The organism is Vibrio sp. 99-70-13A1, from assembly GCF_013114625.1.
Classification (GTDB): Bacteria; Pseudomonadota; Gammaproteobacteria; order Enterobacterales; family Vibrionaceae; genus Vibrio.
The window spans coordinates 57,672-115,342 of record NZ_VTXD01000009.1; the positions used below are offsets into that span (position 1 = coordinate 57,672).

At 42.1% G+C, this 57,671-nt stretch carries 56 protein-coding genes and 1 other RNA gene (1 of these 57 only partly in view); 24 read left to right on the forward strand and 33 right to left on the reverse strand.

The genetic code is table 11. The features are described from left to right. The 4 genes from F0226_RS08410 to F0226_RS08425 all read left to right on the forward strand — a co-directional run. Window positions 1-482 carry the 3' portion of a cobalamin biosynthesis family protein gene (locus tag F0226_RS08410; RefSeq protein ID WP_171735230.1) on the forward strand. The gene continues 472 nt to the left of window position 1, outside the view, so 482 of the gene's 954 nt are visible here — the last part of the coding sequence; the start codon falls outside the window, past its left edge; the stop codon is at window positions 480-482. 1 nt (window position 483) lies between these two features. Further along, complete coding sequence (btuF, locus tag F0226_RS08415) at window positions 484-1,329, forward strand: vitamin B12 ABC transporter substrate-binding protein BtuF (RefSeq protein ID WP_216606580.1); 846 nt, start codon at window positions 484-486, stop codon at window positions 1,327-1,329. 71 nt (window positions 1,330-1,400) lie between these two features. Continuing rightward, entirely contained in the window at window positions 1,401-2,021 is a 621-nt protein-coding gene (locus F0226_RS08420; RefSeq protein ID WP_171735231.1) for a TRIC cation channel family protein, read from the forward strand. Between the two features lie 190 nt (window positions 2,022-2,211). Further along, window positions 2,212-2,805, forward strand: coding sequence for an NAD(P)H-dependent oxidoreductase (locus F0226_RS08425; protein WP_171735274.1), 594 nt, complete (start codon window positions 2,212-2,214; stop codon window positions 2,803-2,805). 112 nt (window positions 2,806-2,917) lie between these two features. On the opposite strand, the gene carB is transcribed toward F0226_RS08425, so the two are convergent. The 21 genes from carB to rsmI form a co-directional block, all read right to left on the reverse strand. Further along, window positions 2,918-6,148, reverse strand: coding sequence for a carbamoyl-phosphate synthase large subunit (gene carB, locus F0226_RS08430; RefSeq protein ID WP_171735232.1), 3,231 nt, complete (start codon window positions 6,146-6,148; stop codon window positions 2,918-2,920). A gap of 16 nt (window positions 6,149-6,164) precedes the next feature. Then, the gene (gene carA, locus F0226_RS08435) at window positions 6,165-7,304 is read right to left on the reverse strand and encodes a glutamine-hydrolyzing carbamoyl-phosphate synthase small subunit (RefSeq protein ID WP_171735233.1); all 1,140 of its coding nucleotides are present in this window, start codon (window positions 7,302-7,304) and stop codon (window positions 6,165-6,167) included. Between the two features lie 502 nt (window positions 7,305-7,806). Beyond that, window positions 7,807-8,631: a 4-hydroxy-tetrahydrodipicolinate reductase gene (gene dapB / locus F0226_RS08440; RefSeq protein ID WP_171735275.1), complete on the reverse strand. Its 825-nt coding sequence runs from the start codon at window positions 8,629-8,631 to the stop codon at window positions 7,807-7,809. 88 nt (window positions 8,632-8,719) lie between these two features. Then, complete coding sequence (gene mutT / locus F0226_RS08445) at window positions 8,720-9,118, reverse strand: 8-oxo-dGTP diphosphatase MutT (RefSeq protein ID WP_171735234.1); 399 nt, start codon at window positions 9,116-9,118, stop codon at window positions 8,720-8,722. A gap of 96 nt (window positions 9,119-9,214) precedes the next feature. Then, window positions 9,215-11,950: a preprotein translocase subunit SecA gene (gene secA, locus F0226_RS08450; RefSeq protein ID WP_171735235.1), complete on the reverse strand. Its 2,736-nt coding sequence runs from the start codon at window positions 11,948-11,950 to the stop codon at window positions 9,215-9,217. A 414-nt stretch (window positions 11,951-12,364) separates the two neighbouring features. Next, window positions 12,365-13,282 (reverse strand): UDP-3-O-acyl-N-acetylglucosamine deacetylase, encoded by a 918-nt coding sequence (gene lpxC / locus F0226_RS08455; protein WP_137374502.1) that lies wholly within the window; start codon window positions 13,280-13,282, stop codon window positions 12,365-12,367. Window positions 13,283-13,379: 97 nt separating this feature from the next. Continuing rightward, on the reverse strand, window positions 13,380-14,609 hold the full coding sequence (gene ftsZ, locus F0226_RS08460; protein WP_171735236.1) for a cell division protein FtsZ: 1,230 nt from the start codon (window positions 14,607-14,609) through the stop codon (window positions 13,380-13,382). Window positions 14,610-14,640: 31 nt separating this feature from the next. Further along, on the reverse strand, window positions 14,641-15,906 hold the full coding sequence (gene ftsA, locus F0226_RS08465) for a cell division protein FtsA (protein WP_137374500.1): 1,266 nt from the start codon (window positions 15,904-15,906) through the stop codon (window positions 14,641-14,643). Then, on the reverse strand, window positions 15,899-16,678 hold the full coding sequence (locus F0226_RS08470; RefSeq protein ID WP_171735237.1) for a cell division protein FtsQ/DivIB: 780 nt from the start codon (window positions 16,676-16,678) through the stop codon (window positions 15,899-15,901). The genes ftsA and F0226_RS08470 overlap by 8 nt, the downstream gene beginning before the upstream one ends. 190 nt (window positions 16,679-16,868) lie before the next feature. Beyond that, window positions 16,869-18,329 (reverse strand): UDP-N-acetylmuramate--L-alanine ligase, encoded by a 1,461-nt coding sequence (gene murC / locus F0226_RS08475; RefSeq protein WP_171735238.1) that lies wholly within the window; start codon window positions 18,327-18,329, stop codon window positions 16,869-16,871. Window positions 18,330-18,342: 13 nt separating this feature from the next. Then, window positions 18,343-19,404 carry an undecaprenyldiphospho-muramoylpentapeptide beta-N-acetylglucosaminyltransferase gene (gene murG / locus F0226_RS08480; protein ID WP_171735239.1) on the reverse strand — a complete coding sequence of 354 codons (1,062 nt, stop codon included), beginning with the start codon at window positions 19,402-19,404 and terminating at the stop codon, window positions 18,343-18,345. Between the two features lie 7 nt (window positions 19,405-19,411). Next, on the reverse strand, window positions 19,412-20,605 hold the full coding sequence (ftsW, locus tag F0226_RS08485) for a cell division protein FtsW (protein WP_171735240.1): 1,194 nt from the start codon (window positions 20,603-20,605) through the stop codon (window positions 19,412-19,414). A 22-nt stretch (window positions 20,606-20,627) separates the two neighbouring features. Then, on the reverse strand, window positions 20,628-21,953 hold the full coding sequence (murD, locus tag F0226_RS08490; RefSeq protein ID WP_171735241.1) for a UDP-N-acetylmuramoyl-L-alanine--D-glutamate ligase: 1,326 nt from the start codon (window positions 21,951-21,953) through the stop codon (window positions 20,628-20,630). Between the two features lie 75 nt (window positions 21,954-22,028). Further along, the gene (gene mraY, locus F0226_RS08495; RefSeq protein WP_137374494.1) at window positions 22,029-23,111 is read right to left on the reverse strand and encodes a phospho-N-acetylmuramoyl-pentapeptide-transferase; all 1,083 of its coding nucleotides are present in this window, start codon (window positions 23,109-23,111) and stop codon (window positions 22,029-22,031) included. Further along, a complete protein-coding gene (gene murF / locus F0226_RS08500; RefSeq protein ID WP_171735242.1) occupies window positions 23,108-24,469 on the reverse strand; it encodes a UDP-N-acetylmuramoyl-tripeptide--D-alanyl-D-alanine ligase in 1,362 nt (453 codons plus the stop codon). The genes mraY and murF overlap by 4 nt, the downstream gene beginning before the upstream one ends. Beyond that, a complete protein-coding gene (murE, locus tag F0226_RS08505; RefSeq protein ID WP_171735243.1) occupies window positions 24,466-25,953 on the reverse strand; it encodes a UDP-N-acetylmuramoyl-L-alanyl-D-glutamate--2,6-diaminopimelate ligase in 1,488 nt (495 codons plus the stop codon). Before murE ends, murF begins: the two co-directional genes overlap by 4 nt. Before the next feature lie 18 nt (window positions 25,954-25,971). After that, window positions 25,972-27,708: a penicillin-binding transpeptidase domain-containing protein gene (locus tag F0226_RS08510; RefSeq protein ID WP_171735244.1), complete on the reverse strand. Its 1,737-nt coding sequence runs from the start codon at window positions 27,706-27,708 to the stop codon at window positions 25,972-25,974. Further along, window positions 27,705-28,022, reverse strand: coding sequence for a cell division protein FtsL (gene ftsL, locus F0226_RS08515; RefSeq protein WP_137374490.1), 318 nt, complete (start codon window positions 28,020-28,022; stop codon window positions 27,705-27,707). Before ftsL ends, F0226_RS08510 begins: the two co-directional genes overlap by 4 nt. Before the next feature lie 6 nt (window positions 28,023-28,028). Continuing rightward, a complete protein-coding gene (rsmH, locus tag F0226_RS08520; RefSeq protein ID WP_171735245.1) occupies window positions 28,029-28,979 on the reverse strand; it encodes a 16S rRNA (cytosine(1402)-N(4))-methyltransferase RsmH in 951 nt (316 codons plus the stop codon). Between the two features lie 227 nt (window positions 28,980-29,206). Then, window positions 29,207-29,598, reverse strand: an RNA gene (rnpB, locus tag F0226_RS08525) — RNase P RNA component class A. Between the two features lie 108 nt (window positions 29,599-29,706). Then, a complete protein-coding gene (gene rsmI / locus F0226_RS08530; RefSeq protein ID WP_137374488.1) occupies window positions 29,707-30,570 on the reverse strand; it encodes a 16S rRNA (cytidine(1402)-2'-O)-methyltransferase in 864 nt (287 codons plus the stop codon). A gap of 61 nt (window positions 30,571-30,631) precedes the next feature. On the opposite strand from rsmI, the gene F0226_RS08535 reads away from it, so the two are divergent. Genes F0226_RS08535 through F0226_RS08550 form a run of 4 tightly spaced genes read left to right on the forward strand, consistent with a single transcriptional unit; the run spans window position 30,632 to window position 34,018 of the window. Beyond that, the gene (locus F0226_RS08535; RefSeq protein WP_171735246.1) at window positions 30,632-32,443 is read left to right on the forward strand and encodes a penicillin-binding protein activator; all 1,812 of its coding nucleotides are present in this window, start codon (window positions 30,632-30,634) and stop codon (window positions 32,441-32,443) included. Next, the gene (locus F0226_RS08540; protein WP_171735247.1) at window positions 32,430-32,825 is read left to right on the forward strand and encodes a YraN family protein; all 396 of its coding nucleotides are present in this window, start codon (window positions 32,430-32,432) and stop codon (window positions 32,823-32,825) included. Before F0226_RS08535 ends, F0226_RS08540 begins: the two co-directional genes overlap by 14 nt. Window positions 32,826-32,828: 3 nt before the next feature. Beyond that, window positions 32,829-33,419, forward strand: coding sequence for a phosphoheptose isomerase (locus tag F0226_RS08545; protein ID WP_102576580.1), 591 nt, complete (start codon window positions 32,829-32,831; stop codon window positions 33,417-33,419). Between the two features lie 11 nt (window positions 33,420-33,430). After that, window positions 33,431-34,018: a BON domain-containing protein gene (locus F0226_RS08550; RefSeq protein ID WP_171735248.1), complete on the forward strand. Its 588-nt coding sequence runs from the start codon at window positions 33,431-33,433 to the stop codon at window positions 34,016-34,018. Between the two features lie 80 nt (window positions 34,019-34,098). Here F0226_RS08550 and sspB read toward each other — a convergent pair whose 3' ends face one another. The 8 genes from sspB to zapE all read right to left on the reverse strand — a co-directional run bounded on the left by sspB (window position 34,099) and on the right by zapE (window position 40,419). Then, on the reverse strand, window positions 34,099-34,590 hold the full coding sequence (gene sspB, locus F0226_RS08555; protein ID WP_301338150.1) for a ClpXP protease specificity-enhancing factor: 492 nt from the start codon (window positions 34,588-34,590) through the stop codon (window positions 34,099-34,101). 4 nt (window positions 34,591-34,594) lie between these two features. Further along, window positions 34,595-35,230: a stringent starvation protein SspA gene (sspA, locus tag F0226_RS08560; RefSeq protein ID WP_137374484.1), complete on the reverse strand. Its 636-nt coding sequence runs from the start codon at window positions 35,228-35,230 to the stop codon at window positions 34,595-34,597. Between the two features lie 87 nt (window positions 35,231-35,317). Beyond that, window positions 35,318-36,055 (reverse strand): cytochrome c1, encoded by a 738-nt coding sequence (locus F0226_RS08565; protein WP_171735250.1) that lies wholly within the window; start codon window positions 36,053-36,055, stop codon window positions 35,318-35,320. After that, on the reverse strand, window positions 36,052-37,317 hold the full coding sequence (locus F0226_RS08570) for a cytochrome bc complex cytochrome b subunit (RefSeq protein ID WP_171735251.1): 1,266 nt from the start codon (window positions 37,315-37,317) through the stop codon (window positions 36,052-36,054). The genes F0226_RS08565 and F0226_RS08570 overlap by 4 nt, the downstream gene beginning before the upstream one ends. Continuing rightward, window positions 37,317-37,907, reverse strand: a complete 591-nt coding sequence (gene petA, locus F0226_RS08575; protein ID WP_137374481.1) for a ubiquinol-cytochrome c reductase iron-sulfur subunit — start codon at window positions 37,905-37,907, stop codon at window positions 37,317-37,319. Before petA ends, F0226_RS08570 begins: the two co-directional genes overlap by 1 nt. A gap of 328 nt (window positions 37,908-38,235) precedes the next feature. After that, window positions 38,236-38,628, reverse strand: coding sequence for a 30S ribosomal protein S9 (gene rpsI / locus F0226_RS08580; protein ID WP_137374480.1), 393 nt, complete (start codon window positions 38,626-38,628; stop codon window positions 38,236-38,238). Window positions 38,629-38,641: 13 nt separating this feature from the next. After that, entirely contained in the window at window positions 38,642-39,070 is a 429-nt protein-coding gene (gene rplM, locus F0226_RS08585; protein ID WP_010434689.1) for a 50S ribosomal protein L13, read from the reverse strand. A gap of 245 nt (window positions 39,071-39,315) precedes the next feature. Continuing rightward, on the reverse strand, window positions 39,316-40,419 hold the full coding sequence (gene zapE, locus F0226_RS08590) for a cell division protein ZapE (protein WP_171735252.1): 1,104 nt from the start codon (window positions 40,417-40,419) through the stop codon (window positions 39,316-39,318). Window positions 40,420-40,638: 219 nt separating this feature from the next. Here zapE and zapG point away from each other — a divergent pair, with 219 nt between their 5' ends. From zapG to ruvX, 7 genes are all read left to right on the forward strand, one after another. Next, window positions 40,639-41,082, forward strand: a complete 444-nt coding sequence (gene zapG / locus F0226_RS08595; RefSeq protein ID WP_171735253.1) for a Z-ring associated protein ZapG — start codon at window positions 40,639-40,641, stop codon at window positions 41,080-41,082. Window positions 41,083-41,217: 135 nt separating this feature from the next. Next, window positions 41,218-42,573, forward strand: coding sequence for a Do family serine endopeptidase (locus F0226_RS08600; protein WP_171735276.1), 1,356 nt, complete (start codon window positions 41,218-41,220; stop codon window positions 42,571-42,573). A 240-nt stretch (window positions 42,574-42,813) separates the two neighbouring features. Beyond that, window positions 42,814-43,875 carry an outer membrane-stress sensor serine endopeptidase DegS gene (gene degS, locus F0226_RS08605; protein ID WP_171735254.1) on the forward strand — a complete coding sequence of 354 codons (1,062 nt, stop codon included), beginning with the start codon at window positions 42,814-42,816 and terminating at the stop codon, window positions 43,873-43,875. 179 nt (window positions 43,876-44,054) lie between these two features. Continuing rightward, window positions 44,055-44,786 (forward strand): 16S rRNA (uracil(1498)-N(3))-methyltransferase, encoded by a 732-nt coding sequence (gene rsmE / locus F0226_RS08610; protein ID WP_171735255.1) that lies wholly within the window; start codon window positions 44,055-44,057, stop codon window positions 44,784-44,786. Window positions 44,787-44,795: 9 nt separating this feature from the next. Further along, window positions 44,796-45,746 (forward strand): glutathione synthase, encoded by a 951-nt coding sequence (gene gshB / locus F0226_RS08615; protein ID WP_171735256.1) that lies wholly within the window; start codon window positions 44,796-44,798, stop codon window positions 45,744-45,746. 99 nt (window positions 45,747-45,845) lie between these two features. Further along, window positions 45,846-46,409, forward strand: coding sequence for a YqgE/AlgH family protein (locus F0226_RS08620; protein ID WP_171735257.1), 564 nt, complete (start codon window positions 45,846-45,848; stop codon window positions 46,407-46,409). 103 nt (window positions 46,410-46,512) lie between these two features. After that, complete coding sequence (ruvX, locus tag F0226_RS08625; RefSeq protein ID WP_171735258.1) at window positions 46,513-46,938, forward strand: Holliday junction resolvase RuvX; 426 nt, start codon at window positions 46,513-46,515, stop codon at window positions 46,936-46,938. Between the two features lie 154 nt (window positions 46,939-47,092). Here ruvX and F0226_RS08630 read toward each other — a convergent pair whose 3' ends face one another. Beyond that, complete coding sequence (locus F0226_RS08630; RefSeq protein ID WP_171735259.1) at window positions 47,093-48,202, reverse strand: PilT/PilU family type 4a pilus ATPase; 1,110 nt, start codon at window positions 48,200-48,202, stop codon at window positions 47,093-47,095. A gap of 112 nt (window positions 48,203-48,314) precedes the next feature. Continuing rightward, on the reverse strand, window positions 48,315-49,352 hold the full coding sequence (locus F0226_RS08635; RefSeq protein ID WP_171735260.1) for a type IV pilus twitching motility protein PilT: 1,038 nt from the start codon (window positions 49,350-49,352) through the stop codon (window positions 48,315-48,317). 26 nt (window positions 49,353-49,378) lie between these two features. Here F0226_RS08635 and F0226_RS08640 point away from each other — a divergent pair, with 26 nt between their 5' ends. The 7 genes from F0226_RS08640 (at window position 49,379) to hemW (ending at window position 54,251) form a co-directional block, all read left to right on the forward strand. Further along, window positions 49,379-50,083: a YggS family pyridoxal phosphate-dependent enzyme gene (locus F0226_RS08640; protein ID WP_171735261.1), complete on the forward strand. Its 705-nt coding sequence runs from the start codon at window positions 49,379-49,381 to the stop codon at window positions 50,081-50,083. A 71-nt stretch (window positions 50,084-50,154) separates the two neighbouring features. Then, entirely contained in the window at window positions 50,155-50,973 is an 819-nt protein-coding gene (gene proC / locus F0226_RS08645; protein ID WP_171735262.1) for a pyrroline-5-carboxylate reductase, read from the forward strand. A 60-nt stretch (window positions 50,974-51,033) separates the two neighbouring features. After that, on the forward strand, window positions 51,034-51,591 hold the full coding sequence (locus tag F0226_RS08650) for a YggT family protein (RefSeq protein WP_171735263.1): 558 nt from the start codon (window positions 51,034-51,036) through the stop codon (window positions 51,589-51,591). A gap of 68 nt (window positions 51,592-51,659) precedes the next feature. Beyond that, entirely contained in the window at window positions 51,660-51,950 is a 291-nt protein-coding gene (yggU, locus tag F0226_RS08655; RefSeq protein ID WP_137374468.1) for a DUF167 family protein YggU, read from the forward strand. A 29-nt stretch (window positions 51,951-51,979) separates the two neighbouring features. Then, a complete protein-coding gene (locus tag F0226_RS08660) occupies window positions 51,980-52,411 on the forward strand; it encodes a DUF4426 domain-containing protein (protein WP_171735264.1) in 432 nt (143 codons plus the stop codon). A gap of 50 nt (window positions 52,412-52,461) precedes the next feature. Then, a complete protein-coding gene (locus F0226_RS08665) occupies window positions 52,462-53,061 on the forward strand; it encodes an XTP/dITP diphosphatase (protein ID WP_171735265.1) in 600 nt (199 codons plus the stop codon). Beyond that, entirely contained in the window at window positions 53,061-54,251 is a 1,191-nt protein-coding gene (hemW, locus tag F0226_RS08670) for a radical SAM family heme chaperone HemW (protein WP_171735266.1), read from the forward strand. Before F0226_RS08665 ends, hemW begins: the two co-directional genes overlap by 1 nt. 57 nt (window positions 54,252-54,308) lie before the next feature. Here hemW and glsB read toward each other — a convergent pair whose 3' ends face one another. Together glsB and trmB are read right to left on the reverse strand one after the other, a co-directional pair. Further along, entirely contained in the window at window positions 54,309-55,229 is a 921-nt protein-coding gene (gene glsB, locus F0226_RS08675) for a glutaminase B (protein WP_171735267.1), read from the reverse strand. Window positions 55,230-55,416: 187 nt separating this feature from the next. Then, a complete protein-coding gene (trmB, locus tag F0226_RS08680) occupies window positions 55,417-56,136 on the reverse strand; it encodes a tRNA (guanosine(46)-N7)-methyltransferase TrmB (RefSeq protein WP_171735268.1) in 720 nt (239 codons plus the stop codon). A 166-nt stretch (window positions 56,137-56,302) separates the two neighbouring features. On the opposite strand from trmB, the gene mutY reads away from it, so the two are divergent. Together mutY and F0226_RS08690 are read left to right on the forward strand one after the other, a co-directional pair. Then, window positions 56,303-57,364, forward strand: a complete 1,062-nt coding sequence (mutY, locus tag F0226_RS08685) for an A/G-specific adenine glycosylase (RefSeq protein ID WP_171735269.1) — start codon at window positions 56,303-56,305, stop codon at window positions 57,362-57,364. A gap of 31 nt (window positions 57,365-57,395) precedes the next feature. Further along, a complete protein-coding gene (locus F0226_RS08690) occupies window positions 57,396-57,668 on the forward strand; it encodes an oxidative damage protection protein (RefSeq protein ID WP_137374461.1) in 273 nt (90 codons plus the stop codon). Window positions 57,669-57,671: the final 3 nt, after the last annotated feature.

Below are 57,671 nucleotides of genomic sequence, written 5' to 3' on the forward strand. Positions count from 1 at the left end.
GAAATGTTATCTGTGTTCTTTTCTGGTATGCCATTGGCGGTGGTATTGCGGCGTTGATGTACAGACTCACCGCTGAACTTGCAAGAGCCTGGTCACCAAGTCGACGTCAGTTTTCTCCTTTTGGACTTACGATAACTAAAGTCGTTGCCGTTTTAGATTTTATTCCCTTACGCATGTTTGCCCTGATGATTGTATTCGGTACTAAAGCTAGCCATACCTTTAGCTCGATGCTTACTCAGAGTAAATCATGGCCACTACCGGGGCCCGCTTGGTTAATCACTGCGGCAGGCAATAAATTAGAATTATCACTCGGCGGACCTGCAATCTATAACGACACCAAATCTGTACGTGCAAAGTTAGGCGGTCGCATCGCACCATCAGCTTTGCACCTATCTCAACTCCAAAAGCTACTCGCTTGGAGAATAATGGCGTGGGTTCTTATTCAAAGCGTCATTTTACTCGTTATCCATCAAGGCATATAAATTGAATTTTCATCCTGTATTACTTGCTACTGTATTTACATTAAGCACCTCCACTTCTTCTTTTGCCGCCCAAGATATAAAACCTGCTCAGCGAGTGATCAGCCTTGCTCCACATGCAACTGAACTTGCCTACGCTGCTGGTCTTGGAGATAAATTGATTGCGGTTAGTGAGCACAGTGATTATCCCGAAGAAGCCGCTAAACTAGAAAAAGTCGCCAACTACCAAGGCATTAAAGTCGAAAAAATAATCGCGCTACAACCTGATCTTATTTTGGCTTGGCCAGCTGGAAACCCTCCGAGAGAATTGGCAAAACTCGAACAATTTGGTTTTGAAATTTACTATTCAAAAACAAAAACGCTCGATAACATTGCCAACAATATTGAACAGTTAAGCCAATATGCCAGTAACCCAGAAATTGGAGAAAAGAATGCTCAAAACTACCGAGACAGCATTCAAACTCTAAAAGAGAAATACCAAAATGCAGAACCTGTTCGCTACTTCTATCAACTGAGCGAAAAACCTATTATCACGGTTGCAAAAGGTAATTGGCCAAGCGAGGTATTTGATTTTTGCGGAGGTGAAAACATATTTGAATCGAGCGGCTCACCCTATCCTCAAGTAAGTATTGAACAAGTTGTGATTAATAAGCCCGAAGTCATCTTTACATCCCAACATGCCATAGAGAATGGAAATATGTGGGAAGGATGGAAAGATGAAATCCCAGCCATCAATAAAAATCAAATTTGGTCCCTTAATTCAGACTGGATTAACCGCCCAACAGACCGAACTTTGAAAGCTATTGGGCAAGTGTGCGATTACTTTGATAAAGCTCGCCAAAATCGCTAACTTTTTCCTGAAAATTTTCGTACAATTCGCGCTCTACCTGTTCCCACAACTTTTATAAGAGCGCTAGTATCATGGATTCCATGCTGCTTTATTTTATTGATTTATTTGGCACTGCTATTTTCGCTATATCTGGTGTAATTTTAGCGGGTCGGCTAAAAATGGACCCATTTGGTGTCGCCGTGTTAGGAAGTGTCACAGCTATTGGCGGCGGCACGATTCGAGATATGGCATTGGGTGCTACCCCTGTTTTTTGGATAACAGACACTACATACCTTTGGGTCATTCTAACGACATGCCTCATAACGATGATCATTATTAGACGTCCTAAGCGTTTAGCATGGTGGATTCTTCCTGTCTGTGACGCCATTGGACTTGCGGTTTTTGTCGGTATTGGTGTTGAGAAAGCACTTTCCTACCAAGATTCAGCTTTGGTGGCGATAATTATGGGCGTCATTACAGGGTGTGGTGGTGGCATAATACGAGATGTACTCGCTCGTGAAGTACCAATGGTCTTACGGAGCGAAGTATATGCCACGGCTTGTATCGTGGGCGGTGCCTTTCATACCACAGCGTTAACAATGGGCTATGATAATTCCAGCGCCTTTATCTCCGGCGTGCTATCTACTCTAATCATCCGATTAGGTGCGATACGTTGGCATTTATCTCTTCCGACATTTGCTATCAATAAATGATGTATTAAGGCTCTTTTGTAAGAGCCTTTTTTATATCGAATCAATAGTACTTCTTCTACCATCCCCCCACAAAACAGCCGACTATTTACCAACTTCGTTATTATTTGAGTTCAATTAATTTGACTTAACAATCTTTAGTAAATAATTTACCTTATTAAAACAATAACAACCTCAGCCGAAGAGAGCGTTAATTATGAATGATAAAATCGGTATCGTTTTTTTCTCTAAAACAGGTACAACGAAGCTATTAGCAGGAACTATCGCAGAGGGCGTCACTAGCAAAAGCCAGTTATCTCCGTTAGTCATTGAAATTTTGCCAGAAGAAATTATTGAAGGTCGCTATACCAATCATTACAAACTAGAACAGTTAAATAACTGTGCAGCGATTGTATTTGGCTCCCCAACCTACATGGGTTCACCAGCAGCCCAATTTAAAGCCTTCATGGATGCCAGTAGCGAAAATTACTGTGCGAAAGCATGGCGAAATAAGCTCGCAGCGGGCTTTACTAGTGGGGGAAGTTTAAATGGTGAGCAGCAGCAAACGTTATTTAGTTTTTTTACGTTAGCGAGTCAACACGGAATGATTTGGGTAGGATTAGATGTATCAAAACATACGGATAACCTAGGGTTAAATCGTACTGGTTCAAGTATCGGGTTAGTGGCAAGCTTAAATAAAACTGAGAGTGCTATTGATAGTAATGACCTAAATACAGGCTTCTACTTCGGCCAACGTATAGCCCAGATTACCGAAACGTTTTTTCTTCAAAGCAAGCAATCTAAATAATTGAATACCTCTCCTTGCTCTCTTTCTCTTTCTTCATTTGCACACACCTCAAAAGAAAAAGCCCACTCAAATGAGCGGGCTTTCAATAGTATAAATATTATCGGCTAAGTGATTAAGCTAATGAAGCTTTCACTTGTGCGTGTAGTTCTTGAACTGAAGTGACTGACGTTTTCGCGTCTGCAGTGTGCGCCATACAAGTCGCGAATGCAGCGTTTAGCGTAGTCGTGTAGTTAACTTTCTCAGCCAATGCACCACGACGAAGAACTTTAGAATCTTCAATCGCTTGACGGCCAGCCGCAGTGTTCACGATGTACGTGTACTCGTTGTTCTTAATGCGGTCAAGAATGTGAGGACGACCTTCGTGTACCTTGTTTACTAGACGTGGGTTGATACCCGCTTCGCCAAGGATAACTGCAGTACCGTGTGTTGCGTCTAGTTGGTAACCAAGCTTAGATAACTTAGATGCTAGGTCAACAACACGCTCTTTGTCGCCTTCGCGAACAGAAAGAAGTGCACGGCCGCCTTCTGGGTAGATGTTGCCACAACCCAATTCAGCTTTAGAGTATGCTTCAGCAAACGTTGCACCAACACCCATAACTTCACCAGTAGAGCGCATTTCTGGACCTAATAGTGGGTCAACGCCAGGGAATTTGTTGAACGGAAGAACAACTTCTTTCACTGAGTAGTATGGTGGGATGATTTCTTTCGTAAAGCCTTGAGACTCTAACGATTGACCCGCCATAACACGAGCTGCAATCTTAGCGACTGCTGCGCCTGTTGCTTTCGATACGAACGGTACTGTACGTGCTGCACGAGGGTTAACCTCGATTAGGTACACTTCGTTGTTCTTAACAGCAAACTGCGTATTCATTAGACCACGAACACCCAACTCGAACGCTAGCTTTTCAACTTGCTCACGCATTACGTCTTGGATTTCTTGGCTTAGCGTGTAAGCAGGAAGAGAACATGCTGAGTCACCTGAGTGAACACCTGCTTGCTCGATGTGCTCCATGATACCCGCAATAACAACGCGCTCACCGTCACAAATCGCATCAACGTCTACTTCAATTGCATCATCGAGGAAGCTATCAAGTAGTACTGGAGATTCGTTTGAAACACTGACAGCTTCGTTGAAGTAGCGACGTAAGTCTTGCTCGTCGTATACGATTTCCATCGCACGACCACCAAGAACATAAGAAGGACGAACAACCAATGGGAAGCCGATTTCGCGAGATTTCTCTACCGCTTGCTCCATTGTTGTTACTGTCGCGTTTTCTGGTTGTAGAAGACCAAGACGGTCAACAGCAACTTGGAAACGCTCACGGTCTTCTGCACGGTCGATTGCGTCTGGGCTAGTACCAATGATTGGTACGCCAGCAGCTTCAAGCTCACGAGCCAGTTTCAGTGGTGTTTGACCACCGTACTGAACGATAACGCCTTTTGGCTTCTCAACACGAACGATTGCAAGTACGTCTTCCAGAGTTACTGGTTCAAAGTACAGGCGGTCAGACGTATCGTAGTCTGTCGAAACTGTTTCAGGGTTACAGTTAACCATGATTGTTTCGTACCCATCTTCACGTAGTGCTAGAGAGGCATGTACACAACAGTAATCGAATTCAATACCTTGACCGATACGGTTTGGACCGCCGCCTAAGATCATGATTTTCTCTTTGTCTGTTGGGTTCGATTCACATTCGTCATCGTAAGATGAGTACATGTAAGCCGTATCAGAAGAGAACTCAGCCGCACACGTATCTACGCGCTTGTAAACTGGGTGAATATCGTACTGGTCACGTAGACGACGAATTTCACTTTCAGCCACACCTAGAATCTTAGACAGGCGAGCATCAGCAAAACCTTTACGCTTAAGCTTCATTAGCTCGTCTTTATTCAGACCAGCAAAGCCTTTCGCTTTAAGTTCTTGCTCTAGTTTTACGATGTCTTCGATTTGAACTAGGAACCAACGGTCAATTTGCGTTAGGTTGAATACACCATCAACTGACATACCAGCACGGAAAGCATCTGCGATGTACCAAATGCGGTCAGAACCAGCTTCTTTAAGCTCATGGCGAATCGTCGTTAGAGCGTCAGCTGCATCTAGGTCGACCATTTCGTCAAAACCAGTTGCGCCAACTTCTAGACCGCGAAGTGCTTTCTGTAGAGATTCTTGTTGGTTACGGCCGATAGCCATAACTTCACCAACCGACTTCATTTGCGTCGTTAGACGGTCGTTAGCACCTGCAAATTTCTCGAAGTTAAAACGAGGAATCTTAGTGACTACGTAATCGATTGTTGGTTCGAATGATGCTGGTGTTGCGCCACCAGTGATGTCATTCATTAGCTCGTCTAGCGTAAAGCCAACAGCCAGTTTCGCTGCAATCTTAGCGATTGGGAAACCTGTTGCTTTAGAAGCAAGTGCAGAAGAACGAGATACACGTGGGTTCATCTCGATGATAACCATACGCCCATCTTTCGGGTTGATACCAAACTGTACGTTTGAACCACCCGTTTCAACACCAATCTCACGCAGTACCGCTAGAGAAGCGTTACGCATTAGTTGGTATTCTTTGTCTGTTAGCGTTTGAGCTGGAGCCACTGTGATCGAGTCACCAGTGTGAATACCCATAGGGTCAAAGTTTTCAATCGCACATACGATGATGCAGTTGTCGTTTTTGTCACGTACCACTTCCATCTCGTACTCTTTCCAACCGATAAGTGACTCATCAATTAGAAGTTCGTTGGTTGGAGACAAGTCCAAACCACGACGACAGATTTCTTCAAATTCTTCTTTGTTATAAGCGATACCACCGCCTGTACCACCCATCGTAAACGATGGACGAATGATACAAGGGAAACCAACCATTTCTTGAACTTTGTAAGCTTCTTCCATCGTTTTCGCTGTATCAGCCGTTGGACACTCAAGACCAATCGATTTCATTGCTTTATCAAAACGAGAGCGGTCTTCAGCTTTATCGATAGCGTCAGCAGTTGCGCCAATCATCTCTACGCCGAACTCTTCAAGTACGCCGTATTTTTCTAAATCTAACGCACAGTTAAGTGCAGTTTGGCCGCCCATTGTCGGTAGAACTGCATCTGGCTTCTCTTTAGCGATGATGTTGCGAACCACTTCCCATTGGATTGGCTCGATGTAAGTTGCATCTGCCATGTCTGGGTCAGTCATGATTGTCGCTGGGTTCGAGTTTACAAGAATAACTCGGTAGCCTTCTTCGCGAAGTGCTTTACAAGCTTGAGCACCAGAGTAATCAAACTCACATGCTTGGCCGATAACAATCGGACCAGCACCTAGAATTAGAACACTTTTAATGTCAGTACGTTTTGGCATTATCTACTACTCCGGATTACGCTGTGTGCTGTTTAATTAATTCAATGAAGTGGTCGAATAGCGGCGCCGCATCTTCTGGACCTGGGCTTGCTTCTGGGTGACCTTGGAAGCTAAATGCTGGTTTATCTGTACGGTGGATACCTTGTAGAGAACCATCAAATAGAGACTTATGAGTCGCTCGTAATGTCTCTGGAAGCGTATCTTCGTCAGCAGCGAAGCCGTGGTTTTGTGAAGTAATCATCACAACATCACGATCTAAATCTTTAACCGGGTGGTTTGCACCGTGGTGGCCAAACTTCATCTTCACTGTCTTAGCGCCTGACGCAAGAGCAAGAATCTGGTGACCTAGACAGATACCGAAAATTGGCAAGCCTTTTTCTAGGAACACTTTTGTCGCTTCAATTGCGTAAGTACATGGTTCTGGGTCACCAGGACCATTTGAAAGAAATACACCGTCTGGATTCATTGCTAGTACTTCTTCAGCTGAAGTTTCAGCAGGAACAACCGTTAGGCGGCAGCCGCGGTCAACAAGCATTCGCAGGATATTTCGTTTTGCACCGAAGTCATAAGCAACAACGTGGTATGGCAATTCAGAGTCTGCTTTCGCTTCAGGAAGTCCACCCGTAAGCGTCCACGAACCTTGTTTCCATTGATACGCTTCTTTTGTTGTAACTTCTTTCGCAAGGTCCATACCTTTCAGGCCAGGGAATTCTTTTGCTTTAGCTAGCGCTAAAGCCTCATCAAGATTGTTACCCGCAACAATACAACCGTTTTGCGCGCCTTTCTCACGTAAGATACGCGTCAACTTACGAGTATCAATGTCTGCAATACCAATAACGTTTTGCGACTTTAGATAATCAGAAAGAGATTGTTCATTACGGAAGTTAGAAGCGATTAGAGGGAGATCGCGAATCACAAGGCCTTGAGCATGGATTGAAGAGGATTCTTCATCTTCGGAATTGGTTCCGGTATTGCCAATGTGAGGATAAGTAAGGGTAACGATTTGTTGAGAATAGGAAGGATCAGTGAGGATTTCTTGGTACCCCGTCATCGAGGTATTAAAAACGACTTCACCAACTGCAGAACCGACCGCGCCGATGGCTTCACCGTGAAATACTGTCCCATCTTCTAGGACAAGTAGTGCTGACTTCTTCAAGACAACCTCCAGAAATAAAAATGCATTAAAATTGATTTAATTTGCAAATCTACCTTCCTGCAACACCCATTAGTGCGTGTTTATGGAAATTAGACAAATTGGCGGTATTTTAGTGATCTGCGTGATATGTGTCAACATTTAACGAGAAAGAAATTAAACATTTGTCACGACTAATTCAATTTACCCAACCAAAGCTTCAAAAACCCAACTTTAGAGCTCAATTAATACGAACATTACGATTTTATAATTTTACCCTCTAATTTTCACTCATTATCGAGCGAGAAAAATAACATCCAAAAAACGCAATCGATAAATACAAAGGTAAAGATGGGGATTTAAAGGTTTTAACGAAAAATAACAACCAAACAAGCAAAACACACAACAAACATAAGCTAAATAAACAGGGGAAAGAGAATAAATTGAAGATTAAGAAAGGGGGACTATTAAGGTAAACACAGCGAATAAAGAAAGCGCCGGCACTTGCCAGCGCATAAATATCTATTTATAGGTCGTTTAAACCAAGGACATCTGTCATGGTATAAAAACCTGCGGGTTTGTCGTTTAACCAAACTGCCGCCTTGATTGCCCCATTAGCAAAAGTCATTCGGTCTGTTGCTTTATGAGTGATCTCGACTCGCTCACCGATATCAGCAAACATTGCAGTATGCTCACCGATGATATCGCCCGCACGAATTGTCGCAAAACCGATTTCATCTTTAGTTCGCTCACCAGTAATACCCTCACGAGACCAAACGGCAACATCGTTCAAGTTATTACCCATAGCCCCAGCTATCGCTTCGCCCATTCCAATCGCCGTACCAGATGGTGCATCGACTTTATGGCGGTGATGTGCTTCTACAATTTCCACATCACTATAATCACCCATCACTTTAGCCGCTTTCTCTAGTAGCTTAAATACTAGGTTCACCCCCACGCTGTAGTTTGGAGCCATAACAATGGAGATTTCTTTAGCAGCAGAATCAATGACTCGCTTCTCTTCGTCAGAAAAGCCTGTCGTACCAATAATTAACTTCTTGCCATGCTGTTTACACAATTCAATATTAGCCAAAGTACTTACTGGTGCAGTGAAATCAACAATGACATCAAAATCTGCTACGGCTTTAGATAGATCGTCAACAATAGCTATATTAAAATGCCCTTCTCCGCAGAGTTCACCAACATCAACACCAACCAATGATGACTCAGGACGTTCAGATCCAGATCCTACGTTCGCATTAGGATTTTGATGGGTAGCCTTAACTAAATTACGCCCCATGCGACCTGCTGCTCCTGCAATTGCAATTCTTACCACTGCATCTATCTCCATATTTGATTTAATGACTGTTAAAAGTAACAAGCATTTTTGTTTTTACGATTCAATTAAATTAACAACATTCGTAACTTGAGGCTAGTCATTAAGAGAACTCTTTTACAACTCTTTCCAAAATAGGTAAATTTGCTTCAGGGAACGAATACGAAGCTAAATCAAAAACCTTAACCCACTTTCCTTGCTGACCTTCTTTCCCATATGGCTCATTTTCAAACCCTGTCACCAAGATAAAATCAAACTTCAATGACTTTTCAGGATAATCAAATTCTAAATGTTCAAATAACGATTGAGCTGTGACAGATATACCAATCTCTTCATCAAGCTCACGACTCATTGCTTGCTCAATACTTTCACCAGCTTCAACTTTCCCTCCAGGAAACTCCCAAAAACCCCCTTTATGAAGGTTATCTGGACGTTTCGTAATAAACACTTCTGATTTATCAGAATTGAATATGATCCCTGCAACTATATGAATTCGTTTCATTACTCTCTCTACTTTAAGTAACTTGACTTAATTTTGGTTAAAAAAAGAGCCGCCTAAGCGACTCTTTCTATTTCATACCAATGAATACGGTTCTAATTAGTTAATTTGACCGTGACATTGCTTGAATTTTTTACCACTTCCACATGGACATGGTTCATTACGACCAACTTTACGCTCATCACGAACTACTGGTTGATGTGAACCGTCAGCAACTTCTTCACTGCTACCATCCGATAACTGATTTTGAGCTGAAGCATGTTGAGCTTGAGCACGGCGAGCCGCTTCTTCAGCCTGAGCTTGACGTTGAGCTTCCATTTTCTCAACTTCTTCTTGTTGCTGGACTCGAACTTTTGAAAGAATAGTCACCACATCTGTTTTCAGAGCATCTAATAAACCTTCAAATAACTCAAAAGATTCACGCTTATACTCTTGTTTTGGGTTCTTTTGAGCATAACCGCGCAGATGGATACCTTGACGCAAGTGATCCATCGCAGCCAAATGCTCTTTCCAAAGCCCATCTAACGTTTGTAGCATTACTGATTTTTCGAAGTTACGTAGAACTTGCTCACCAACAATTTGCTCTTTCTCTTTATACACTTCAACAGCAGTCGCTAGAATCTTTTCACGTAATGCTTCTTCATAAAGCTTATCGTCTTCATCTAACCAAGTTTGAATTGGGAAATCTAAATCAAAGTCATTCTTCAAACGCTCTTGCAGACCTTGAATATCCCACATATCTTCTAAAGATTGTGGCGGGATGTATTCATCAAGAATTGCTGTAAATACATCAAAACGATTCTGCTCGATCATGTCGCTGATATCATCAGCACTCATCAGCTCATCACGTAGCTCGTAAACCACTTTTCGTTGGTCATTGGCTACATCATCATATTCTAATAGCTGTTTACGAATATCGAAGTTACGCCCTTCAACTTTACGCTGTGCTTTTTCAATAGAACGCGAAAGCATGCGGCTTTCAATCGCTTCACCTTCATCCATACCACTCTGGATAAGTCCTGCCATACGATCTGAAGTAAAAATACGAAGTAGTGAATCTTCCATAGATAAGTAAAAACGTGAAGAACCTGCATCACCTTGACGCCCAGAACGACCACGTAGCTGGTTATCAATACGACGAGATTCATGACGCTCAGTACCAATGATATGCAAACCACCAGACTCTAATACTTTATCGTGTACAACTTTCCAGTCAGCTTTAATCTGCTCAATCTGTTCTTTAGTTGGGTTTTCTAACTTATCAACTTCAGACTGCCAGCTGCCACCTAACACGATATCGGTACCACGACCTGCCATGTTAGTTGCGATCGTTACAGCCCCTGGCGTACCAGCTTGTGCAACAATTTCAGCTTCCATTTCATGGAATTTCGCATTTAGTACGTTATGTTTAACTTTTGCTTTCTTAAGTGCATTAGAAAGTAGTTCTGACTTTTCAATCGAAACAGTACCAACTAAGCTTGGTTGACCTTTCTCAACACGTTCTTTGATATCTTCAATGATCGCATTGAACTTATCTTCTTCGGTACGATATACCACATCAGGCATATCATCACGTACCATTGGGCGGTTTGTAGGGATAACTACCGTTTCTAAACCGTAGATAGACTGAAATTCAAATGCTTCTGTATCTGCTGTACCTGTCATACCTGACAGTTTCTCGTAAAGACGGAAAAAGTTCTGGAAGGTAATAGATGCTAAAGTTTGGTTCTCATTCTGGATCTTCACGCCTTCTTTAGCTTCTACAGCTTGATGTAAGCCTTCAGACCAACGACGACCTGGCATTGTACGACCAGTGTGTTCATCAACGATAACCACTTCGCCTTCTTCAGTAACGATGTAATCGACGTCTTTTTCAAAAAGAACATGAGCACGTAAAGCGGCATTAACGTGATGCAATAAGCTAATATTAGCCGGTGAATACAATGTATCCCCTTCTTCCATTAAGCCATTTTTCACCATTAATTCTTCAACAAATTCTTGACCAGTTTCAGTCAGATGAACTTGCTTCGATTTTTCATCCATCGTGTAGTGACCATCGCCACGGTACTCTTCAGAATCTTCTTTATCTTGGCGTTCAAGATGAGGAATCAAAACATTGATGCGGGTGTAATGCTCAGAGCTATCTTCAGCAGGTCCTGAAATAATCAAAGGAGTACGAGCTTCATCGATTAAAATAGAATCGACTTCATCGACTACTGCAAAAAAGCGCTCACGCTGAACTCGGTCTTCCGCTCGGAAAGCCATATTGTCACGTAGGTAATCGAAACCAAATTCATTATTTGTTCCGTATAGAATATCAGCTAAATACGCTTCTTTCTTTTCCGGTGGCGGCATATTTGGCACATTGACGCCAACCGTCATACCTAAGAATTCAAATAATGGGCGGTTAGTTTCAGCATCACGTTTTGCTAGGTAGTCATTCACTGTAACAACATGAACACCTTTACTTGGCAAGGCATTCAAATAAGCAGGAAGAGTTGCAGTTAACGTTTTACCTTCACCAGTACGCATCTCTGCAATTTGACCAGCATTAAGTACCATGCCACCGACAAGCTGCATATCGAAATGACGCATGCCATATACACGTTTAGACGCTTCACGAACTGTTGCGAATGCTTCTGGAAGTAGCTGATCTAGGCTTTCACCTTTTTCAATACGAGCTCTAAATTCAACGGTTTTATTCTTCAACTCTTCATCAGATAGAGCTTCAAATGTTGGCTCGTAGTTATTAATTTCTTTTACGATTTTTTTCAGGCGGCGCAGTGTTCTATCATTGCGACTGCCAATTACCTTTGTCAGCAGCTTAGTAATCATGTGCTAGGAATCTCTTCGTTCTCAGACCGAGTACGATCTGGTTAAAATGCCGTTTGTCTCTACCAGTGGTTCACTAGTGACTAGTTTAGAATGGGATCTATAACTAATAACTGAGTCTTTCATTACAAACCAGGATACTGAGATAAATCTTGTATCTTTGATATTGGACTTGAGAGTAGAGTTTTCAAGGCTTGAGTTGAAATTATTGCCTCCTAGTGTAAGTAATTTTGTTACTGACAACCATTTTTGAATTCATTTGTTTGATGTGGTTTGAAGTTTTATTACAGATTGGTGAGGGATTAATCAAGTGTCCAGCAAAAAACACTTATTTAGCAGGCTATGGAGGGTAGAGCTCTGAAATTCAGATACAAAAAAGCCAAGCTACATAGCTTGGCTTTTTTAAAATTCTTTGGCTTACGCTAAAACCATATTGGGGTCTGCAAAAGCGACAGGTGAGCCAGCTTCTTCTTCAAATGTTGCCCACTCCCATGCTTCCTGATCAGCTAATACAGCTCTAAGAAGTTGGTTATTCAAGCCATGACCTGATTTATATGCTCTGAACTCACCGATAATAGCGTGCCCACACATATATAAATCACCAATAGCATCTAGAACTTTATGAGTGACAAATTCATTTTCGAAGCGAAGACCTTCTTCGTTCAAGATTCGGTATTCATCCAGAACAATTGCGTTATCAAAACTACCACCTAACACAAGATTTTGTGACTGTAGGTATTCAATATCACGCATAAAACCAAAGGTACGAGCTCGTGAAATCTCTTTAACAAAACCTTGAGATGAAAAATCAAATAACAAACGCTGTTCATCAGATTCTATCGCAGGGTGGTTAAAGTCAATTTCGAAATCCATACGGAAGCCATTAAATGGTACAAATTCAGCCCATTTATCGCCATCTTCAAAACGTACAGGTTTCTTAATTCGGATATAACGCTTGGCAGCGTTTAATGTTTCAACACCAGCTTGCTGTAGTAAATAAACAAATGGGCTTGCGCTACCATCCATAATAGGAATTTCAGGAGCATCAACTTCAACAATAATGTTATCAATACCCATTCCAGCTAGAGCTGCATTTAAGTGCTCTACTGTTGAAATACGTACACCATCATCATTTACCAAAGCAGTACACAACATAGTGTCACGGACTGAAGCTGGATCAGCTGGGAAATCTACTGGTGGATTTACATCAGTACGACGATAAACAACACCTGTATTTGCAGCTGCAGGGCGAAGAGTAAGCGTGACTTTACGACCAGAGTGGAGACCCACACCAGTTGTTTTCACGATTTCTTTCAGAGTACGTTGTCTGATCATCTGCTTGCCTCTTATCAGTGCTACAAAACACGGTCAGTAATCTACCGACCGCGAATTTTACCATTATTTTGAACACTGTCAAATTAACGGTTACTAGTTAGTCAGCCTGACGTCTCAAAAATGCAGGGATATCAAGATATCCACTTTCTTTTTCAGCTTTAGGTGCAGTATTTTGACTCGCACTTGCTGCTGAAGATGCCGATGACGCTGTAGGCTGTGGTTTCACCTGAGGTTTAACCTCAGTTCTTTCTTGCAATGGCTGTGCCACTTTATCTTCAACTTTAGGTGCTGATTGAACAGCGACTTGAGGTTGAGAGGTTGCTGCCACTTTTGCCTTACCACCAGCAACAAGCGTAATATCTGGTTTTTTCTCTGTTCCAATACCTGTTGCAACAACAGTTACTCGAATCTCATCCGTCATATCAGGATCAAGAGAAGTACCAATTACGACCGTAGCGTTATCAGATGCGAAAGCTTTGACTGTGTTACCCACAGTTTCAAACTCATCTAAACGCATATCTAAGCCAGCAGTGATGTTCACTAAAACACCTCGAGCACCAGCTAAGTCAATATCTTCTAGTAATGGGCTAGAAATTGCCGTTTCAGCGGCTTCCTCTGCACGATCTTCACCTTTAGAGATGCCGCTACCCATCATTGCATGACCCATTTCAGACATTACGGTGCGTACATCCGCAAAATCGACATTGATCATACCAGGGCGAGTAATCAGCTCTGCAATACCTTGTACAGCATTCTTTAGTACATCATTTGCACTAGCGAAAGCTTCTAGCAGTGTAACGCCACGGCCAAGTACCTTAAGCAGTTTTTCATTTGGAATCGTAATTAACGAGTCCACATGCTTAGATAACTCTTCAATACCTTGCTCAGCAAATGCTAAACGCTTTTTGCCTTCAAAGCTAAATGGCTTAGTCACAACAGCTACCGTTAAGATACCTAGATCTTTAGCAACTTCTGCAATTACAGGAGCTGCACCAGTTCCTGTACCGCCGCCCATTCCTGCTGCGATAAATACCATATCGGCACCAGTCAGGAATTCTTTAAGTCTTTCTTTGTCTTCGAGAGCTGCATCACGGCCAACTTGTGGGTTTGCACCAGCACCCAAACCTTTAGTGATATCACCACCAATTTGAATTACGCTGCTCACGCTTGTTTTTCGAAGTGCTTGAGCATCAGTGTTTACACTAATAAATTCAACGCCTTCAATAGACTCACGTACCATGTGCTCAACAGCATTACCGCCGCCACCACCAACTCCAACGACTTTAATTACCGCATCGTCAGACATTTCCATCATCGGTTCAAACATTTGTTATCTCCGTTTTTTCCTGCAACTCAGGTTAAAACTCTTTTTGTATCCAATTACGCAATTTACCAAATAAACCTGACATAGACGGTGAGCGTTTTGGTTCGCTATATTCACCATCATCATTTATTTGGCAATCTTTTGCATAATGAAGTAAACCAACTGCCGTAGAATGATACGGCTCTTTAACGTAATCAGTTAAGCCACTAACGTCTAATGGCTTACCAACTCTAACTTGGTTGCGGAAAACTCGCTCCGCACATTCTACCAACCCATCAATTTGCGCAGCTCCACCAGTGAGAACTACACCTGCTGCAAGGTGATGTTTAATTCCATCTTCTCGTAGCTTAACTTGTACAGTATCGATAGTTTGGTTAACTAAACCCATTAATTCAGTGTAACGTGGTTCTATGACTTCTGACAAAGTTTGTCTCTGCAAACTACGAGATGGTCTACCACCAACACTAGGGACGTTAACCGAATCGTCCTTACTGACTAACTCACTCAAAGCACAACCATGTTTAACTTTTATTTCTTCTGCATCACTCACTGGTGTGCCAAAAGCAAAAGCAATATCACTGGTTACGGCATTACCTGCGTAGGCAAATACCTCAGTGTGTCTTAATGCGCCGCCAGTCCAAATGGAAACATCCATGGTACCAGCGCCAATATCAACAACACATACTCCAAGCTCTCGTTCATCTTCTGTGATTACTGCATTGCTCGAAGCAAGACCTGAATACACGATATGTTCAACAGTAAGACCACATCTCTCAACTGCTTTAATAATATTTTTTGCCATATCATTATGACAAGATATCAAATGGACGCTGACTTCCATTCGAACACCCGATAAACCAAGAGGGTTTTTAATACCTTCCTGGTAATCGATAGTAAATTCTTGAGGGATGACATGCAGGATTCTCTGCTCATCCCCTATTTTAATCGACTTCGCGGTATGGATTGCTCTGTCCATATCGTCTTGGGATACTTCTTCGTCTGAAATAGTCCCCATGCCTTTTTCAATTCGGCTTGCGATGTGTTTACCTGATAATGAGATAAATACATTGCTGATTTGGCATTCTGCCATTAATTCAGCCTGATCGATTGCTCGCTGTACCGACTTAACTACGGATTCTAAGTCGTTCACACCGCCTTTATCCATACCTCTAGATGGGCTACTTCCCGATCCAATGATATTAATTTTACCATCAGGCAGTATTTCACCCACTAGAGCTGATATGGTTGCAGTGCCTATATCAAGACCAACGATTAAGTTGTCATCTACGGTCTTAGTCATCTGTATTCTCTTCTAACTCTTGCTCTGGGAACCAGCCAACGGCAGCTCCCGTATCATACCTGAGGTCTATGTAGCTCACTTTATCAGCTTTATCACCAAGCTTGGTATAAAGTGAAATGAAGCGCTCAACACGTTCATCTAAAGAATCTTTTCCTAGCTCTAAACGGATACCGTTATCTAGAATAATTTGCCAAGCTCGTCTTTCATTCAGGACTAAAGATGTAACGGTTAATCCCAAACTTTGAAATAAGGGTGTCGCATGTCGCCATTTTGCAATAACTTGTTGGCTTGTACCTTCAGGTCCATAGAGTTTGACTCTATCCCCTTGCAATACTCCAATATCGCCATAAAACACTAAGCCATTTTCGTTCAACAGCATGTTGCCATTCCAAATAGCTGTTGCTTGGTGCTCAGTTAAAAAAACTTTAACTGTATCAGGCCACTGTTTACGAATAGAAACGACCGATACCCAAGGAAGACTTTGTAAGCTGTCTTGTAATGCATCTATATCCTGGGACATAAATGTGCCGATATGATCAAGCTGACCAAATGCCTGCTGAACATCACTTGCACTTACATAGGTTAAATCGCCTTGGAGCACTATTTTGGAAAGGGGCAATCGCTGATCATCCCACATCCAACTTAGCGTGGTATAGAATAGAAAACCAATGAATAGTAAAACCATCAAGAAAAATGCCCCACCAAAGGCATGCTTTCTAAGCGATGGTAAACTGAATAGGTGGCGGTTTTCGTTGAAGGTACTTTCTACCAAAGCCCGCAGTCCCTGTCGTTGGTTCGCAATTCTATTCCCTATCTTTCTTTAATAGAGGTAAAAGCACTTACTTTAACCTATGAATTATACTGAGCTAGCTCAAACTATCAAATATTGATATTGATATTTTTTGACAAATTTGGGTCAATCGCAAGAAGTGAGCGATTGACCACGCTCTGTAGCGCCTACTTTATGCTTCTAACATCCTATTGATATTAAGCTCAAGGTTTTCTAGCTGTTTAGCGACTTTACCAACATCACCGGCACCTTGTGTTAAAACAAGATCGTCATCTTGAATTACATTTGCAAGCACTGAAGGAAGTGTGTGTATATCAGGGACGAAAATTGGATCTAATTTGCCACGACCTCTAATTGTGCGACTTAACGCACGCCCGTCAGCTCCTGCAATTGGAGATTCACCAGCAGAATAAACATCTAGAAGAATCAACACATCGACTTGTTCCAGTACGTTTGCAAAATCATCAAATAAATCACGCGTACGGCTATAACGGTGAGGCTGGAAGATCATCACTAGACGTTTATCTTGCCAACCGCTTCTTGCTGCTTGAATCGTAACATCAACTTCAGTCGGGTGATGACCATAATCATCAACCAACATTGCGACACCATTTCCTGTTTCAAATTCACCTAAGTGATCGAAACGTCGACCTGTGCCTTCAGTTCCAGCCATCGCTTTCAAAATAGCTTCATCACTGACATCGTCTTCTGTTGCTACAGCAATTGCCGCTGAAGCATTGAGTGCGTTATGTCGACCTGGAATATTTAATGTTATATCGAGATTCGCTTTTCCTTTGCGTACAACGGTAAATTTACCTTGTTGACCAGTTTGGCTGTAGTTTTCAAGACGAACATCAGCATCTTCTGAAAAGCCATAAGTGATCACTTGTCGGCTAATTTTAGGAATGAGCTCACGGACAACAGGATCATCAATACACACTATCGCTTGACCATAAAATGGCAAGTTATGTAGGAAGTCGATAAAGGTCTGCTTCAATGTTTCAAAGTCACCACCATAAGTATCCATATGATCAGCTTCAATGTTAGTAACAATACTGACCATAGGTTGCAGGTGTAAGAATGAAGCATCACTTTCATCAGCTTCAGCAATTAAAATACGACTAGACCCTAAACGAGCATTGGTTCCGACACTCTTTACCAAGCCACCATTAACGAATGTTGGGTCTAAACCAGCCTCTGAATAAATCTGTGTTACCAGTGCTGTTGTGGTTGTTTTACCATGAGTGCCAGCAACCGCAATACCATGTCGAAATCTCATTAACTCCGCTAGCATTTCAGCTCGTCGCACTATCGGAGTTCTAGCTTTACGTGCTGCTTTAATTTCTGGATTTTCTTCATTAATAGCAGTAGAAATCACAACAACACTCGCGTTAGCGACATTACTCTCTTGATGACCAATATATACAGTGGCGCCTTTATTCACTAAACGCTCCGTTACTGGGTTTTCAGCAATATCTGACCCCGTAATTTGGTAGCCTTCATTTAATAAAACTTCAGCTATTCCGCTCATACCCGCTCCACCAATACCAATAAAGTGGATTGATTTTACGCGGCGCATTTCAGGAACCATTGCACGTATCTGTGCTAAATCTTGAGTGTGTTCAATTGTCATCAATTCTTTCTCGTTATTTTGCTAAAGCTTTAATGGCTTCAGCGACAGTTACGTCAGCATCGAGCTTTGCAGCACTACGAGCTTTAGTCGCCATCATTTTTAATTCATTTCGGTCTAGTGTTGCAATTGCATTTGTTAAATTATCGACAGTTAAGTCAGGTTGCTCAATCATCAATGCAGCTCCACACTCTACAAGGTGGTCAGCATTCAGTGCTTGTTGGCGATCTTTATGCATAAATGGGATAAAAATAGCGCCTACACCAGCAGCCGAGACTTCAGATACGGTTAACGCACCTGAACGGCAAACTAACAGATCAGCCCACGCATAAGCTTGAGCAACATCATCAATAAACTCCGTAACTTGGACAGCATTAACAGAGTGTGAGCGATACGCATCTAACACATTTTCTTGATTATTCTTTCCAGCTTGGTGCATAACGGTAAAACCAGAACCCAGCTGTGACATGACTTTTGGTAAAGTATCGTTAAGAATTTTAGCGCCTTGGCTACCACCCATCACTAGAATTCGAACATCCCCTTCTCGATCATTCATACGTTCACTTGGATCTTCCAGTGCAACGACATCTTCACGAACAGGGTTGCCAACGACTTCGGTGTTAGGAAATGCCCCAGGAAATGCCTGAAATACTTTCTTTGCTATTTTAGATAACCATTGATTCGTTAAACCCGCAACGGCATTTTGCTCATGTAATACGACCGGAATACCAGACAACCAAGCCGCAATACCACCAGGGCCACTTACGTAACCTCCCATTCCTAATACAACATCTGGCTGCCATGCTTGAATGTGCTTTTTCGCTTGGATAATGGCATTTATTATTTGGAACGGTGCTTTAATTAGCTTTGAAACACCTTGACCACGCAACCCTTTGACTTTGATGAAGTCAATTTCAATACCGTGTTTAGGTACGAGATCGGCTTCCATTCTGTCAGCAGTTCCTAACCAACGGATCTCCCAACCTTGCGCCTGCAATTTTTTAGCCACGGCTAAGCCGGGGAACACATGCCCACCAGTACCACCAGCCATCACTAAGAGTTTTTTATTTTCTTTCATTTCATTCTTATTCTATTTGGTCGTCTGAATCATCATGTTTCAACCTTTCGAGTCGGCATTCATGATCAATACGCAATAACATCGATACAGCCGTCGTCATCACTATAAGGCTGGAACCACCATAACTAATCAATGGGAGTGTCAGACCTTTCGTAGGCACAAGCCCGGCGGCGGCACCAACGTTGACAAGAGTCTGGAAAGCAAACCAAATTCCAATACCAAAGGCTAAGTAACCCCCGAATTGTTGATTCGCTTCAAACGATCTTTTTCCAATAAATACAGCTTTTAAGACTAAGCTAAATATCAATATTAAAACTAAAGTCACTCCGACAAAGCCTAGCTCTTCAGCTAGCACAGCAAACACGAAATCGGTATGAGCTTCAGGTAGATATTCTAGCTTTTGAATTGAGTTACCTAAACCTTGCCCCATCCAGTCACCACGACCAAAAGCCATCAATGATTGTGTTAACTGATAGCCGCTACCAAAGGGGTCATTCCAAGGTTCCCAAAACGAAGTCACCCGTCGAATACGATAAGGCTCAAGAGCGATAAGCCCAACTACCGCCGCAATACCTGCGACCATTAAAGCAATGAACTGAGTCAGTTTCGCACCTGCTATGAATAACATTCCAAATAATGTCACAAGCATTACAACAACAGTCCCTAAATCAGGCTGTCCTAGTAACAAAACGGCAAGTGCACCAAAAACCATAATGGGCTTAGCGAAACCACCAAAAAATGTTGCTCTAACTTCATCTTGCTTACGTACTAAGTAGCCCGCCATAAAGATGAAGAGTGATAACTTCGCAACCTCGGCTGGCTGTAAATTAAATAAACCAAGCGGGATCCAGCGAGAGGCACCATTCACCGACTTACCAGCAGCCAACACTATAACCAAAAGTACAAAAGATAAGGCAAGCAAGTAATAGCTGTACTGCATCCAACGTTTCATTGGCACTTGCAAAATCACACTGGCGACACCAAGAGCTAGAACCAGAAAAGTGGCGTGCCGAAACATAAAGTGAAACGGCTGATCAGTTAAGCGCGAACTAATAGGAAATGAAGCCGATGTCACCATAACGAGCCCGGTGAGCATAAGCCCAAGTGCAATCCATACTAGCTGACGATCAAATAATGCATCTGGCGTAGCTCGATTAAGCCATTGCCATATATTTTGATTAATTTCTCGTACACTTCGCACTTAATCTTAATCCTTTACAAAGTTACGCAAATTCATGTGCAAGTTGGGTAAATACATCACCTCTTGCCATAAAGTTATTAAACTGATCAAAGCTCGCACATGCAGGGGAAAGCATCACCATATCTTCTGCTTTAAGTTTCTTAGATATGCTTTCAATCACATCTCTCATGCTGTCAAATTGGGTTGCAGATTGGTGCAGTGGCATAAATTCAGCCGCATCCTTACCAAAACAGCAAAGTTCAAGGGCATTTAATTGAGCTAAGACCGGAGCTAGTTCGCTAAAATCAGCACCTTTGCCTACTCCGCCTACCAGTAAATACAGTGTTCCTGAGCAATCTAATCCAGATAATGCAGCCAAAGTACTCGCGACATTGGTCGCCTTAGAGTCATTCACCCACTTTATACCACGCAGATCTACTACTACTTGACAGCGATGAGTCAGACCATTGTAATTTTTTAAAGCATTTATCGATTTAGAGTAATCAACTTGTATATTTTCCAGTAACGCTAACGCCACCAATGCATTAGAAATATTATGACGACCTACTAACGTTAAATCTTGGGACTTAACGACTGGCTTACCAAAATCAGCTAACCACTCTTCACCATCCAGATTGATCAAACCGAACTCTTGTTCATCGGAACCAAAGCTTACGATTGATAGTTCATCATCAGAGGCTTGAGGGTAAGTTTCTTTATCTTCTCGATTGACGATTGCGCACTGAGCATGGTCAAAAATTCTCAGCTTCGCTAGACGGTAATCATCCATACCCGAATAACGATCCATATGGTCTTCAGATAAATTGAGGAAAGCAGCGGCAGCAAGTTGTAAATTCGATGTGGTTTCTAACTGAAAACTAGAAAGCTCAAGTACATATAAATCAGCATCAAGTTCTAGTAGATCTAAAGCGGGAATACCAATATTGCCGCCCACACCAACCTTCAAACCAGCAGCTTTAGCAAGCACACCAGTTAAGTCTGTCACTGTACTTTTACCATTAGAGCCAGTAATCGCGACTACAGGTTTATCTACCGCCCAAGCAAATAGCTCGATATCACCAATAACAGCCACATCACGTTGGACGACAGTTTGAATTTCTGGAGTAGCAAGCGCAATCCCAGGGTTAACAACGACTAAATCGGCTTCAGCTAACCACTGTTCATTCCAACTTCCAGAATGTAATGGTACTGAATTAGGTAGAGCATCTAAACCGGGGGGTTGTTCACGAGTATCAATCACACGAACATTACATTGAGGTTGGTATTTTACGAGATGCTTAACGACGGAGAGCCCGGTAATACCGAGCCCTACAACCACTACATTATGAATATTCAGCCAACGATCCATTTGAACACGATGCTCTCTATTTAAAGTGAGCACCTGTTTTTAATACAGATGCTCGAATTATTAACGTACTTTCTATTAACGAACCTTTAATGTCGCTAGACCGATAAGAACGAGAAGGATTGAAATAATCCAAAAACGTACAATAACACGAGGTTCTGGCCAGCCTTTTAGCTCATAGTGATGATGAATTGGAGCCATGCGGAAAATACGCTGACCTCGCAGTTTGTATGAACCTACCTGTAAAATTACAGACAACGTTTCCATTACAAACACACCACCCATGATAACCAATACAAGCTCTTGGCGTACTAAAACAGCGATAACACCTAAAGCGCCACCTAATGCCAGTGAGCCTACATCGCCCATAAACACTTGAGCAGGGTAAGTATTAAACCATAGGAAACCTAAACCAGCACCGACCATTGCAGTACAAACTACCACTAACTCAGAAGCATAAGGAATGTATGGAATATGCAAGTATTCGGCAAAATTAACATTACCTGTTGCCCATGCAATTGCAGCAAAACCAGCCGCTACAAGCACTGTTGGCATAATCGCTAAGCCATCTAAACCATCGGTTAAATTAACAGCATTACTGGTTCCCACAATAACAAAGTAAGTCAGAACGATATAGAGTAAACCGAGCTGAGGCATAATATCTTTAAAAAATGGGACAACAAGCTGTGTTGCTGCCGTGTCTTTTCCATGAGCATACAATGCAAAAGCAACAATCAGAGCAATTGCGGATTGCCAAAAGTACTTCCAACGAGCGACTAAGCCATCTGTATTTTTTCGTACAACTTTGCGGTAGTCATCGACAAAACCTACAGCACCGTAACCGAGTAAAACAGCTAATACTGCCCACACGTAAGGGTTTGAGAGATCGGCCCATAGCAATACAGTAATCACAATTGCAGCAAGGATCATTATCCCTCCCATGGTTGGGGTACCGCGCTTGCTAAAGTGAGATTCAGGACCGTCATTACGCACAACTTGACCAATTTGTAGCATCTGTAAACGCTCAATTAGTCTAGGTCCCATCCAAAGAGATAAGCACAATGCAGTAATTACACTAACAATTGCACGAAAAGAAAGGTATTCGAATAATCGGAAAAAAGAAAAGTATGGCTGTAGTAGCTCTGATAGCCAAATTATCATGAAAAAGTCTCCTTCAAAGCAACTGCTATTTTACTCATCCCTGCACTATTCGCTCCCTTTACTAATAAGGTGTGATTCATGCTTTTTGATAGGGCTAGTTGCTGCTTTATGTATGTAATCATCTCTGAATGTGTTTCGAAGTGAATGCCATTACAAACATCACTGATCACTTTCGTGTCTTCACCGTAAGTGAGGACATACTCAAAATTGAATGGGGCAGCATATTCACCGACTTGGCGGTGAAGTGCAAGGCTTTCATCACCGAGTTCTGCCATATTACCTAAAATTAACCAACGCTGACCTTGAAAGCCTGATAACAACTCTGCAGCCGCTTTCATAGCAGGAACACTTGCGTTGTAGCTATCATCAATTAATTTAATTTTCTCAGTTAAAGGCTGAACTTCAACTCTACCTTTAACCTGTATTAGATCTGTAAGACCTGCCTGAATTTGTTTCAGTGTAGAGCCAAACTGTATGGCTAGTGCTGCGGCGGCAAGAGCATTAGCAACGTTATGACGTCCAATAATACCGAGTTTTACATCTATGGAGCCAATTGGTGTGTTGAGCTCAAAGCTGGCTTCACCTTCAGTGTTTATCTCGATATTTCTAGCAAAATAGTCGGCTTCAGTATCAATTGTCGAAAAAGTAACAACAGACTTATCAGATAAAACGTCATCCCAAAAACGCCCACCATTACTTTCTAAATTAAGAATAGCGGTCCCACCAGGTGGCAGCCCTTGGAAAATTTCACCTTTAGCTTGTTTGACACCGTCAATCGAACCAAAACCTTCTAGGTGTGCAGCCGCAACATTGTTCACTAGTGCGACTTGCGGAAGCACAAGTTGTGTCGTGTACGCAATTTCACCGATATGATTAGCACCTAGCTCAATAACGGCAAACTCAGCTTCTCTTTCACTTCGTAATAAAGTCAGAGGAACGCCAATTTCATTATTAAAGTTCCCAGCAGTAAAAAGTACATTGCCGCGTAATTGCAATATACTCGCCACCATCTCTTTAACTGTCGTTTTACCACAGCTACCAGTAATAGCCATTGTTGGTATATCACACTGCTTGTGTACCCAAGAACCCAACTGACCTAAAGCGATTTTAGAGTCTTCAACAATCACTTGCGGAATATCAAAATCAAGCTTCTTTTCAACCAATAACGCATTCGCTTTAGCATCAACTACTTGTTGACAGAAATCATGGGCATCAAAACGCTCACCCACAAGGGCCACAAATAAGGCACCAGTATCGAGTGTTCTTGTGTCCGTTGAGACTGCTGTTATCGTGCAATCTTCACCAATTAACTTACCTTTTACAGCAGAGCAAATTTGCTCTAGGGATACATCAATCATAATGAAATACCTAAAAGTTCAGTTGCAGACTCTCTATCTGAGTAATGCACTGTTTCATTCTTTAATACTTGATAGTCTTCATGCCCTTTACCTGCCAATAAAATAATATCGTTAGCAGATGCATGAGCCAGTGCCAGCTTTGCGGCTTCATAACGGTCATGCTCGACAAAAGCTTCATCAGCTTTATTTAACCCCGCAAGCATATCTTTAACGATCAATCGAGGGTCTTCACTACGAGGATTGTCATCCGACAAAATAAGTTTATCTGCAAACTTTTCTGCGGTTTCAGCCATCATTGGTCGTTTACCTATGTCTCTATCGCCACCACAGCCAAAAATAACCCATAGCTGACCAGAACAATGCACTCTCAAAGCTGAAAGCGCTTTTTCCAGAGCATCTGGTGTATGAGCATAATCAACGACAACTTTGGCTTTCTCCGGTACTTGGAATAATTCCATTCGACCAATAACAGGCTGAAGTTTAGATGCTGTATCGATTAGTGCTTGCTTATCAATACCTAACGACAGCAAGGTAGCAAAAGCCACTAATACATTTGACGCGTTGAATTGTCCAATCAACGGAACCGACAAATGCCCTTGCCCATAACAGCCATCAAAAGAAAGCTTAATCCCCGTTTCAGCATAAACCACTTTTGTTGCCCAAATACCTTTATCAAAATCAGCTATTGGTTTTAAAGAAATCGCCACAGCATTAGGTAAGTCTTCCATCCAAGAATAACCGACAGGATCATCAATATTAATGATCGATGCTTGGCATTTATGCTGAGTAAATAAGCTTTGCTTTGCGAGTGCGTATTCTTCCATCGTTCCATGGTAATCAAGGTGGTCACGGCTTAGGTTCGTGAATACTGCCGCGCTAAAAGTCAGAGCTTTAACTCGACCTTGTACTAACCCATGAGAAGAAATTTCCATGGCAGCATACGCGGCATCTTGCTTAGCTAATTCACTTAATGTCTTTTGAATTTCAATAGCACTGCCAGTGGTGTTTGTTGCAGTTTTTAAATCATCAAGAAAACCATTGCCGGTTGTTCCCATCACTGCAGATCGCTGACCAATTAAGTCTAACCACTGAGTGATTAATTGGCTGATGGTGGTTTTTCCGTTAGTCCCGGTAATACCGATTAATTTCATGTTTTCCGATGAATACAATCGCCCTGCTAATTTAGACAACGACTGATTTAAGTCATCAATATAAACAACTGGAATTCCACCTACTACACCAACACTTCCATGAAGATGTTCATCACACGCCTGAGCAACAACTGCTGCAGCACCTTGCTCAATAGCTGTAGGAATAAATTGACGACCATCAACAGCATGACCAATCACTGCCACAAAGACATCACCACTCGATACTTTACGGCTGTCTAACTCTAAAGACTTAACCGGTATTGCATCTAGTTGCGAGGAGTTAAAATCACCCCAAGGAGAAAGTAGGCTGGTAAGTGAAAGAAGATTGCTCATATCTAGTCCTGATCTACGCTAATTTTGGAATTGATTTTCATCTGGCGCCACATTTAAAATTTGTAACGCACCTTTCATAATTTCTGAGAATACCGGAGCCGCAACCGAACCACCGTAATACAAGTCACCTTGTGGCTCATTCACAATAACAACAAGTGCAACTCGCGGGTCACTCACAGGTGCGACACCTGCGGTAATTGCAATATATTCATCACTGTATCCACCTGCCGCTGCTTTTCGAGATGTACCAGTTTTAGCCGCAACTCGGTAACCCGGCACTGCAGCTCGTGTCGCTGTACCGCCTTTTTGAGTCACGCCTTCCAGCATTTCTAAAACAAGCTGAGCATTTTCTTGCGAGACTACCTGTTTAGATAAGTCTTGTTGATTGCTATCTATGATATGAATGGGCTCATAAACACCTTTATTCGCTAAAGTCGCGTACGCATGAGCTAGCTGAATAGGAGTAACTGAAATAGCATAACCAAATGATAATGTCGCTATTTCAAATTTAGACCAACGACGGCGGTTGGGGAAAATACCTGAAGTCTCACCGACTAAGTTAAGCCCTGACATTTCACCTAAACCAACAGAACTGTACATACCAAGTAAGGCTTCAAGAGGCATATCTAAAGCTAGTTTCGCAACGCCAATATTACTCGATTTCTTTAATATCGTAGCTAGGTCAGCCTTACCGACTTTTGAGGTATCACGTACCCGGCTGCCTCCAATCTGCATAATCCCATTACCGGTATTAATGACAGTTTCAGGGGTGGCAGTTTCATTTTCGAGAGCAGCTAACACGACGAACGGCTTTACTGTCGAGCCTGGTTCCATAGCATCAGTCAGCACACGGTTACGCATTTTAAAACTTTGCAAGTCTGAACGATTATTGGGGTTATAGGACGGTGCATTGACCATTGCTAATACCGCCCCAGTTTTTACATCGAGTAAAATTGCAGAACCTGAAGTGGCTCTATGGTCAGCAACCGCTTGTTTAATGGCACGATAAGAAATGGCTTGTAGTCTTTGATCAATCGTCAGCGTGAGCGGTTTCCCTTGCTCACGTTCTTCTAGAGCAATATTTTCAACTACACGACCATAACGATCTTTACGTATAGTTCGTTTACCCGCTTCACCAGTAAGCCATTGATCATAACTTCGCTCAACTCCTTCTAAGCCATGCCCATCAATACCGGTTACCCCGATCAAATGCGCACTAACTTCACCAGCAGGATAATAACGACGAGATTCCGCTTTGAGACCCACCCCTGCCAATTTCAATTCGCGAATATACTTCGCCATAGCAGGGCTAACTTGGCGTTGAAGGTAAATAAAACGGCGGGACTTATTCTTAGTAATTTTATTGATCATCGATTGGCGATCAATTCCTAATACATCTGCTAATGCATACCAGCGATCTTTCTCTAATAAGCCGTCTTCCTTAAAGATTGTTTTAGGATCAGCCCAAACAGCTTCAACAGGAACACTAACCGCAAGCGGTTCACCATTTCGATCTGAGATTATGCCACGAGCAGATGGAAGCGCTTTAACTCGTACAGAACGCAAGTCGCCTTGGCGGATAAGGTTATCAGGTTCAATAATTTGGATATAAGCGACACGTGCAACAAGTGCAGAAAAGACAATGAATATGAAGAAAATAACGACGTTAAAACGCCATTTAATTAAAATTGGAGCCGCTTCTACTTCCTTTTCAGAACGCCCACTTTTCGGCGTTTTATCCTTTTTAGTTATCATTTCAATGAAATCACGACTTCTTTATCAGAATCAGGGCGTTTCATCTCTAATTCTGTTTTTGCTAACGACTGAACTCGACTGTGTTCAGCAAGAGCAGTTTCTTCAAGCATTAAGTTGCGCCACTCATCATCCAGTTGCTCTCTTTCAACAAGAGCCATATCTTTTTGGGTGATAGCTTGGCGCGACATATGAGTACTGAGCACAACAGCCATTGCACTAACAAAAATACAGATCAACAACAGCAGTGGGACTCGCCCCACCGTCAGTAAGTCAAAAAATATAATCTTAGCTAAATTTGGCTTTGAAGCACTCATCTGTAATTACAGTTTCTCAGCAATGCGTAATACTGAACTGCGCGAACGAGTATTATCATCAACTTCGTTTTTAGACGGTTTGATTGCTTTACCGATTGGTTTTAAATCCGCACTTCCAAGCTCACTAATCTGAGCTTCAGTAAGCGGTAACCCATGGGGCACTTGTGGCCCTTGGCTTTCTTTACGAATAAAACGCTTCACCATGCGATCTTCTAATGAGTGGAAGCTGATCACAGATAAACGACCTTCCGGTGCAAGAATGCTAGCCGCACCTTTTAATGCCGTATCAATCTCTTCTAATTCGCTATTGATATAAATTCGGAAAGCTTGGAAAGCACGTGTAGCTGGGTGTTTTTTTTCTTTAAAGTTTTTAGGCGCAACATCAGAAATAAGTTTTGCTAACTGACCAGTACGCGTTAAAGGTTCATTTTCTTCGTTTTCTTGATAGGCAATAATTCCTCTCGCAATACGGCGAGCGTGCTTATCTTCACCAAACTCACGAATCACCCAAGTAATATCATCTAAATCTGCATCAGCCAGCCATTGAGATACTGGAATACCAGACGTTGGATCCATACGCATATCTAGCGGACCATCTTTCATGAAACTAAAACCACGCTCTGCATCATCTAATTGAGGCGATGAAACACCTAAATCAAACAGTACGCCATCAACCTTACCCACTAAGTCATAACGCTCAGCATATTCAGCAATGCCTGAAAACGGGCCATGTACAATCGTAAAACGAGGGTCATCGATAGTTTTTGCTTCAGCAATTGCCTGAGGATCACGGTCAATACTGAATAAACGACCATTTTCACCTAGCTTAGACAAAATCGTACGACTATGACCACCGCGGCCAAATGTACCATCAATGTAGGTACCGTCAGGTTTGATCGCAAGTCCGTCAATGGATTCGTTAAGCAATACTGATACATGTTTGAATGCTTGTGTCATAGTCTTCTCAATGAGTGAATGTGGCCATTTAATACGGCATGTTCAAATATCGTTAAACTTTCAGTGTACTGATTTCGTACTTTATCGCCACTATTTGTGCATTGCTTCGCGTGATTTTGCCGCCAAATTCAATGGATATTACAAATGTTAAAGCAATTTAAAAGCTTAACGTCAATATAAAGCAAAAAACCCATCACTACTGGTTAGTAATGATGGGTTCTTATAATAGGTGGAGTTGACACATACGCCGGGTTCTGTACCGTTTTCACGGTGGTAACCATTCGTCTAGGCCTGCAATCGCTCACAGGCTCAAGCAATCTACCCGCCCCCATACGCGAGCAACGCAATGTGAGGGCCTATTTGATCTTGCTCCGGGTGGAGTTTACCTTGCTACGAACTGTTGCCAGCCGCACGGTGCGCTCTTACCGCACCCTTTCAGCCTTACCTGTGCCTCTTCCGAAGAAATGAGGCCATCGGCGGTCTTCTCTCTGCTGCACTTGTCGTGGGCTCGCGCCCCCCAGACGTTATCTGGCACCCTGCTCTATGGAGCCCGGACGTTCCTCCCCTCCATCAGTCTCCCGAAGGACATCAATGGAGCAGCGATTACCCGTTCAACTCCGAGGCGGATTGTATAGTGAAAGTTTAAGAGTGTCTACTAAACACCAACTAAGTGGTCACTAACTAATCCAATTATTGATTCAGCCTATCGATAGCGAACTGTAAGAGACTAATCTAAGTTCTCAAGTCCCCATTTATAGAGTGCATTCTTCTTCAAATTATAAATTTCAGCCGTCATTGCTGCCGCTTTTTTAAGTGGAAGTTCTTTCGTTAAAATACCAAGAGTTCGAGTCGCCTCATCAGGAATGTCGGTTGTTGCTTCTTCACGGTGTCCATGAATCAATAACACCATTTCACCACGCTTACGATTCGAGTCTTCTTCAATCCAGTCAATAAGCTCTCCTAACGGCAAGCCTTGAATAGTTTCAAATGTCTTGGTTAACTCACGTGCTAATACTACCTCACGATCAGGACCTAAGATCTCAAGCATATCTTGCAGTGATTCGGTAATGCGATGTGGTGACTCATAAAAAATACAAGTGCGTTCAGCTTTAGCTATCTCTAAGAACTTGTCTTTACGACCTTTGCTTTTTGCAGGCAGAAAACCTTCAAAGCTGAAACGATCAGACGGCAAGCCCGAAGCACTTAAAGCAGTAATAACAGCACATGCGCCAGGTAATGGAACAACTCTAACACCCGCTTGACGACATTGAGATACAAGATGGTAACCTGGGTCACTGATTAAAGGGGTTCCAGCATCAGAGACTAATGCGATAGACTGACCCTCTAATAACCTTTCAACTAATACTTGCGCTTTGGTTTGCTCATTGTGATCATGTAATGCAAACGTTCTAGTTGAGATATTGAAGTGTGCTAATAGCTTGCCGGTATGACGAGTGTCTTCAGCAGCAATAACATCAACACTTGATAAGATTTCAATTGCTCTTTGAGTGATATCTCCCAAATTTCCAATTGGGGTTGGCACAATGTAGAGAGTAGGGCTCTCTTCGAGCAAGGTTTTGTTATCTGTCATTTGTTTACCATCACTTCAACGATTAATATAGATACAACTTTATACGGAATTATAAGAACTCATGGCAATGATGAACCATAAGAGACTCAGTGTACCACGCTTATTAACTCCAATTGCATTAGCAATTACATTGGCAGCTTGTTCTTCTTCACCACAGGCCCCTGTAAGCGTAGATATTACTCTAGATCCATCTCAAAGCACTCAAAACTACATGATGCAAGCAGATAGTAGTCAAGGAAGCCTACAAAACGACTGGTTAATCATGGCGCTTAAAGCTGCAATTCAATCTGGCAGCACTGACCAAGCAACACTGCTTATCAAACGATTAGCCAAGCAGCAGCTTTCTGAAATTCAACAAGCAGAGTGGCAATTATCTAGGGCTCAATTACTGTTCAATAACGACCAACCTGAAGAAGCTTATAAGCAGCTTAATTTTCAAGCGTGGTGGAAATTACCAAGTGAGCAGTGGAAAGATTATTACAGTTTGCGCTCAGATATGCTTGAGGTCATGAGTCAATACTTCGCTGCAAGTCGAGAACTCGTCTTACTATCGGATTATATCGAGACTGCTGATCAAGAATTGATCGCCAATCGAATTTGGCAGAACTTATCAGCTTATTCTCAGTATGAAATCACTGAATTAGAAACGAATAAAAATGAAGAAGTATTAGATGGCTGGTTGCAACTAGCCATTTATATGAAAACGCTCAACTCTAATGTTCCTCAACTAAAGAACACGCTTGAACATTGGCTTGAAGAAAATTCAAATCATCCAGCGGCTTTATATACTCCCATTGAAATATCTGACATATTAAAATTAGACATCAGTAAACCAACAAGCACAGCCCTACTTCTTCCACTAACAGGTAAGTTTGGTAAACAAGCTCAACTTGTAAGAGATGGTTTTATCTTCGCAATGATGAATGATGCGGAAAGGGAACAAGATGCCACTTTAACCGTTCTAGATACAAACACTCAAAGTGCTGAATCTATCAAAGCTAAGCTCATTGAAGATAATGTTGATTTTATTGTCGGTCCTCTAATTAAGGGCAATATCACTAAACTTCAGCAAGCTCAAGCTGGAAAGGTAGATGCAATTCCAGCTTTAGCGCTTAACATTCCAAACGAAATCGTCGATGGAACGAACATGTGCTACCTCGCTTTGTCACCAGAGCAAGAAGTAGCCCAAGCTGCTAAACATTTATTCACTCAAGGCTACAAATACCCCCTAATCTTAGCGCCAAAAGGTCGTCTTGGTGAGCGAGTGAAAGAAGCGTTTGAGCAAGAATGGCAGAAATATAGCAGCAATGAAGTGGCGATGAGCTCTTTTGCTGATAAGCGTCAATTACAACGTAATATCAATCAAGTGTTTGGTCTACAAGAAAGCCAGCAACGTATAGCGCAAATGGATGCTCTGCTTAACCTTCAAATTGAAACTGAGCCAAGAAGCCGACGTGATATTGATTCAGTATACATTGTGGCTAAAAATTCAGAGCTCACTTTAATCAAACCATTTATTGAAGTCGCTATTAACCCAGATGCAAAACAGCCTGCGCTATTTTCCAACTCACGTAGTAATAGCGGTGATAAGCAATATGAAGATTTAACCGGTGTTATTTACAGTGATATCCCATTACTCATTGAAGAGCAAAGTGCTGTAAATAATCAATTAAACGAATTGTGGCCAAATAACTCTAATGCAAAAAAACGCTTACAAGCCTTAGGAATGGACGCTTATTCATTAATGGAAGCACTTCCACAAATGAAAGTTATCGATGGTTACAGCATTTCTGGTGAAACCGGCGTTCTCACTATTGATAACCAGTGCATTATCCAAAGACAAATTAGCTGGGCGGAGCATGGGGCTATTTAGCCGTAAAGCAATAACCGATAGAATCACCCGAAAGCAAATAGGTGATCACTACGAAGCCTTGGCAAGGAAATACCTTTCAAACCAAGGCTTGTCTTATATCACTGAAAATTTCACAACTAAATTTGGTGAAATTGATCTTATAATGAAACACCGCCAAACCATTGTGTTTGTTGAGGTGAAATACCGGAAACAATCACATTATGGGCATGCTGCAGAAATGGTGACGCCGCAAAAAATGCGAAAGCTCTATAAAACTGCAAATGTTTGGCTGATGAAACAAGGTTTGTCTGTCCACACAACCGACTTCAGGTTTGATGTTATCGCTATTCAAGGTGATGAGAACAACATCGACTGGATCCAAAACGCTATTACCCAAGGATAAGCAATGCTAGAAAGCATTAAAGAAAGTTTTACTGAAAGTATTCAAATTCAAATTGCTGCAGCTGAAGCACTGCCTGATGCTATCACGCATGCAGCTCAAGCGATGGTTGCCACTCTTCTGAATGGTAATAAGATCTTATGTTGTGGAAATGGCGGGTCAGCATCTAACGCTCAACAATTTGTATCATGTTTGCTTAATCGTTTTGAAACAGAGCGACCTAGCTTGCCAGCAATGGCATTAACTGCTGACAACACAACGCTGACAGCAGTCGCTAACGACTACCATTACGAAGAAATTTTTTCTAAGCAAGTACGTGCTTTTGGGCAAACAGGCGACATTCTGCTTGCTATCTCAACCAGTGGTAATAGCAAAAACATTATCAAAGCAATGGAAGCCGCTGTAACTCGTGATATGACAATCATTGCCTTTACAGGTAAAGACGGTGGTGAAATGGCAGGGTTATTGGGTGAGCATGATGTTGAAATCAGAATCCCTTCTCATCGAACTGCACGCATTCATGAAGTACATATGGTCACTCTTCACTGCTTATGCGATTTAATTGATCAAGTTCTATTCCCAGCTCATGAAGAGTAATGGAGCCACCAATGAAGTTATTAAAAATTATTAGTATCCCTTTATTAGCACTCTCCCTATCGGGATGTGCTGGGATATTTATTGCAGGGGCAGCCACTACTGCAAATTTGGTTACTGATACTCGCACAACGAAAGAGATGTGGAACGATAGTAATATCGAATTTGAAATTGCTGCAATCAGTAATAAAACACCTTTCAAAGGAAGCACTCGAGTCACTGCAAGTGCTTACAATGGCTCGATCATCTTAATGGGACAAGCTTCAACAGATGCAGAGCGAAGAGCATTTGAAAGTAAGGCTAAAGATATTGAAGGCGTGACCTCTATTCATAATCAGATTAGAGTCCAAAAGCCATTGTCAGTTAAAGAGATCAGTAACGACAGTTGGATTACAACGAAAGTAAAATCAGCGCTCTTAGCTAATTCCGATTTGAACGGAATCAAAGTGAAAGTCATAACAGAAAACCAAGAAGTATTTTTACTTGGTTTGGTATCCCATGAGCATGCCGATATTGCAACTGAAGTTGCACGAAACATCTCTGGAGTAAAACAAGTAATAAGAGCCTTTCAGTACAGTGAGCAAGGAAGTGATGAAAGCTAAGAACAAAAGCACCAAATCGTTCTAAACTAATTTTAACGGTTTTTAGATAAGAAAAAAGCAGCGATAATCGCTGCTTTTTTTTACTTTATAACTCTCAAACTTGGTTTGCCTTTAGGGCGAGGAGATTCAGGGTCTGGTCCTGACTCCTGAGGGACAACCTCTGGTTTTGCTACGCTTAAAGTTGGTGCTGTCGTTACTTCTTCAAATGGCGATTCTTCAATCTCATTATCTGTTGCATTAACATACGCTTCTTCAGGTTCAAACATAGTTCCAGCACCGTTTTCACGGGCATAAATAGCTTGAACTGCATACAAAGGTACAATCACACTATGAGGGCGACCACCGAATCTTGCACTAAAAGTCACAGCTTCGTTGCCTAGCTCTAATTGCCCTACTGCACGTGGAGCAACATTTAGAATAATTTGACCATCTTCAATGAACTCTTCAGGAACGCGAACGCCCGGTAAAGTTGCATCAACCACCAAGTGAGGTGTTAACTCGTTATCTACCAGCCACTCATAAAATGCACGAAGCATATATGGACGGCGTGGAGTCATGTTCTCAATATCCATAAACTTAACGAGTTAATCGCATCTCACGCTCAGCTTCAGTCAAAGAAGCTAAGAATGAATCGCGTTCAAATACACGGTTCATGTAGATCTTAAGTTCTTTCGAACCAGGACCAATTAATTCAATACCTAACTCTGGCAGACGCCATAGAAGAGGAGCAAGGTAGCAATCAATCAAGCTAAATTCTTCACTCATAAAGTATTCGTATTCAGCAAAAATTGGAGCAAGTGTTAGAAGGTCATTACGTAATTTAACGCGTGCTGCTTCAGATTCTTCAGCATTACCTTTAACAATTTTTTCAGCAACTGAGTACCAGTTACGCTCAATGCGGTACATCATTAGACGACTGTTACCACGAGCAACCGGGTAAACAGGCATTAATGGTGGATGAGGAAAACGCTCATCAAGATATTCCATGATGATCTTTGAGTCATATAGAGCAAGCTCACGATCAACTAGGGTTGGTACTGACTTGTAAGGGTTCAGTTCAACGAGTTCTGCTGGCAAGTTTGCCTCATCGACTAACTCTACTTCAACACTTACGCCTTTTTCAGCAAGAACAATGCGCACCTGATGGCTATACATATCAGAAGCACTTGAGAAAAGAGTCATTACAGAACGTTTGTTGGCAGCTACAGCCATGGAGCCCTCCAGTACACTTTAAATAAAAAAAATGGAGGCCTAAGCCTCCATTGTAAATTTAGGAATTAGCAAGGGATTATAGCACAATTAGTGCACATCACGCCAATACTCTTTCTTCAGTAACACTACTACTATGGTGAATAACACAAGGAATGCCATCACCCACCAGCCAATAGCGTGTCGCTCAAGTTGAACAGGATCACCGGAGTAAACTAAGAAGTTAACTAGGTCACGAACAGCATTATCGTATTCGCCAGTACTTAGTTCACCAGAGCCATCAGTTTCAGTACCTACAATAGTAGTAACTTCTTTACCATCGACCATATGTGTATCGTAAACAGGAACTGGGATCCCTTGAAGTTCCTCAAGCACATGTGGCATACCAACACTTGGGAAAACGATATTATTCACACCAAATGGGCGAGATGGATCTTCATAAAATGAACGAAGATATGTATATAGCCAATCAGCACCACGAACACGAGCAACGAGAGTCAAGTCAGGTGGCGGAGCACCAAACCAATTCGCAGCTTGCTTTGCCGGCATAGCGTTAACCATAAGATCACCGATTTTTGCCTCAGGGTCAAAAACCAAATTCTCTTTCATTAGATCTACTGGGATTTCTAAATCATTCGCAACACGTTCATAACGCTGATATTGCGTAGAGTGACATGCGAAACAGTAGTTCATGAATAACTTCGCGCCATTTTGCAATGAAGCTTTATCTGTTAAATCATTATTTGCTTTATCAAGCGGTACACTTGCACCAGCCGCCATAGCTAGTGAAGGCAACATAGCAAATAAAATTACAATCCACTTTTTCATTTGAACGTCACCCTTTCTGGTAATGGTTTCGTCACTTCATTTTTACTGTAGAACCACAGTAGAACGAAGAACATGAAGTAACCTAAGCTAAAGATTTGAGCCAGTAATGTGTATGTTGGCGTTGCTGGAAGCGCACCAAGAACACCAAGCGCAATAAAGCTTATTGTGAATTGGATAATGTTAATCAAATGCAGTTTGCTACGGTAACGGTATGAACGCACTTTACAACGGTCGAACCATGGTAGTAGGAATAGCACAACAATAGATGCGCCCATTGCTACTACACCTAGCAGCTTATCAGGAACAGCACGAAGTACAGCATAGAACGGCGTGAAGTACCAAACTGGAGCAATATGCTCAGGTGTTTTCAGTGGATTAGCAGCTTCAAAGTTAGGCGGCTCAAGGAAGTATCCACCCATCTCTGGGTTAAAGAACAGCACGTAACAGAACAAGAATAGGAAACCAGCAACACCTACCATATCTTTCACAGTCCCGTATGGGTGGAAAGGAATAGAATCGATGATGTCGTATTTCTTAGTGTAATCTTTGTGGAATGGGAACTGAGTTTTGTAGTCGTCGCCCATAGTACCTTTAGGAAGTTTAGTTTCGATACCATCAGGGTTATTCGAACCAACTTCGTGCAGCGCTAGTACGTGAAGTACGATAAGCAGCAATAGTACGATTGGTAGAGCAATAACGTGTAGTGCGAAGAAACGGTTCAGCGTTGCACCAGAGATGATGTAATCACCGCGGATCCAAAGCGTTAGGTCATCACCAATTACAGGGATCGCACCAAACAAAGAAATGATTACCTGAGCACCCCAGTAAGACATCTGACCCCATGGCAGCAAGTACCCCATGAAAGCCTCAGCCATAAGCACTAAGAAGATCAACATACCGAAGATCCAAAGTAGCTCACGAGGTTTTTGGTAAGAGCCGTAGATTAGACCACGGAACATATGCAGGTATATAACAACGAAAAACGCAGAAGCGCCAGTCGAGTGCATGTAACGTAGTAACCAGCCGTATTCAACATCACGCATGATGTATTCAACAGAAGCAAACGCACCCTCACCTGATGGTACGTAGTTCATTGTTAACCAAATACCGGTAAGGATTTGGTTAACCAGTACTAACATTGCTAAAGAACCAAAAAGGTACCAAAAGTTAAAGTTCTTAGGCATCGGATATTCTGACAAATGCTTTTTATATGCATTCATCGCGGGTAGACGTTTCTCTACCCAATCTAGCAGTCCTTGCATTATGCATCTCCCTCGTCAATGCCGATAAGGATCTTAGTGTCACTCAAATACATATGCTTTGGCACAACAAGATTCAAAGGAGCAGGTACACCTTGGAACACTCGACCAGCCATATCAAACTTAGAGCCATGACACGGACAGAAGAAGCCAGATTTAACACCTTGGACTTGTTCTGCAAAAGAATCAGGAAGGTAAGTTGGGGAACAACCTAAGTGTGTACAGAAACCAACAGCTACAAAATACTCAGCTTTAATAGAACGAAACTCATTCTGTGCGTATTCTGGTTGTTGTTCAGCTTCTGATTGTGGGTCGCGTAATTGACTACCGATAGATTTCAGGTTTTCAAGTACCGAATCAGCACGGCGTACAACCCATACAGGTTTACCTTGCCACTCGACACGAACCATCTGACCGGCTTCAAGCTTACTGACTTCCACTTCAACCGGAGCACCCGCAGCTTTCGCTTTAGCACTCGGATTCCATGATTTAATAAAAGGCACGGCGACAGCAGCTGCTCCTAAACCACCAACAACTGCTGTTGTTGCGGTTAAGAAACGCCTGCGACCGTTATTTAATGGCGCGTTGCTCATCCAAACATTCTCCCATTTGCTCCTTTTGGATTATAATTATTCCGCTTACAGAGCATGGCTAACAAAATTATACATTTAGTTCTATTTATTGACGGAAGATGATAAATAAAACCCTACTTTTTGACAAGATAAAGCTACCTTTTTGTAACAATCATGAGGCAAAGCGCACATAGAGTTATAAAAGCTTTCAAATTATAAGAAATGGATTAGAAATCTAGTGGGGAAAGGAGTTTTGAGAAGTGTAAAAAACAAAAAGCCCGGCATATAGCCGAGCTTTTGGACAACAATTCCAGTAATAAAACTGAAGCGTGTTTTCTGTAATAGAAAATTAACGCTTAGAGAATTGTGGTTTACGACGTGCTTTACGTAGACCAACTTTCTTACGTTCAACGCAACGAGCGTCACGAGTAACGTAACCAGCTGCACGTAGAGCAGGACGTAGAGTTTCATCGAACTCCATTAGAGCACGTGTGATACCGTGGCGGATTGCGCCAGCTTGACCAGAAATACCACCACCAGAAACAGTGATGTAAAGGTCAAGTTTCTCAGTTAGTTCAACTAGCTCAAGAGGTTGTTTAACAACCATACGAGAAGTTTCACGACCGAAGTAAACATCAAGGCTACGCTTGTTGATTACGATCTCACCAGAGCCTGGTTTGATGAAAACACGAGCTGCTGAGCTTTTGCGACGACCAGTGCCGTAGTATTGATTCTCTGCCATTTTCATAATCCCCTTAGATGTCTAGTACTTGTGGCTGTTGAGCAACATGGTTGTGCTCAGTACCAGCGTATACTTTAAGCTTACGGTACATCGCGCGGCCTAGTGGACCACGTGGAAGCATACCTTTAACTGCTAGTTCAAGAACCATTTCTGGTTTCTTAGCAATTAGCTTTTCAAAAGTGATAGTTTTTAGACCACCAGGGAACTCAGAGTGACGGTAGTAAACCTTACCCTTAGCTTTGTTACCAGTTACAGCAACTTTCTCAGCGTTAACAACGATGATGTAATCACCAGTGTCTACGTGAGGAGTGTATTCTGCTTTGTGCTTGCCGCGTAGGCGAGAAGCGATTTCACTTGCTAGACGGCCAAGAGTTTTGCCTTCAGCGTCTACAACATACCAGTCGCGTTTTACAGTTTCTGGTTTAGCAACGAAAGTTTTCATGCTAATAATTACCTATTTAAAAAATTTACACTTAAGGAATACGGAAGTATTCCCACTGTCTAAGAGTACCATTCATCACCCCTTCGAGTGTTGGAGACTCTTGGCATAGCTAGATTTTACTCATCGCTAGAGGCCCGCAGTAACGGTAGGTCGCAGGATTATAGAGAAGAGCGAAGAAAAAATCACCTCTTTTTGAACAAAATCACGATTTTTTTATTCTCTCTTTCTGTTGCACACATTTAATACTAACTAAGGTGCTCTTTTGCTAAGTAGTCATGACTTTGCATTTCGATTAAACGTGACTGGCAACGTTTAAATTCAAACTCTAATTGGCCTTGCGTATACAAATCTTCAAGAGCCACTTCGGCAGAAATTATTAGCTTCACATTACGCTCATAAAACTCATCGACTAATGCAATAAAACGTCTAGCTGCATCATCTGATGTCGCTCCCATCTGTAATACATCAGCAAGCAGAACTGAGTGATAGATTCTAGATAGCTCTATATAGTCATTTTGGCTTCTAGCTGATTGGCATAACTGGGCAAAAGTTGCATGTAGAACGCCTTCACTTGCTTCAAGCACATCCACTTGGCGGTGATTCACTTCAATTTTAGAGAGCTTTTCTTTATCTTCTCCAACTAACTGAGCGTAATACTTTTCCAAGTTGATATTAGCTTGCTTATCTAAAGGGTAATGATAAATCTCAGCTTGCTCTAATGTTCTTAATCGATAATCAATACCGCTATCTACATTAAGAATGTGACAATTCTCTTGGATAAGCTTTATGGCAGGAAGAAAGCGAGCGCGCTGTAACCCATTTCGATACAAATCAGCAGGGGGGATATTTGATGTTGCTACTAGCACAACATTTCTTGAGAAAAGTTCTTGGAACAATGTTCCTAAAATCATTGCGTCTGTGATATCTGAAACAAAAAATTCATCGAAACAGATAATGTCTGCTTCTAGCTTCAATTTATCTGCGACTAAAGGTAATGGATCACTGACATTACCCAACGCCTTCAACTCATCATGCACCCTATACATAAAACGGTGGAAGTGAACTCTCATTTTTTTTGTGGTTGGTAATTCATCATAAAACGTATCCATTAGATAAGTTTTACCTCTCCCTACCCCTCCCCAGAAATACAAGCCTTTGGGAGGCTGAGGCAGTTCAAGCTTCTTCCCCATCAGTTTTTGAAAACGAGTCAGCTGCGGTGTAGGTGCATTCAAATAATCTTGAAATTCATGAAACAGTTTATCCAAGCTTTGAACCGCTTGCTCTTGTGCTGGATCTCTTTGAAAACCATGCTCTTGTATGTCTTGCTCGTATTTTTGAATTGGGTTCATGACGGAGGTTTCCACAATAAAAGCCACACTGGCTCACTACTAAACTTAGATAACGCCAGAATAAAAACAGTGTTCACAGCAATATAAATCGACGCTAACTTGCTAACTAGCGCACATGCATTTCTCTTTATACTGCATCATTCTCATAGTACCATGGAGCCGCAATACGTGTAACTACACAGTAACAAACATGTTAAAAAACAATTATAAGGAGCTGTTATGCCTTGGATGTATGCCGTTGCTGGTTTGCTTGTGGGAGCAATTTTAGGGGTTGTTATTTCTCGTCTCATGACCCCTGAATACAACAAACAGAAAAACGTACAAAAAGAATTAGACTCTGCAAAGTTTGCATTAGAACAGCAACGACAAGAGTTAGCTGATCACTTTGCGCAAACTGCAGAAATGCTGGACACCTTAGGTAAGGACTACACTAAGCTGTACCAACACATGGAAAAAACAAGTGCTGAACTTCTTCCAAATTTACCAGAGCAAGATAACCCGTTCGTGAAAACAGCGGCAGTTCACTCTGACAAAGCTGAGAAGTCGGAAACATCAATTGAGCAACCACCCAAAGATTATGCTCACGGTGCAACCGGTTTGTTTAACGAACCAGAAAAAGAAATTATCGACGCGCCAGAGCTAGTAACAGCAAAAGCATCATAATCTTATTGCACCCAAATCATTTAAGATGAACTTTAGAAAGGTTTTTGAGTCATAACTTTCACTCAGGTCTACTGATTAGCATCATTATTTATCTACATATAATGATACGAGACCATAACTAGAGAGGAGTTTATGATGAAAAAACCTTTGCTTGCTTTATCGATAATGACTTTAAGCTTAAGTTCAATCATCACCCCCATTCAAGCCACCGCAGCACTGCCACTGAGTGTTAATGGTGAACAACTTCCCAGCCTTGCGCCTATGCTTGAACAGGTGACCCCTGCAGTAGTGAGCATTGCCGTTGAAGGTAAGCAAGTTCAACGTCAACGTATCCCTGAACAATTTCAATTCTTCTTTGGTCCTGAACAAACTCAAGAACGCCCCTTTAGAGGGTTAGGCTCTGGCGTCATTGTTGATGCTAAGAAAGGACATATTGTTACGAACTACCATGTAATTAACAGTGCCGACAAAATCAAAGTTAAATTACACGATGGGCGAGAATACGATGCTGAGTTGATTGGCGGAGACGAAATGTCTGATGTCGCTCTTCTCAAATTAGAAGAAGCAAAGAACCTAACTCAAATAAAATTGGCTGACTCAGATCAACTCCGTGTTGGTGATTTTACTGTTGCTATCGGTAACCCATTTGGATTAGGTCAAACCGTCACATCGGGTATTGTCTCTGCATTAGGACGAAGTGGTCTAAACCTTGAAAATTTTGAAAACTTCATTCAAACCGATGCAGCAATAAATAGTGGCAATTCCGGCGGTGCCTTAGTCAATCTAAATGGTGAGCTAATTGGTATTAATACTGCCATTTTAGGTCCAAATGGTGGAAACGTTGGGATTGGTTTCGCTATCCCATCAAATATGATGAACAACCTCACAGAGCAAATCCTAAACTTCGGAGAAGTGAAACGCGGTATGTTAGGTGTTCAGGGGGGAGAAATCACTTCTGAATTAGCTGAGGCTCTCGGTTATGAATCCAGTAAAGGTGCTTTCGTAAGCCAAGTTGTGCCAGAAAGTGCAGCAGACAAGGCGGGCTTAAAAGCAGGCGACATTATTGTCTCTATCAATGGCAAGCATATCGATACTTTCAGTGAATTAAGAGCCAAGGTGGCAACTCTGGGAGCGGGTAAAAAAATCAAACTAGGGGCTGTTCGAGATGGCGACCAAAAATCATTCGACGTCACCCTTGGTGAATCAACCAATAGCAAAACGAAAGCAGAAAAATTGCATGAAGGTTTAGCGGGCGCGGAGCTTACGAATACCACTGATAAAGATGCAGTAGTAGGTGTCAAAGTATCTTCGGTAGCAAAAGGTTCTCCTGCTGAAGCTTATCAACTCCTTGAGAATGACATCATAATTGGTCTCAATCGACAAAAAGTAGAAAACCTCGCAGAGTTACGAACAATGCTAGAAAAGAAACCGGCTGTTCTCGCTTTAAATATCCAAAGAGGTGAGCGTACTATCTACCTAGTCGTTAGATAACGTTACTGCTAGGCACCAGTATATTAAATTGTACCAGTGCATAAAATTAAGGGATGGCTGAAAATATGGTTAATACCATCGCTATTCAAACCAGAACCCTATGAAAAATAGAGTGAACATTCGATAAACTGTTGGATGTTCACTCTTTCATTTCGCTGAATCAAAATGCTATGCTTCACAGGTAAATCATTTTGCCGTCTTAAATCGGTGACTTATACCTTACCTGTTGAAGAGGGAAACATGCTGTCCTTTCTATTTCGTTCTATCTCACTAGGGCTAGTGTCTGCGGCGCTTGTACTTTTTGCTTTCCCTAGCCTTCGACCTTCAATTATTCCTCAAGTTATTGAGCAACAGGTTAGTGACATTAGCTCACTACAAGTTTCATTCAACCAAGCGGTAAGACGCGCCTCGCCTGCAGTTGTTAATATTTACAGTCGAAAATACGCTGAAAATGACCGAAATAAACTCCTCACACAGGGGCTAGGTTCAGGAGTCATCGTAAGTGAAAAAGGGTACATCGTTACTAACTTCCATGTTGTGGCAATGGCAGACCAAATAGTTGTAGCACTTCAAGATGGGCGTATTGCAGCAGCTCAGCTTGTCGGCTCAGATAAGCGCACTGATATTGCAATTTTACGAGTCGATGGCGATAACCTACCAGTGATCCCACTTAACCCAAATTACACAGCCAATGTTGGAGATGTGGTACTTGCAATAGGCAACCCTTACAACCTAGGGCAAACCACAACATTTGGAATTATCTCAGCGACAGGTCGATCATCAATTAGTGCAGATGGCCACCAAGCCTTCATCCAAACGGATGCCGCGATTAATGAAGGTAATTCAGGCGGAGCTTTAATTAATACCCAAGGTGAGTTGGTCGGAATTAATACCGCGTCATACCAGCCAGCAACGGACATAGAAACTTATGGTATTTCATTTGCTATCCCCTACCCATTGGCCAATAAGATCATGCAAAAAATCATTGCTGATGGTCGAGTGATACGTGGATATATCGGCGTTGATGGGCAAGATATAAACTCAGTCACAGGTCGCCTGCTCGGCAACAAAAACATTGGCGGTATTATCGTACTTGGTATTGACCCAAATGGACCTGCTGAAAGCGCGGGGTTTGAAGTGCAAGACATCATACTTAGCCTTAACAACATCAAAGTAAATGGCCGACAAAGTGTAATGGATATAGTTACAGATCTACGACCAGGTACAGTGATTGATGTAGGTGTGCTTCGTAAAGGTGAAAACATCACGCTTCAAGTAACAATTGCGGAAGATGTACGTTAAACCGCTAGATGTAATACCTGCTTTAAACTTCTTATCAATCCACCATGCCGTTCATTTCTTTTAACGGCATGGTGAGATCTCCCAGCTATTTTGAATAGCTACTTGTTTTTTCTTTACTTAGCATCCATGTTAGGCAAAGACAAAAATATCTAAACGCACATATCAATAGGTTTGCTGACATGAGAGTCCCTCGTATTTATCACCCTGAATTCATCCACCAATTAGGCTCACTTTCCTTAGGTGAAGACGCTGCCGGTCACGTTGGTCGAGTATTACGAATGAAGGAAGGCCAAGAGGTCCTACTATTTGATGGCAGCGGTGCGGAGTTTCCAGCGACCATTTCAGAAGTAACTAAGAAAAATGTCACGGTTGAAATTATCGAACGCGTTGAACGTAGCAGTGAATCACCTTTAGATTTGCACTTAGGTCAGGTTATTTCTCGTGGCGATAAAATGGAATTCACCATTCAAAAATCTGTAGAATTAGGCGTAAATACCATTACTCCTCTAATTTCAGAACGATGCGGAGTAAAGCTTGACGCTAAACGTTTCGAGAAGAAGCTAGGCCAGTGGCAAAAAATTGCTATCGCAGCTTGTGAGCAATCAGGGCGTAACACGGTTCCAGTTATCAGACCAATCATGCAGCTTGAAGAATGGTGCGGTGAACCCAGTGAAGCTCTGAAACTGAACTTGCACCCTAGAGCAAAATACTCCATCAACACACTTCCAGAACCTATCAACAAAGTTCGACTATTGATTGGACCAGAAGGTGGGTTGTCCGCTGAAGAAATCAGCATGACAGAACAATATCAATTTGAAGAGACGCTACTCGGCCCTCGTGTATTACGTACCGAAACTGCGGCTCTAACTGCAATTACTGCCTTACAAGTCCGTTTTGGCGATCTAGGCTAGGAGAATAAAATGATCAAACTTGGCATCGTAATGGATCCGATTTCATCCATTAATATTAAAAAAGACTCTAGCTTTGCCATGATGCTTGAAGCACAGCGTCGTGGTTATGAGATCCACTACATGGAAATGGATGATCTACACTTAGAGCAAGGTGTCGCCATTGCAGATACTAAAGTTGTCGAATTAAAAGAAGATCCAAACGGTTGGTATGAATTCAAATCAGAGCAAACTATTGCGCTATCTGATTTAGATGCAGTACTGATGCGTAAAGATCCTCCTTTCGATACAGAATATATTTACGCAACTTACATTCTTGAGCGTGCAGAAGAAAATGGCGCGCTGATCGTCAACAAGCCTCAAAGCTTACGTGATTGTAACGAAAAACTGTTCACGGCTTGGTTCCCAGAACTAACACCAACAACAATCGTAACTCGTAAAGCGGAAAAAATTAAAGCGTTCCGCGAGCAGCACGGTGATGTGATCCTAAAACCATTAGATGGCATGGGTGGTGCATCAATTTTCCGAGTGAAAGAAGGCGATCCAAACGTATCAGTGATCATTGAAACACTGACAAATCACGGTCAAAACTACGCAATGGCGCAAACTTTCGTGCCTGACATCAGTAATGGTGATAAGCGTATTCTGGTTGTTGATGGCGAACCAATGCCTTACTGCCTAGCTCGTATTCCAGCGAAAGGGGAGACTCGAGGAAACCTTGCAGCAGGTGGTACAGGTGAAGCTCGCCCTCTAAGTGAAACTGATTGGGCTATCGCTAAAGCGGTTGCACCAGCACTTAAAGAAAAAGGGCTAATTTTTGTTGGTCTTGATGTTATTGGTGACAAACTGACAGAAATTAACGTTACTAGCCCAACTTGTATTCGTGAAATCGAAGCTGCATTCGATATTTCAGTAACTGGCAAGTTAATGGATGCGATTGAACGTCGAGTTAACGAGAAATAGTAATACCGAAGTCTCAATGATTTCGATAGTCTCTAGCAAAACCTATACTATTAGAGCGACAGTTTTGTCGCTCATTTTCCCTTAGTGGCAGGAGATATTATGAATTTGACGAACCATTTTCTCGTAGCAATGCCCGGAATGAAAGATCCCTACTTTCAGCACTCAGTTATCTATTTGTGTGAGCATAATGATGAAGGTGCTATGGGGTTAATGATCAATGCTCCCATTGATGTCACTGTAGGGTCAATGCTAAAGCAAGTTGAAGTAGAACCTATCCAACCTCAGCATAAACAAGCCAGCTTAGCGCAACCTGTATTGAATGGTGGTCCTGTTGCTGAAGATAGAGGCTTTATTCTTCATCAACCTAAAGATACTTACCAATCAAGTATCAATATGACTGATCATATCTCGGTGACCACCTCCAAAGATATTCTTTCAGTGCTTGGCACCGATGCAGAACCTCAAAATTACCTTATCGCTCTCGGTTATTCTGGGTGGGATCCTGGTCAACTAGAGATAGAGCTCACCGAAAATTCTTGGCTTACCATCGAAGCCGATCCCAAAGTCATTTTCGATACACCAATATCTGAACGCTGGAAAGTAGCGGTGCAAATGCTAGGAATCAATGTATCTCAATTGTCTTCTGACGCAGGTCACGCATAAAGAAGATAAGCTCTAAGCTCTAAGCTCTAAGCTCTAAGCTCTAAAGAATAGTCACACATTACGAAAAGCCTTAAGCCTTTTCTTTTAAACATTTGGAAACACCATGTCACGAACAATTATGGCGTTTGACTACGGTACTAAAAGTATCGGTAGCGCTATCGGTCAAGAAGTTACTGGTACCGCAAGCCCGTTAAAAGCATTCAAAGCGAAAGATGGAATCCCGAACTGGGATGATATCGAGAAACAGCTCAAAGAGTGGCAGCCCGACTTGGTTGTGGTCGGTTTGCCTACCGATCTTCACGGCAAAGATTTAGAAACGATCACACCAAGAGCCAAGAAATTTGCTAATCGCCTAAAAGGACGTTTTGGTGTGAATGTTGAACTTCATGATGAAAGATTATCAACCACTGAAGCTAGATCTGATCTATTTGAAATGGGTGGATATAAAGCTCTGAGTAAAGGCAATGTAGATAATCAGTCCGCAGTGGTTATATTAGAAAGCTGGTTTGAAGCTCAATGGGGCGAGTAATCGAATTAAAAGAGTAAAATTTACTCGCTTACTCATTCGATCATTCGATCATTCGATCATTCGATCATTCGATCATTCGATACAAACAAATCAAAAAGGGTTGCTATCAAGCAACCCTTTCATCTATAAACCAATACCAGCAAGAAGATCGTTCTTACTCCATATCGATCTTCACACCTGTAAGTGCACCCGTTCCGTAGCCACCATCACCGCGTTGAGTTTTGAGCATCAAACGTAGATCATTGGCAGAATCAGCACTATGAAATGCATCTTCTTCACTTATCTTTCCTGAAACGACTAACTCATATAATGATTGATCAAAAGTTTGCATGCCGATTTCTTTTGATTTTGCCATCGTCGCCTTCAATTCATGAAGATCACCGCGACGAATCAAATCAGAGATCCTTGGACTATTGAGCAAGATCTCAAACACACCGTGTCGACCATTACCATTTTTATCCCGGATCAACTGCTGGGCAACCACGCCGCGCAAGTTCATTGATAAATCAAAAAGGAATTGCTCTTTTTGCTCTTTAGGCACTAAATGCAAAATACGCTCTAACGCTTGGTTAGCATTATTAGCATGCAGCGTTGCCATACAAAGATGGCCAGTTTCCGCAAAAGTCATGGCATATTCCATCGTTTCGCGACTACGAATTTCACCTATAAGAATCATATCAGGCGCTTGGCGCAGTGAGTTCTTTAACGCAACTTCATAGCTATCAGTGTCTAACCCCACTTCACGCTGAGTGACGATACATTTTTTGTGCTCATGAACAAATTCGATTGGATCTTCAACCGTTAGGATATGCCCTGAACGGTTAGAGTTACGGTAGCCTGTCATTGCTGCCATTGAAGTCGATTTACCCGACCCTGTAGCACCTACCACCAGCACTAAACCACGCTTAGCGATAGAGAGATCTTGAAGTACATCAGGAAGCTTAAGCTGCTCAAAACTAGGGATATTGGTTTCGATACGTCGAATCACGGCTCCAGGTAATTCCCTCTGAAAGAAAGCACTCACGCGAAAACGACCTATATCTCTAACAACCGCAAAATTAGATTCACGAGTCCGGCGATACTCAGCACGGCGCTCTTGATCCATCATGGCATCAAGCAGTTGAGCGACTTGACCTTCACTTAACTTTTGACCTTGAGGACGCAATTCACCATCGACCCTAAAAAGTATAGGTGCATCAACCGTGATATAAAGATCCGACGCTTTTTGCGAGATCATCCCTTCGAGAATTTGGTTCAATTCCATTTTAATTTAGCCTTAATGCGCATTTTTAACCAAGAAAGCTTTAATCAAAAAAGCTTTAAGCAATATTTTTAACTGACGATACTGTTAACTGCCAATATTTATAACCAACGAACTAGAATAACGATGTTTCAATTTCAATCTTCTTCTGTACTTCTTCTGGATCAACCAAACCTTGAGCAATCAACTGCTTGGAATTTTGTTCCATTGTCTGCATACCGTGTGCAGCGCCCGTTTGAATAATCGAATACATCTGCGCCACTTTATCTTCACGGATTAAGTTACGGATCGCTGGGGTTGCCATCATAATTTCGTGGCAAGCAACACGACCGCCCCCAATACGCTTAAGCAACTTCTGAGCAATAACCGAACGAAGTGATTCAGAAAGCATAGAGCGAACCATGTCTTTATCACTACCGGGGAATACATCAATAATACGGTCAATCGTTTTTGCCGCAGAGCTAGTATGTAAGGTGCCAAAAACAAGGTGACCCGTTTCAGCGGCAGTCAGCGCTAAACTAATCGTTTCTTGGTCACGAAGTTCGCCCACCAAAATAACATCAGGGTCTTCACGTAAAGCACTGCGTAAGGCAGCTTTAAAACTATGAGTATCTCGGTGGACTTCACGCTGGTTTACCAAACACTTATTATTGGTATGAACAAATTCAATCGGATCTTCGATGGTCAGTATGTGCTTGTTATAATTACGGTTTACATAATCAACCATCGCGGCGAGAGTGGTCGATTTACCAGAACCAGTAGGTCCCGTCACTAGCACTAACCCTTTCTCGTAATTTGCAATTTTTTCAAAGATTTCCGGCGCACCTAATTGATCTAATGTCGGGATCTCAACGGGAATGGTACGAAATACAGCAGAACAACCACGAGCCTGATTAAATGCATTAACACGGAAGCGTCCAACATTAGGTAATTCAAAAGAGAAATCGACTTCCAGCTTTTCTTCAAATTCACTGCGTTGGGAGTCGTTCATGATCTCAAAAACCAAACGATGTACATCAGCATGACTAAAAGCTGGGACTCCAAGCTTCCTAACATCACCATCTATACGTACCATTGGAGATACACCCGCAGAAAGATGTAGATCTGACGCGTTATGCTTTACACTAAAATCCAGTAACTCAGTGATATCCATTTATTTTCCTTTAAGTAAAGTCAGCTATGAGTAGTATTCAACAAAATATCGAACAGATCACCTCACAGATCCGTAATGCAGAACAAAAGTGTGGCCGACCTCCAGAGTCCGTGCAACTTTTAGCCGTAAGTAAAACTAAACCTATCGAGGCAATTCTAGAAGCTGCACAAGGTGGGCAAGTTTCATTTGGTGAAAACTACGTCCAAGAAGGCGTAGATAAAGTAAAACACTTTTCAGAACAACATTCTAACTTAAATTTAGAATGGCATTTTATTGGTCCAATCCAATCAAACAAAACGCGACCAATCGCTGAAAATTTCGATTGGGTGCACTCTATTGAACGTGGCAAAGTCGCTCAGCGCCTAAACGACCAAAGACCTGACCACTTACCCGCTTTGCAAGTACTCATTCAAATCAACACAAGTGGTGAAGATTCAAAATCAGGCACCTCTGAAGCAGAAGTTTTTGAATTAGCGGAGTTGATTTCTTCACTTCCCAACCTCACTTTAAGAGGATTGATGTCAATTCCTGCTAACGTGTCAGATTACCAATCACAGCTTAATGCTTTTTCACAATTAGCATCTCTTAACAATAAGCTTAGTGATAAATATTCAGGCGTAGATACACTCTCAATGGGTATGAGCGGTGATATGGATGCAGCTGTTGAAGCAGGCAGCACTATGGTGAGAATTGGCACGGCAATTTTTGGTGCTCGTAATTACGCTAAATAATATCAGCCCATAATAATTGAGCTCGTGATGGACAGCTTGTCCGTCACATTACAAGGTTAGGACCGAGAAATATGGAACACAAGAATATCGCCTTTATTGGTGCAGGGAATATGGTTCGTTCAATTGTTGCAGGTCTTGTGGCGAGTGGTTATCCCGCACATAAAATCACGGCGACGGCACCTTCTGAAGCAAGAAGGCAGCCTCTTGAAGCAGACTACGGCATTCAAACTACCAGTGATAACTACGCAGCAGCACAAAATGCAGAAGTCATTGTGTTATCCGTTAAGCCACAGATGATGGCTGATGTGTGTAAGCCTCTTCAAAGCATCAATTTCGACAATAAATTGGTGATTTCAATTGCTGCTGGTATTAGTGCAAAACGCCTTAATGAAATGCTCGATAGCCAATTAAACTTGGTCCGCGTGATGCCCAATACCCCATCATTACTTGGAAAAGGCATGAGCGGGCTTTATGCCGATCAGCAAGTCAATGAACAAGATAAAAACTTCGCTTCCCAATTAATGCAAGCAGTAGGTGAAGTGTGTTGGGTTGAACAAGAATCAGGTATCAATAACATTATTGCGGCAGCAGGCAGTGCCCCTGCGTATTTCTTCTTATTTATGGAAGCGATGCAAGCTGAAGCCATCAAACAAGGTTTCGATACCGAGACTGCGCGTAAATTGGTTCAACAGTCAGCATTAGGTGCGGCTGAAATGGTCGTTGCTAACCCAAGCACAGAGCTATCGACACTGCGCGAACAAGTCACATCAAAAGGTGGGACAACAGCTGAAGCGCTCAGAACGTTCAATGAAAACCAACTGTCAGACATTGTAGCTAAAGCCATGCAAGCGGCTGTATCTCGTGCTGAAGAGATGGAAAAACTGTTTTAAATTATTATGTGGCGGCATGAATAAGCGCTCGCCACAAGTCACTCCGAAAAAGGAAACTCTATGAATTCGATGAGCTTTTTGATCTCTACCGTTTTTGATCTTTACATCATGGTGGTCATTCTGCGTATTTGGTTACAAGCCTCCCGTGCAGATTTCTATAACCCATTTTCACAATTTATCGTTAAAGCAACGCAACCTGTTGTCGCGCCTTTACGACGCTTCATTCCATCGATTGGTAGCTTTGACGTAGCAACCATTCTATTTGCTTATGTATTATGTGTATTGAAGTTCACGGCACTAAATCTAGTGATTTCAGGTGGCGCAGCGGTATTTGATGTTAGCTTCCTAATCTTCGGATTGCTTGCATTACTTAAAGCCGCGGGTGGTCTTATTTTCTGGGTTCTACTTATCCGCGCAATTCTAAGCTGGGTAAGCCAAGGCCGTAGCCCAATCGAGTATGTTTTCCATCAATTGACTGAACCAATGCTTGCTCCAATTCGTCGTATTCTTCCAGCAATGGGCGGTTTTGATTTAAGTGTACTGGTGCTGTTTATTGTTCTGCAATTCGTGAACTTCTTAATGGGCGACCTAATTGGCCATATTTGGTATCAGCTATAATCAGTACCTGTAGTACTGAGCAAAACTAAGCTCTAAGCATAAAGGTACTAAACACAAGGCACTAACCAATGCCAAAAGCAGTTTGGGCTGATGAAGACGATATTCTTTTACGGCTCTATATCCAACCAAAAGCAAGCCGAGATAAAATTGTCGGCTTGCATGGGGATGAACTTAAAATTGCCATTACAGCTCCACCTGTCGATGGCAAAGCCAATGCTCATTTAGCAAAATACCTAGCGAAACAATTTAAGGTAGCTAAAGGGCTTATTAAAATTGAAAAGGGAGAGTTAGGTAGGCACAAGCAAGTTCGAATCTGCTCACCTAACCAAATCCCTAATGAAATCAAAGCCATCCTGTGATGGCTTTTTGCTATATTTTTGGAGCCAATATGCGTTTATGGATAACAGCACTACTTGTTAGCGTCATCGCCTTCCCTACTTGGGCTGGTCAATTTAAAAACATTAAAGATGTTGAGGTTCACTACTCAGCATTCAATTCTACTTTCTTGTCTGCGGAAGTCGCCAAACAGTATCAACTAAAACGAAACGGCTACTCTGCGGTTCTAAACATCAGCATTTTAGATAATTCAGCATTGGGGAAACCAGCAACCACGGCTCAAGTATCAGGCACAGCAAAAAACTTAGTGGGAAACACTCGAAAGTTAACCTTTAGAGAAATTAAAGAAGGTGATGCCATTTACTACCTCACTGAATTCCCAATTACTCACGAAGAAAATATTACCTTCACTATTGATGTTAATGCTGGGATAAAAGGCGCGGGTCCATTACGATTCACCCAAAAATTCTACACAGAAGACTAAGCTTTAATTAAGAGCTTATTCCACCACCCATTTATTAGAGTTATCCGATCATGAGTAAAATCGTTCTAGCAACAGGCAACCAAGGTAAAGTACGTGAAATGGCAGATCTTCTGTCTGATTTTGGCTTCGACGTAACAACCCAAAGTGAATTTAACGTTTCTGAAGTTGCAGAAACAGGTACCACTTTCATTGAAAATGCCATTATCAAAGCTCGCCACGCTGCACTAGAAACCGGGCTTCCTGCGATTGCTGACGATTCAGGTTTAGAAGTGGACTTCCTAAAAGGAGCTCCTGGTATTTATTCAGCTCGTTATGCAGGTGAAGATGCATCTGACCAGCAGAACCTAGAAAAACTGTTAGATGCGATGCAAGGCGTAGAAGAAGCAAAGCGTACTGCTCGCTTTCATTGTGTTTTAGTTCTGATACGCCATGCAAACGATCCGACACCGATTGTTTGCCACGGCAAATGGGAAGGCCGCATTTTAACTGAAGCACATGGCGAAAATGGATTCGGCTACGACCCAATCTTCTTTGTACCTGAAGATAACTGCGCCTCTGCCGAGCTTGAATCAACTCGTAAAAAGCAATTATCTCATCGTGGAAAAGCTCTAAAATCACTATTTTCAACGCTAAAAGAGCAAGCTCTATAATGCCAAGTGCAGTGTTAACACCACCGGCTTTGAGTCTTTATGTACACATTCCTTGGTGCGTACAAAAATGCCCATATTGTGATTTTAACTCGCATGCACTCAAAGCTGATATTCCTGAAAATGAATACATTGATGCACTGCTGGAAGACTTGGATACTGATATCGAAAAGTATCAGCTTAATGGTGCGCCTCGCCCATTACATTCCATTTTTATTGGTGGTGGTACTCCCAGCCTATTTTCACCCGAAGGTATTGGTCGTTTACTTCAAGGGATTGAACAACGTATTCCGTTCAAACCCGAAATCGAAATCACCATGGAAGCTAACCCTGGCACCATTGAGGCTGAACGCTTCGCTGGGTATAAAACTGCAGGCGTTACTCGTATTTCTGTTGGTGTGCAAAGCTTTGAACAAGAGAAGCTAGAAAGGTTAGGACGAATTCACGGGCAAGATGAAGCCGTAAATGCCGCTCACTTAGCACATGAAATCGGTTTAAATAGCTTCAACCTAGATCTCATGCATGGCTTGCCCGATCAAAGCATTGATCAAGCATTGGCTGATTTGGATAAAGCGATCGAACTCGATCCGCCACACCTATCTTGGTATCAGTTGACGATAGAACCTAACACCATGTTCTATTACAAAACACCGACACTGCCTGATGACGACGATTTATGGGACATTTTCGATAGAGGACATCAAAAGCTCACTGATGCGGGTTATGTTCAATATGAAATTTCGGGCTACAGTAAACCCAACTACCAGTGCCAACATAACTTAAATTACTGGCGTTTTGGTGACTACTTAGGCATTGGCTGTGGTTCTCACGGCAAGCTCAGTTTTGCCGATGGTCGAATCATCCGCACCACCAAGGTAAAGCACCCTAGGGGTTACCTTGCAGCTTATCAAAACCTGATTAAACCTTATTTATCGGATGAATTCGAAGTGGCAAATGATGATCGCCCTTTCGAGTTTTTTATGAATCGTTTTCGATTAATTGAAGCGTGCCCAAAGCAAGATTTCATTGATACAACGGGTCTAGGTTTAGATTCAATTAAAGAAACTATTGATTGGTCTAAAGAGATGGGCTACTTGAGTGAAACGACAACACACTGGCAAATCACGAAAAAAGGAAAGCTCTTCCTTAATGATTTGCTTGAAGCTTTCATGATCGATGAAGACGAATCCTAAAGACAACAAAGCCTCTCATCACGAGAGGCTTTCTTTTTGAATAAGGCGTATCTTCAATTAGAAAATAGAACGACCAATACGTTCAGAAAGTAATTCTAAAGCTTGAGTACCCGCCAGTGAGTTACCTGAAGGGTCTAATTCAGGAGACCAAACTGCAATGGTCATCTCACCTGGTACGATTGCGATAATACCGCCACCTACGCCAGATTTACCCGGCATTCCGACACGATAAGCAAACTCCCCTGCACCATCATATAAGCCACAAGTCGCCAGTAGAGCATTCAATTGTTTGGTTTGAACTGGGGTAATGATCTCTTTCTTGGTTTGAACTGACACACCTTTATTTGCTAGGTAGCTAAAGGTTTTTGCGAGGTCAACGCAAGTCATCTTGAGCGCGCAGGCATGAAAATAATTATTAAGAACAGGAATAACATCATTCTCAAAATTACCAAACGAACGCATCAAGTAGGCTATAGCAGCATTTCGATCGCTGTGCATCATTTCTGAAGCCGCTACGACTTTGTCATACACAATATGAGTATCACCAGATAACTGACGAACAAATTCCAGTAAACGATGCCTAGGTGCTGATAAGCGGCTTTGTAATAAATCAGCGACGACTATCGCACCAGCGTTGATAAATGGATTACGAGGGATACCATGCTCCATCTCAAGCTGAATCATTGAGTTAAAAGCCTGACCGGAAGGCTCTTTACCCACTCTTTTCCAGATTTCTTCTGGTTTATACAACACCATAGCCAAAGTAAGACTCAGCGCTTTGGAAATAGATTGCACAGAAAAAGCTTCTTCAGCATCACCGGCTTGAATCACTTCCCCTTCATTGGTATACACCGCAATCGCCAACTTTTGATTCGATACACGAGCCAATGCAGGAATATAATCTGCGACTTTCCCCTGACCAATTAAAGGGCGAACTTCATCTAATATCTCGGTCAAAATAGCTTGAGTTGGTTTCATGAGTGCTTACTTCTATATTGTTATTTTTGTAGGGGTGTTTTCATTATTTTGTCCTTAAACTTCTATTCATTGATAAAAGCCTAAGGACAAAAAAGCCAACATTACAATAATGTTGGCTTTTATCAATCACATAAAATGTAGGGGTAAAAACTAAGTCAATTAGCCTCTACAGCTTTGAGATCGGAAATTACTTAGTACGCTTGTACTTAATGTCCCAGACGCCATGACCTAAACGGTGGCCACGAGCTTCAAACTTAGTCAGTGGACGCTCATCAGGGCGAGGAATGTAATCACCATCTTCAGCGATATTTTTAAAACCAGGCGCTACATTCATCACTTCGATCATGTGCTCTGCGTAGTTTTCCCAGTCTGTTGCCATATGGAAAATACCAGTATCAAGCTGAAGTTTACCACGAACCATTTCAGCAAATTCGGCTTTAACAATACGACGTTTGTGGTGACGAGCTTTATGCCACGGGTCAGGGAAGAACAGTTGCAGCGTATGCAAGCTGCTGTCTGGAATCATATGCTCAAATACTTCAACAGCATCGTGGCACATTACGCGAAGGTTAGTCACACCCGCATCTCGAGCTGTACCTAAACAGGCACCCACACCAGGGCTATGTACTTCAATACCTAGGAAATTTTTTTCTGGTGAATTCTTTGCCATTTCAACCAGTGATGCACCCATACCGAAGCCAATCTCTAGTACAACAGGGTTATCGTTACCAAATACTTCTTTCCAATTAAGAAGCTCTGGGTTGTAGTCGATGCCCATTGTTGGCCAGCATTCATTCATCGCATTTTCTTGACCTTTAGTTAAACGGCCTTCGCGGCGAACAAAACTGCGGATCTTACGAACCAGTTTGCCGTCTTCAGTATATTCGTTAGTGGTCACTTCACTCATTGATTTTTTGCCTGCACATTGATTAATCAAAGCGGGGATTATCCAAAGAAATGCCTTCGGTGCAAGTCTTTCCGTGGATAAATTCCCACACAATTTGTCTGTTTTACATCCAACGCTAAGTGTGGTGCAATTTCACCTCTAATAATAGCAAAGCATTGAGCAAGCCGTGACTCCTTTCGCAAGCGCCATTTTAAAGTGGTATGACGCCTATGGGCGTAAAGAACTGCCTTGGCAAAAAAACAAAAGCGCCTACACCGTTTGGTTATCTGAAATAATGTTGCAGCAGACGCAAGTAACAACAGTTATTCCTTATTACGAACGTTTTTTGGCGCGTTTTCCGACCGTCATCGACCTTGCAAATGCAGAACAAGATGAAGTACTCCACCTTTGGACTGGGCTTGGTTATTACGCACGAGCTCGAAATTTACATAAAGCTGCAAAAATAGTCGCAGAGCAATATGGTGGAGAGTTCCCTAAAGACTTAGAACAAATGAATGCTCTACCTGGTGTTGGGCGTTCTACTGCGGCGGCAGTTCTTTCATCTGTCCATAAGCTTCCTCATGCCATTTTAGATGGTAATGTGAAACGTACTTTGGCTCGCAGCTTTATTGTTGAAGGGTGGCCAGGACAAAAAAAAGTAGAAAACAAACTTTGGGAATATGCTGAACAGCACACTCCAAATAAAGATGTCGATAAATACAATCAAGCTATGATGGATATGGGCGCACTGGTATGTACTCGCAGTAAGCCTAAATGCACGTTATGCCCGGTCAGTAATTTGTGTGAAGCCAACAAACTTGATAAACAGCTCGATTTTCCAGGTAAAAAGCCGAAAAAAGAGAAGCCAGTAAAGGAAACTTGGTTTGTGATGCTTTATCACGAGAACCAGGTTTGGCTTGAACAGCGCCCTCAATCAGGTATTTGGGGAGGGCTGTTTTGTTTTCCTCAAAATGAAACCGCTGAAATTGGACACCAATTAGATCTCAGAGCCATTCAAGAACACCACATACAGTCAAACGAAACCTTGATTGCATTTAGACATACCTTTAGTCACTACCATTTAGATATCACCCCTGTATTGGTTAAATTAACCAAACAACCTGATTTGATAATGGAAGGGACAAAAGGTCTCTGGTATAACTTATCTCAACCAGAAGAAATTGGCTTAGCTGCTCCTGTGAAACAGCTGTTAGAAAGCCTTCCATTCGAACTAGACACATGCGTTTAATACCAACATAACGCGATAATAAGGATTCATTATGAGCCGTACTGTATTTTGTACTCGATTACAAAAAGACGCTGAAGGCCTAGATTTTCAACTTTACCCGGGCGATTTGGGTAAACGTATTTTTGACAACATTTCTAAAGAAGCTTGGGCTCAATGGCAAAGCAAGCAAACCATGTTAATTAATGAAAAGAAACTTAACATGATGGACCCTGAGCACCGAAAGCTGCTAGAAACTGAAATGGTTAACTTTCTTTTTGAAGGCAAAGAAGTCGTTATTGATGGCTACACCCCACCAAGCGAATAAGAC

What these genes read in the sequence shown, in the direction of transcription:
- F0226_RS08420 (WP_171735231.1), top strand. Translation starts at nt 1,401, where the DNA reads ATGGATTCCATGCTGCTTTATTTTATTGATTTATTTGGCACTGCTATT.
- carB (WP_171735232.1), bottom strand. Translation starts at nt 6,148, where the DNA reads ATGCCAAAACGTACTGACATTAAAAGTGTTCTAATTCTAGGTGCTGGT.
- dapB (WP_171735275.1), bottom strand. Translation starts at nt 8,631, where the DNA reads ATGGAGATAGATGCAGTGGTAAGAATTGCAATTGCAGGAGCAGCAGGT.
- mutT (WP_171735234.1), bottom strand. Translation starts at nt 9,118, where the DNA reads ATGAAACGAATTCATATAGTTGCAGGGATCATATTCAATTCTGATAAA.
- secA (WP_171735235.1), bottom strand. Translation starts at nt 11,950, where the DNA reads ATGATTACTAAGCTGCTGACAAAGGTAATTGGCAGTCGCAATGATAGA.
- lpxC (WP_137374502.1), bottom strand. Translation starts at nt 13,282, where the DNA reads ATGATCAGACAACGTACTCTGAAAGAAATCGTGAAAACAACTGGTGTG.
- ftsZ (WP_171735236.1), bottom strand. Translation starts at nt 14,609, where the DNA reads ATGTTTGAACCGATGATGGAAATGTCTGACGATGCGGTAATTAAAGTC.
- ftsA (WP_137374500.1), bottom strand. Translation starts at nt 15,906, where the DNA reads ATGACTAAGACCGTAGATGACAACTTAATCGTTGGTCTTGATATAGGC.
- murC (WP_171735238.1), bottom strand. Translation starts at nt 18,329, where the DNA reads ATGACAATTGAACACACTCAAGATTTAGCACAGATACGTGCAATGGTT.
- murG (WP_171735239.1), bottom strand. Translation starts at nt 19,404, where the DNA reads ATGAAAGAAAATAAAAAACTCTTAGTGATGGCTGGTGGTACTGGTGGG.
- murD (WP_171735241.1), bottom strand. Translation starts at nt 21,953, where the DNA reads ATGGATCGTTGGCTGAATATTCATAATGTAGTGGTTGTAGGGCTCGGT.
- mraY (WP_137374494.1), bottom strand. Translation starts at nt 23,111, where the DNA reads ATGATAATTTGGCTATCAGAGCTACTACAGCCATACTTTTCTTTTTTC.
- murF (WP_171735242.1), bottom strand. Translation starts at nt 24,469, where the DNA reads ATGATTGATGTATCCCTAGAGCAAATTTGCTCTGCTGTAAAAGGTAAG.
- murE (WP_171735243.1), bottom strand. Translation starts at nt 25,953, where the DNA reads ATGAGCAATCTTCTTTCACTTACCAGCCTACTTTCTCCTTGGGGTGAT.
- F0226_RS08510 (WP_171735244.1), bottom strand. Translation starts at nt 27,708, where the DNA reads ATGATAACTAAAAAGGATAAAACGCCGAAAAGTGGGCGTTCTGAAAAG.
- ftsL (WP_137374490.1), bottom strand. Translation starts at nt 28,022, where the DNA reads ATGAGTGCTTCAAAGCCAAATTTAGCTAAGATTATATTTTTTGACTTA.
- rsmH (WP_171735245.1), bottom strand. Translation starts at nt 28,979, where the DNA reads ATGACACAAGCATTCAAACATGTATCAGTATTGCTTAACGAATCCATT.
- rsmI (WP_137374488.1), bottom strand. Translation starts at nt 30,570, where the DNA reads ATGACAGATAACAAAACCTTGCTCGAAGAGAGCCCTACTCTCTACATT.
- F0226_RS08535 (WP_171735246.1), top strand. Translation starts at nt 30,632, where the DNA reads ATGGCAATGATGAACCATAAGAGACTCAGTGTACCACGCTTATTAACT.
- F0226_RS08540 (WP_171735247.1), top strand. Translation starts at nt 32,430, where the DNA reads ATGGGGCTATTTAGCCGTAAAGCAATAACCGATAGAATCACCCGAAAG.
- F0226_RS08545 (WP_102576580.1), top strand. Translation starts at nt 32,829, where the DNA reads ATGCTAGAAAGCATTAAAGAAAGTTTTACTGAAAGTATTCAAATTCAA.
- F0226_RS08550 (WP_171735248.1), top strand. Translation starts at nt 33,431, where the DNA reads ATGAAGTTATTAAAAATTATTAGTATCCCTTTATTAGCACTCTCCCTA.
- sspB (WP_301338150.1), bottom strand. Translation starts at nt 34,590, where the DNA reads ATGGATATTGAGAACATGACTCCACGCCGTCCATATATGCTTCGTGCA.
- sspA (WP_137374484.1), bottom strand. Translation starts at nt 35,230, where the DNA reads ATGGCTGTAGCTGCCAACAAACGTTCTGTAATGACTCTTTTCTCAAGT.
- F0226_RS08565 (WP_171735250.1), bottom strand. Translation starts at nt 36,055, where the DNA reads ATGAAAAAGTGGATTGTAATTTTATTTGCTATGTTGCCTTCACTAGCT.
- F0226_RS08570 (WP_171735251.1), bottom strand. Translation starts at nt 37,317, where the DNA reads ATGCAAGGACTGCTAGATTGGGTAGAGAAACGTCTACCCGCGATGAAT.
- petA (WP_137374481.1), bottom strand. Translation starts at nt 37,907, where the DNA reads ATGAGCAACGCGCCATTAAATAACGGTCGCAGGCGTTTCTTAACCGCA.
- rpsI (WP_137374480.1), bottom strand. Translation starts at nt 38,628, where the DNA reads ATGGCAGAGAATCAATACTACGGCACTGGTCGTCGCAAAAGCTCAGCA.
- rplM (WP_010434689.1), bottom strand. Translation starts at nt 39,070, where the DNA reads ATGAAAACTTTCGTTGCTAAACCAGAAACTGTAAAACGCGACTGGTAT.
- zapE (WP_171735252.1), bottom strand. Translation starts at nt 40,419, where the DNA reads ATGAACCCAATTCAAAAATACGAGCAAGACATACAAGAGCATGGTTTT.
- zapG (WP_171735253.1), top strand. Translation starts at nt 40,639, where the DNA reads ATGCCTTGGATGTATGCCGTTGCTGGTTTGCTTGTGGGAGCAATTTTA.
- F0226_RS08600 (WP_171735276.1), top strand. Translation starts at nt 41,218, where the DNA reads ATGAAAAAACCTTTGCTTGCTTTATCGATAATGACTTTAAGCTTAAGT.
- degS (WP_171735254.1), top strand. Translation starts at nt 42,814, where the DNA reads ATGCTGTCCTTTCTATTTCGTTCTATCTCACTAGGGCTAGTGTCTGCG.
- rsmE (WP_171735255.1), top strand. Translation starts at nt 44,055, where the DNA reads ATGAGAGTCCCTCGTATTTATCACCCTGAATTCATCCACCAATTAGGC.
- gshB (WP_171735256.1), top strand. Translation starts at nt 44,796, where the DNA reads ATGATCAAACTTGGCATCGTAATGGATCCGATTTCATCCATTAATATT.
- F0226_RS08620 (WP_171735257.1), top strand. Translation starts at nt 45,846, where the DNA reads ATGAATTTGACGAACCATTTTCTCGTAGCAATGCCCGGAATGAAAGAT.
- ruvX (WP_171735258.1), top strand. Translation starts at nt 46,513, where the DNA reads ATGTCACGAACAATTATGGCGTTTGACTACGGTACTAAAAGTATCGGT.
- F0226_RS08630 (WP_171735259.1), bottom strand. Translation starts at nt 48,202, where the DNA reads ATGGAATTGAACCAAATTCTCGAAGGGATGATCTCGCAAAAAGCGTCG.
- F0226_RS08635 (WP_171735260.1), bottom strand. Translation starts at nt 49,352, where the DNA reads ATGGATATCACTGAGTTACTGGATTTTAGTGTAAAGCATAACGCGTCA.
- F0226_RS08640 (WP_171735261.1), top strand. Translation starts at nt 49,379, where the DNA reads ATGAGTAGTATTCAACAAAATATCGAACAGATCACCTCACAGATCCGT.
- proC (WP_171735262.1), top strand. Translation starts at nt 50,155, where the DNA reads ATGGAACACAAGAATATCGCCTTTATTGGTGCAGGGAATATGGTTCGT.
- F0226_RS08650 (WP_171735263.1), top strand. Translation starts at nt 51,034, where the DNA reads ATGAATTCGATGAGCTTTTTGATCTCTACCGTTTTTGATCTTTACATC.
- yggU (WP_137374468.1), top strand. Translation starts at nt 51,660, where the DNA reads ATGCCAAAAGCAGTTTGGGCTGATGAAGACGATATTCTTTTACGGCTC.
- F0226_RS08660 (WP_171735264.1), top strand. Translation starts at nt 51,980, where the DNA reads ATGCGTTTATGGATAACAGCACTACTTGTTAGCGTCATCGCCTTCCCT.
- F0226_RS08665 (WP_171735265.1), top strand. Translation starts at nt 52,462, where the DNA reads ATGAGTAAAATCGTTCTAGCAACAGGCAACCAAGGTAAAGTACGTGAA.
- hemW (WP_171735266.1), top strand. Translation starts at nt 53,061, where the DNA reads ATGCCAAGTGCAGTGTTAACACCACCGGCTTTGAGTCTTTATGTACAC.
- glsB (WP_171735267.1), bottom strand. Translation starts at nt 55,229, where the DNA reads ATGAAACCAACTCAAGCTATTTTGACCGAGATATTAGATGAAGTTCGC.
- trmB (WP_171735268.1), bottom strand. Translation starts at nt 56,136, where the DNA reads ATGAGTGAAGTGACCACTAACGAATATACTGAAGACGGCAAACTGGTT.
- F0226_RS08690 (WP_137374461.1), top strand. Translation starts at nt 57,396, where the DNA reads ATGAGCCGTACTGTATTTTGTACTCGATTACAAAAAGACGCTGAAGGC.